43 protein-coding genes, 1 tRNA gene and 2 other annotated features (2 of these 46 running past the window's edge) are annotated in these 57671 nt (G+C 48.3%); of the genes, 31 read left to right on the forward strand and 13 right to left on the reverse strand.

The annotated features are described in order from the left end of the window. The 3 genes in view from IV45_RS07345 to IV45_RS07355 are tightly spaced (at most 12 nt apart) and all read left to right on the forward strand, a layout consistent with a single transcriptional unit that may run on beyond the window. Positions 1-1085: the end of a PD-(D/E)XK nuclease family protein gene (locus tag IV45_RS07345; protein WP_057742190.1), read on the forward strand. Its footprint begins 2584 nt before the window's first position; only the last 1085 of its 3669 coding nucleotides appear in the window; its start codon lies off the left edge, out of view; it ends in the stop codon at positions 1083-1085. Positions 1086-1088: 3 nt separating this feature from the next. Then, a complete protein-coding gene (addA, locus tag IV45_RS07350; RefSeq protein ID WP_057742192.1) occupies positions 1089-4910 on the forward strand; it encodes a helicase-exonuclease AddAB subunit AddA in 3822 nt (1273 codons plus the stop codon). Between the two features lie 12 nt (positions 4911-4922). Then, positions 4923-6641, forward strand: a complete 1719-nt coding sequence (locus IV45_RS07355) for a glycerophosphodiester phosphodiesterase (protein WP_057742195.1) — start codon at positions 4923-4925, stop codon at positions 6639-6641. A gap of 51 nt (positions 6642-6692) precedes the next feature. Here the strand turns inward: IV45_RS07355 and IV45_RS07360 are convergent, their stop codons facing one another. Continuing rightward, the gene (locus IV45_RS07360; RefSeq protein WP_057742197.1) at positions 6693-8048 is read right to left on the reverse strand and encodes an aspartate kinase; all 1356 of its coding nucleotides are present in this window, start codon (positions 8046-8048) and stop codon (positions 6693-6695) included. Between the two features lie 618 nt (positions 8049-8666). Between IV45_RS07360 and IV45_RS07365 the strand changes: the two genes are divergently transcribed. Further along, positions 8667-10295: a bifunctional aspartate transaminase/aspartate 4-decarboxylase gene (locus tag IV45_RS07365; protein ID WP_057742202.1), complete on the forward strand. Its 1629-nt coding sequence runs from the start codon at positions 8667-8669 to the stop codon at positions 10293-10295. A gap of 59 nt (positions 10296-10354) precedes the next feature. Beyond that, positions 10355-12010, forward strand: a complete 1656-nt coding sequence (locus tag IV45_RS07370; RefSeq protein ID WP_057742204.1) for an aspartate-alanine antiporter-like transporter — start codon at positions 10355-10357, stop codon at positions 12008-12010. Between the two features lie 134 nt (positions 12011-12144). Here the strand turns inward: IV45_RS07370 and IV45_RS08095 are convergent, their stop codons facing one another. Next, complete coding sequence (locus tag IV45_RS08095) at positions 12145-12519, reverse strand: DUF1097 family protein (RefSeq protein WP_420806393.1); 375 nt, start codon at positions 12517-12519, stop codon at positions 12145-12147. Positions 12520-12644: 125 nt separating this feature from the next. On the opposite strand from IV45_RS08095, the gene IV45_RS07375 reads away from it, so the two are divergent. Beyond that, the gene (locus IV45_RS07375; protein ID WP_057742207.1) at positions 12645-12824 is read left to right on the forward strand and encodes a hypothetical protein; all 180 of its coding nucleotides are present in this window, start codon (positions 12645-12647) and stop codon (positions 12822-12824) included. A 62-nt stretch (positions 12825-12886) separates the two neighbouring features. Here the strand turns inward: IV45_RS07375 and IV45_RS07380 are convergent, their stop codons facing one another. Further along, positions 12887-13630 (reverse strand): aspartate/glutamate racemase family protein, encoded by a 744-nt coding sequence (locus IV45_RS07380; protein WP_057742210.1) that lies wholly within the window; start codon positions 13628-13630, stop codon positions 12887-12889. Positions 13631-13934: 304 nt separating this feature from the next. Next, a complete protein-coding gene (locus IV45_RS07385; protein WP_057742212.1) occupies positions 13935-14570 on the reverse strand; it encodes an HAD family hydrolase in 636 nt (211 codons plus the stop codon). 194 nt (positions 14571-14764) lie between these two features. On the opposite strand from IV45_RS07385, the gene pyrR reads away from it, so the two are divergent. From pyrR to IV45_RS07405, 4 genes are all read left to right on the forward strand, one after another. Beyond that, a complete protein-coding gene (gene pyrR / locus IV45_RS07390) occupies positions 14765-15307 on the forward strand; it encodes a bifunctional pyr operon transcriptional regulator/uracil phosphoribosyltransferase PyrR (protein ID WP_057742215.1) in 543 nt (180 codons plus the stop codon). 12 nt (positions 15308-15319) lie between these two features. Beyond that, positions 15320-15946 carry an orotate phosphoribosyltransferase gene (locus tag IV45_RS07395; protein ID WP_057742218.1) on the forward strand — a complete coding sequence of 209 codons (627 nt, stop codon included), beginning with the start codon at positions 15320-15322 and terminating at the stop codon, positions 15944-15946. Between the two features lie 161 nt (positions 15947-16107). Further along, the gene (locus IV45_RS07400; RefSeq protein WP_057742220.1) at positions 16108-16476 is read left to right on the forward strand and encodes a cupredoxin domain-containing protein; all 369 of its coding nucleotides are present in this window, start codon (positions 16108-16110) and stop codon (positions 16474-16476) included. Then, complete coding sequence (locus IV45_RS07405) at positions 16476-18407, forward strand: copper-translocating P-type ATPase (protein ID WP_057742223.1); 1932 nt, start codon at positions 16476-16478, stop codon at positions 18405-18407. The genes IV45_RS07400 and IV45_RS07405 overlap by 1 nt, the downstream gene beginning before the upstream one ends. Positions 18408-18582: 175 nt before the next feature. Here IV45_RS07405 and IV45_RS07410 read toward each other — a convergent pair whose 3' ends face one another. Then, the gene (locus IV45_RS07410) at positions 18583-18981 is read right to left on the reverse strand and encodes a hypothetical protein (RefSeq protein WP_057742225.1); all 399 of its coding nucleotides are present in this window, start codon (positions 18979-18981) and stop codon (positions 18583-18585) included. Between the two features lie 124 nt (positions 18982-19105). On the opposite strand from IV45_RS07410, the gene IV45_RS07415 reads away from it, so the two are divergent. The 6 genes from IV45_RS07415 to IV45_RS07440 all read left to right on the forward strand — a co-directional run bounded on the left by IV45_RS07415 (position 19106) and on the right by IV45_RS07440 (position 26344). After that, entirely contained in the window at positions 19106-20635 is a 1530-nt protein-coding gene (locus IV45_RS07415; RefSeq protein ID WP_057742228.1) for a glycosyltransferase, read from the forward strand. Further along, complete coding sequence (gene asp1 / locus IV45_RS07420) at positions 20632-22146, forward strand: accessory Sec system glycosyltransferase Asp1 (RefSeq protein ID WP_057742230.1); 1515 nt, start codon at positions 20632-20634, stop codon at positions 22144-22146. The genes IV45_RS07415 and asp1 overlap by 4 nt, the downstream gene beginning before the upstream one ends. 81 nt (positions 22147-22227) lie before the next feature. Beyond that, positions 22228-22464, forward strand: a binding site (T-box leader). A 79-nt stretch (positions 22465-22543) separates the two neighbouring features. Continuing rightward, on the forward strand, positions 22544-23392 hold the full coding sequence (locus tag IV45_RS07425) for a MetQ/NlpA family ABC transporter substrate-binding protein (protein ID WP_057742233.1): 849 nt from the start codon (positions 22544-22546) through the stop codon (positions 23390-23392). Positions 23393-23409: 17 nt separating this feature from the next. After that, positions 23410-24474, forward strand: coding sequence for a methionine ABC transporter ATP-binding protein (locus tag IV45_RS07430; RefSeq protein ID WP_057742236.1), 1065 nt, complete (start codon positions 23410-23412; stop codon positions 24472-24474). After that, positions 24449-25168, forward strand: a complete 720-nt coding sequence (locus IV45_RS07435; RefSeq protein WP_420806394.1) for a methionine ABC transporter permease — start codon at positions 24449-24451, stop codon at positions 25166-25168. Before IV45_RS07430 ends, IV45_RS07435 begins: the two co-directional genes overlap by 26 nt. A 27-nt stretch (positions 25169-25195) precedes the next feature. Further along, positions 25196-26344 carry an ArgE/DapE family deacylase gene (locus tag IV45_RS07440; RefSeq protein WP_057742241.1) on the forward strand — a complete coding sequence of 383 codons (1149 nt, stop codon included), beginning with the start codon at positions 25196-25198 and terminating at the stop codon, positions 26342-26344. An 84-nt stretch (positions 26345-26428) separates the two neighbouring features. On the opposite strand, the gene rlmD is transcribed toward IV45_RS07440, so the two are convergent. Then, the gene (gene rlmD / locus IV45_RS07445) at positions 26429-27841 is read right to left on the reverse strand and encodes a 23S rRNA (uracil(1939)-C(5))-methyltransferase RlmD (RefSeq protein WP_057742244.1); all 1413 of its coding nucleotides are present in this window, start codon (positions 27839-27841) and stop codon (positions 26429-26431) included. A gap of 127 nt (positions 27842-27968) precedes the next feature. After that, positions 27969-28201: a binding site (T-box leader), on the forward strand. 83 nt (positions 28202-28284) lie between these two features. On the opposite strand from rlmD, the gene brnQ reads away from it, so the two are divergent. After that, a complete protein-coding gene (gene brnQ / locus IV45_RS07450; RefSeq protein WP_057742247.1) occupies positions 28285-29667 on the forward strand; it encodes a branched-chain amino acid transport system II carrier protein in 1383 nt (460 codons plus the stop codon). Between the two features lie 137 nt (positions 29668-29804). On the opposite strand, the gene dltD is transcribed toward brnQ, so the two are convergent. Genes dltD through IV45_RS07475 form a run of 5 tightly spaced genes read right to left on the reverse strand, consistent with a single transcriptional unit; the run spans position 29805 to position 34283 of the window. Continuing rightward, positions 29805-31100 carry a D-alanyl-lipoteichoic acid biosynthesis protein DltD gene (gene dltD, locus IV45_RS07455; RefSeq protein WP_057742249.1) on the reverse strand — a complete coding sequence of 432 codons (1296 nt, stop codon included), beginning with the start codon at positions 31098-31100 and terminating at the stop codon, positions 29805-29807. Then, a complete protein-coding gene (gene dltC / locus IV45_RS07460; RefSeq protein ID WP_057742250.1) occupies positions 31093-31332 on the reverse strand; it encodes a D-alanine--poly(phosphoribitol) ligase subunit DltC in 240 nt (79 codons plus the stop codon). The genes dltD and dltC overlap by 8 nt, the downstream gene beginning before the upstream one ends. Before the next feature lie 30 nt (positions 31333-31362). Beyond that, complete coding sequence (gene dltB, locus IV45_RS07465; protein ID WP_057742253.1) at positions 31363-32595, reverse strand: D-alanyl-lipoteichoic acid biosynthesis protein DltB; 1233 nt, start codon at positions 32593-32595, stop codon at positions 31363-31365. Beyond that, positions 32592-34124: a D-alanine--poly(phosphoribitol) ligase subunit DltA gene (dltA, locus tag IV45_RS07470; RefSeq protein WP_057742255.1), complete on the reverse strand. Its 1533-nt coding sequence runs from the start codon at positions 34122-34124 to the stop codon at positions 32592-32594. Before dltA ends, dltB begins: the two co-directional genes overlap by 4 nt. An 18-nt stretch (positions 34125-34142) precedes the next feature. Further along, the gene (locus IV45_RS07475; RefSeq protein ID WP_057742258.1) at positions 34143-34283 is read right to left on the reverse strand and encodes a teichoic acid D-Ala incorporation-associated protein DltX; all 141 of its coding nucleotides are present in this window, start codon (positions 34281-34283) and stop codon (positions 34143-34145) included. 262 nt (positions 34284-34545) lie between these two features. Here IV45_RS07475 and IV45_RS07480 point away from each other — a divergent pair, with 262 nt between their 5' ends. The 11 genes from IV45_RS07480 (at position 34546) to IV45_RS07530 (ending at position 50637) form a co-directional block, all read left to right on the forward strand. Further along, the gene (locus tag IV45_RS07480) at positions 34546-35664 is read left to right on the forward strand and encodes an exonuclease SbcCD subunit D (RefSeq protein WP_057742261.1); all 1119 of its coding nucleotides are present in this window, start codon (positions 34546-34548) and stop codon (positions 35662-35664) included. Between the two features lies 1 nt (position 35665). Continuing rightward, positions 35666-38758 (forward strand): AAA family ATPase, encoded by a 3093-nt coding sequence (locus IV45_RS07485; protein ID WP_057742263.1) that lies wholly within the window; start codon positions 35666-35668, stop codon positions 38756-38758. A gap of 280 nt (positions 38759-39038) precedes the next feature. Then, positions 39039-40340 (forward strand): serine--tRNA ligase, encoded by a 1302-nt coding sequence (gene serS / locus IV45_RS07490; protein ID WP_057742266.1) that lies wholly within the window; start codon positions 39039-39041, stop codon positions 40338-40340. A gap of 233 nt (positions 40341-40573) precedes the next feature. After that, positions 40574-41740, forward strand: coding sequence for an MDR family MFS transporter (locus IV45_RS07495; RefSeq protein ID WP_057742269.1), 1167 nt, complete (start codon positions 40574-40576; stop codon positions 41738-41740). A gap of 111 nt (positions 41741-41851) precedes the next feature. Continuing rightward, complete coding sequence (gene gltX / locus IV45_RS07500; RefSeq protein WP_057742272.1) at positions 41852-43357, forward strand: glutamate--tRNA ligase; 1506 nt, start codon at positions 41852-41854, stop codon at positions 43355-43357. 43 nt (positions 43358-43400) lie between these two features. Next, a tRNA-Val gene (locus IV45_RS07505) sits at positions 43401-43473 on the forward strand. A 315-nt stretch (positions 43474-43788) separates the two neighbouring features. Beyond that, a complete protein-coding gene (locus IV45_RS07510; protein WP_057742276.1) occupies positions 43789-44796 on the forward strand; it encodes a LacI family DNA-binding transcriptional regulator in 1008 nt (335 codons plus the stop codon). Positions 44797-45521: 725 nt separating this feature from the next. Then, a complete protein-coding gene (locus tag IV45_RS07515) occupies positions 45522-47072 on the forward strand; it encodes an MFS transporter (RefSeq protein WP_083487297.1) in 1551 nt (516 codons plus the stop codon). Positions 47073-47100: 28 nt separating this feature from the next. After that, on the forward strand, positions 47101-48222 hold the full coding sequence (locus tag IV45_RS07520; RefSeq protein WP_057742278.1) for a glycoside hydrolase family 88/105 protein: 1122 nt from the start codon (positions 47101-47103) through the stop codon (positions 48220-48222). Between the two features lie 15 nt (positions 48223-48237). Then, positions 48238-49077: a sugar phosphate isomerase/epimerase family protein gene (locus IV45_RS07525; protein WP_057742281.1), complete on the forward strand. Its 840-nt coding sequence runs from the start codon at positions 48238-48240 to the stop codon at positions 49075-49077. A 9-nt stretch (positions 49078-49086) separates the two neighbouring features. Further along, positions 49087-50637: a glycoside hydrolase family 43 protein gene (locus IV45_RS07530; RefSeq protein ID WP_057742284.1), complete on the forward strand. Its 1551-nt coding sequence runs from the start codon at positions 49087-49089 to the stop codon at positions 50635-50637. 159 nt (positions 50638-50796) lie between these two features. Here the strand turns inward: IV45_RS07530 and trpS are convergent, their stop codons facing one another. Together trpS and tyrS are read right to left on the reverse strand one after the other, a co-directional pair. After that, positions 50797-51822: a tryptophan--tRNA ligase gene (gene trpS, locus IV45_RS07535; protein ID WP_057742287.1), complete on the reverse strand. Its 1026-nt coding sequence runs from the start codon at positions 51820-51822 to the stop codon at positions 50797-50799. Between the two features lie 259 nt (positions 51823-52081). Continuing rightward, positions 52082-53332: a tyrosine--tRNA ligase gene (gene tyrS / locus IV45_RS07540; RefSeq protein ID WP_057742289.1), complete on the reverse strand. Its 1251-nt coding sequence runs from the start codon at positions 53330-53332 to the stop codon at positions 52082-52084. A 547-nt stretch (positions 53333-53879) separates the two neighbouring features. Here tyrS and IV45_RS07545 point away from each other — a divergent pair. From IV45_RS07545 to rihC, 3 genes are all read left to right on the forward strand, one after another. Beyond that, complete coding sequence (locus tag IV45_RS07545) at positions 53880-55229, forward strand: amino acid permease (protein ID WP_057742292.1); 1350 nt, start codon at positions 53880-53882, stop codon at positions 55227-55229. Between the two features lie 326 nt (positions 55230-55555). Continuing rightward, on the forward strand, positions 55556-56755 hold the full coding sequence (locus IV45_RS07550; protein WP_057742295.1) for a NupC/NupG family nucleoside CNT transporter: 1200 nt from the start codon (positions 55556-55558) through the stop codon (positions 56753-56755). Between the two features lie 89 nt (positions 56756-56844). Further along, positions 56845-57671, forward strand: partial view of a ribonucleoside hydrolase RihC gene (gene rihC / locus IV45_RS07555; RefSeq protein ID WP_057742299.1) — the 5' portion only. The gene runs 94 nt beyond the window's last position; 827 of the gene's 921 nt are visible here — the first part of the coding sequence; the start codon lies at positions 56845-56847; the stop codon falls past the right edge of the window.

Raw genomic sequence — 57671 nt, forward strand, 5'->3', positions numbered from 1 at the left:
TGGAGATTTCGAATGCGGATTCGGGTACCTTCTACCACGACTCAATGGAAAAGCTGATCGATAGTGTCATTAACGGTAACGAGAAGTTGGCAGACTTGACCGATGAAGAATTGACCAAGCGGATGAATCAAGCGATGGATTGGGCGTTTGCTCAGCAGCCGGCAATTAACCAATTGGCGAAAAACTACCGGCGGATCGCCTATCAAAAGCACTATCTGCAAGGGGTGGCGACAACGATGGGCCGCGTGCTGCGCAATCAGGCTAAGGCCAGTGATGCCCACCCGGTTGACGTTGAATTGAGCTTTGACCAAACCGATGAAAGCAAGGGCGCATGGGCCGCTTTGCATTACCAGTTGGCAAACCAGCAACAGGTATTTGTGCGGGGCCGGATCGACCGGCTGGATAAAATTGCCGTGCAAGATGATGCCACCTACTACAACGTTGTGGACTACAAGTCAGGCAACAAAAAGTTTGACTTGGTGGACGCTTATTACGGCCTAGACCTGCAGATGTTGACCTATCTGAACAGCTTGAGCCAGCACCTGGCAGCGATTAAGGCAAAAGCAAAGGTCGGCGGCGCGCTTTACCTGCACCTGAATGCACCAAGCTATCATTATGGCGACCTGCAAAAGGGCGATGCGACCGATGTTGAATTGCAAAAACACCTTTATCATGGTGTCATCATGAACGACCCTCAGTTGCTGATGCAATTGGATCATGGACTGGTGAAAGGGCAGCGGCGCCTGTTAGACCTCAGCACCAAGCAGAATAAGAACAAAGAAACTAAGCAAGAGCAGCCGTATACGTTTAAGAAGAAGACGGGGAGCCTGTTAGTCAACGCCGCCGAGTTAGCCGCGTTATTGCAGCGTAATCAGCAATTATTGATCGATGCAGCGACGAATATTTTAGCAGGAGACGTGCAGCTGCACCCATTCCACCGGGATAAGCGGACTGGGTTGGATTACAGTGATTATCTGGATGTTTTCCGTTTCGACAACATGCTGGACTACCACAAATACAATTACATCGATGAAAGTGATGATGACGTTTTGAGCAAGCTGAAGAATAATGACCAGGAGGATTAAACGATGAATGACAAAGATTTAACGACATCGCAAAAAAGTGCGGTAAATGATCGCAACAAAGACATCCTGGTTTCTGCTTCAGCCGGTTCTGGTAAGACGGCGGTGCTGGTCGAACGGGTAATCAGGCTCTTGAAAGAAAACAAGGACTTGAACATCGATTCGATGCTGCTGGTAACCTTCACCAAGGAAGCTGCCAAGAACATGCGTGAACGGATCCGTCAACGTTTATTAAAGTCTGACGATGCGCACCTGAAAAGGCAGGTCAACCGGGTGGCCATCGCAAACATTTCCACCATTCATGCCTTCTGTGAGCAGCTAATCAAGCGCTATTACTATGTGATTGGTTTAGACCCGCAGTACCGCCTGTTGACGGATGATACCGAGCAGCACCTAATCAAAGAACAAGTTTTTAAGGACTTGCAGGAATACTACTTTGGCCAAGAAAGCGAGCAGCAGGCCTTTATTAGACTGTCACAGAACTTTGTCAATGCTAAGTCAAACGTTGGTGAAGGTTTGGCCGACGTGGTGGAGAAACTCTACAACGAAGCCAATGCGCAACCTAATCCTGAAGCCTGGCTCCACAGCCTTGAAGACAACTATGAATTGCCTAAAGAAGGCGACTGGAAGCAGAGCATGTTCTACCAGCGGCATCTGCAGTCAATCCTGAAGCGCCGGCTAAAGCAGGATCTTGAGGATTGTCAGGCCAACGCTGAAAAGGTCGACATGTTTGAAAATGATAAGCTGACGAAAATTATCAATGCCGACCAAACAGCGGTTGATGAGATGTATCAAGCGCTTAGCGATAGTAATGTCAGCTGGGATCAACTGCGGAGCTTGATTGATAAAAGTGCGTTTGCTTCTCTAAAGGGCATTAGGATCAAAGTTGAAAAGGATGAATATCAGCTGTGTAAAGCCCGTCGTGACGCGGTTAAGAAGGACATTGACAGCATTCACAATTCCTACTTCATGTATGGCAATGAGCAATTGTCAACCGTGACGAAGGCCGCTAAATCAATGGTGCAAGAACTGGTCAAGGTCACCATTCGTTATCGTCAGGACTACCAAAAGGCAAAACTTTCGCGGCATTTATTGGACTTCAGTGACCTGGAACACTATGCCTACCAGATTCTGACTGACCAGACGGAAGCGGGCGTGGCCGTGCGCAAGCAATTGCAGCAGCACTTCAAGGAGATCTTGGTTGACGAGTACCAAGACACTAACCGCCTGCAAGATGAATTACTTGGCCAGCTGCATGATTCGCATTCTAACCATATGTTCATGGTGGGAGACGTTAAGCAGTCCATTTATCGCTTCCGTCAAGCGGATCCAACCCTCTTCTTGGAAAAGGGTCAGCGCTTTGCCGGTGAAGATGCGGGAAACGAGACGATTTCACTGGCCGATAACTTCCGTTCAATGAAGGGCGTAGTTGATTTCACTAACTTGATCTTCAAACAGCTGATGGACAAGGAAGTTGGGCGGATGGACTATGATGATCAAGCGCAACTGAAGTATGGTGCCAAATGGTATAACCAAGCTGATCAGCCGGCAACGGAAGTGATGATTTACGACGCGAATGCGGATGAGGACGACCAAGACAAAAAGCAGCAATCGGCTTATGTGCAACGTCCTGAAGGCGCCGACAAACTCAGCGGTGAGATTTGGATGGTTGGCATGCGGATCCGGCAAATGTTGGATAATGGCGAAAAGATCTATGATTCAGCGACCAAGGAAATGCGGCCGATCAAGCCTTCTGACATTGTCCTATTGGAACGGAATAAGGAAGCCAACACCAAGATCATTTCCCAATTTGAACGCTTAAACATTCCGGTAATGGTCCATGACTCGAAGAATTTCTTTAAAGCAACGGAAATTCGGACGATTGTGTCACTCTTAAAGATCATCGATAACCCAATGCAGGACATTCCATTGGCGGCAGTACTGCGGTCACCAATCGTGGGTTTGAATGAACCAGAAATGGCCTTTTTGCGGGTCCATGATCGTTACAACAACTTCTATCACGCAGTCAGCCGGTTCGTAAATATTAAAAAGATTCTGCCACTGAAAGATAGTGAGGCAGATAAAGTTGATCAAATTACGCTTTTCAATAAGCTCTTTAAATTTATGAACGACTTGCACAGGTACCAGCGAATCGCCCAGCAGGAAGGCCTGGTTGAATTGATCTGGCAGATTTATCAGACCACCGGTTTCCTTGATTATGTAGGGATCATGCAAGGCGGAGCGCAGCGGCAGGCCAACCTGCATGCGCTTTATGAACGGGCCCAAGCTTATGAGAACAGCAGTTTCAAAGGCCTCTACCAGTTTGTTCACTTCATCGATTGGATGCAGAAGCAGAATGAGGATCTGGGTGAAGCGCCGGTGCAATTGGCAGACGACGCGGTCAACGTCATGACGATTCACGGAAGCAAGGGGCTAGAATTCCCAATTGTCTTCTTAATCAATAGCAACAAGGGCTTTAACAACCAAGATGTAATCGGCAGCTTGATCGTTGACCCTAACCAGGGGATCGGCTTGAACTACATTGGCAATTCATCGCTGATTGATGCAGACGACAGCGATCAGTTGGCATTGCCGACTAAGTATGATTTGCCGCAACGGACCATCATCGCTGACTCGTTGAAACGAGACAACCGCGCGGAAGAAATGCGTCTGCTGTACGTTGCCTTAACCCGGGCTAAACAGAAGCTGATCATCACGGGTTCAGTTAACGAAAACAACAAGATGGGCAACCTAGAACAAAAATGGAAGACTTGGGAAAAAGCCTTGCAGAGCGATTCGCTGGTCTTGGGGGCCGAATACCGGTTGAGTGCTAAGTCGATGCTCGACTGGATCGGCGCCTGTCTGGTTCGTACACCAAACTTTGATCCACAAGTATTGGGGCAAAAGTTTGATCAGGATGCTCGCTACAGTGGTGATTTCGTTGATGCTGACTTCAATGTGCAGCTATACAATGCCGATAAGGTTGATAAGGCATTGGCAGCACTGGATAAGCAACGTGGTCAGCAAAAGATGGCAGCGACCGACGATAAGGTGCTGGCACGCAAAGATCGTGATTTCCTCAGCAAAGTTATCAACTTAGACTATCAGCATAAGGCAGCCGTAGAAACAACGCCTTACCAATCGGTTTCAGCAATTAAGGGACTGTTTGTTAATCAGGATCCTGATGATCAGTCAATGGGGACACTGACTTACAAGAATGGTCAGCCGAAGACCAGTGGGCGATACAGTGACACGGACTTTGGCCAGCCACAGTTTATGGATACTGAAAGCAAGCTTTCCCCAACTGAAATTGGGACGGCTACCCACTTGGTCTTTCAAAAAATTAATGTGGGCAACGGCAAAGTTGATTTGGCAACGGTCAAAGACACAATTGACGATTTATTGTCGCAGGGCTTGATTGCCAATGAAAAAATAGCTGATGCCATTAATGCTGAAGGAGTTGCGACCTTCTATCAGACTAAACTGGGGCAGCAAATATTAAAGCACCCTGACAACCTTTATCGTGAACAGCCATTTTCAATGTTGAAGGATGGCCAAGATCTGTTCAGCGGTTTAAAGGAAGACGACGGCCCAATTTTGATTCACGGAATCATTGATGGTTACTTGGTTGGCGAAAAGGGGATCACCTTGTTTGATTACAAGACTGATCGCTTAAAGCCTGGCGACAAGACCAGATTGGCCAAATTGGTGAACGAGTATGCAGGCCAGATCGAGCTGTATACCGAGGCTTTAAATAGTCAAAATCAAATACCAGTGACGAAGCGCTACCTGTACTTTGTTCAAACTGGTGACCTACACGCACTTTAGGGAGAGTTTTAGTTGAGACATTTGCAGCAAAAATTGAATAAGAATCAATGGCTGCAGCTCTTTGGATTAGCAGCGGCAATCAGCCTATTTTTGCAATTGATTGCCATTCCGCTTATTCGTTGGGGTGGTGACCAGCTGCTGCTTGCTGGGGAGAACCCGATTGTTTCAATATCCAGTGGGGTCCGGTTAGTGCAGCAACGACCGCTGGTAGCTGTAGGCATCCTGGTTGAGTTAGCAATCATCGCGTTGATGATCGATTGCTTAAGCATTGTCTGGGTGACCGGAGTTGATTTTATTTCCCGGGAAATAGAAGGGAAAAGTTGGCTGCCAAAGCTAGGCCAGGTGATCAAAGAACACTGGATCAGTGCTTTTTGGCCAGCCCTATTGATGTTTTTGGCATTCTTGCCGCTCTTCAGTCTATGTTTCCGGACACCACTGCTAGTTGCCGGACGGGCGCCAATCGTCTTCCTAGACTACCTCACGCGTAATCGGATTGTCGTGGCGGTCGGCGTGGTGCTGTACTTGCTAGTCTTGTATCTGGCTTGGCGTTTCAAACGAGTACTCTGCTTAATCGTGACCAAGCAGCGAACGCTCAAACAGGCATTGAAACAGTTACGGCAATCACCAAGCCATAGTTGGTCCGATCTGAAAGGACTGCTGTTGGCTGCCGCGGTGACTTGGTTAGTTAATGGACTCTGTTTACTGTGCCTCCAGCCAATTAATCAACAAGTGCAGCTTGAGACGGTCGTGTTAGTGATTGTCAATACGGTGGCGTTAATTGCGCTAGTGTTTTTGCTGGTTAACTGGCAATTGGCGGATACAACAGTGAGTGTTGACAAGACGGAGTTGAGTAGTCTTGCCTTAGTGTTGCCGCTTTTGTGGCTGGGATTGATTGCGGTCAACGATTATCGCTATGTTGCAACCAGTGTACAGCCACGCCATGTCGCCATGATTTCTCACCGCGGGGTCGTCGACAAAAATGGGGTGCAAAATACCATTCCGGCAATGCAACGGACTCACCGCCATTACCACCCAGACCTGGTAGAAATCGATATTCACGAGACCAAGGATCACCGTTGGATAGTGATGCATGATGAGAACTACAAAAAACTGACAGGGGTCAACAAACTCCCACGACAGTTGACCTTGAAGCAGGGAACGAAGCTGGTTGCCAAGGAGAACGGCCACCAGGCTCACGTTGCCAGTTTCGATCAGTATCTGGCTGCGGCGGAAAAAGCGCACCAACGGCTTTTGATCGAGATTAAGACCACTGGCCATGAGTCGACTGACTATCTGCAGCAGTTTAATCGCAAATACCGGCGCCGTCTCTTGCGTGATCATGATCTTGTCCAATCGATGGATTATGACCTAGTGAGAAAAGAAAAGCGATTGGCACCGGGACTCAAGCCTGTTTACATCCAGGCATACGACGTTGGTGGCCCATCCAAGACGGTTGGCGGAATTAATATTGAATATTCTGGAATCAACCAGCACTTTGTTTGGCAAACCCATCAGCAGGGACAGGTCGTCTATGGCTGGACGGTTAACAATGCCCATGTTGCGGATCAATTAAGCCGGCAGGGGGTCGACGGCATCGTGACGGACCGCGTCGTGCAAATGAAGCGCGCCGTCATTCATAGTCAACGTCATCGTCAATCATGGCGTCAATTGTGGTCGATCATCAATCCTTTGAGTGACTGGTCTAATTGGCAAAATTTAGCTTCTAAATGAAAAGGAGACCATGAATCATTCATGGTCTCCTTAGTCTTTATATCAAAATTTTTACTTGAAGAAACGCTGGTAGACAACTTGAACGGCTTTGTTGAAGTCCTTTTTGTTGATGCCCAGCATAATGGAAATCTTGGAAGCACCTTTGTTAATCATAGGAACATAGATGTTTTCCTTAGCTAAAGCGGAGAGGATAGCAGCGGAAACACCGGGCTTTTCGGCCATGCCTTCGCCAACAACTTCTAATAAAGCATAATTGCCATAAAATTCTAACCGGTCAGGCTGAATTTCCGCTTGGATTTCATTACAGACTTGATCGACAACATCGCCCTGCAGTTCATCCTTATTGAAAATAATCGTTACGTCATCGATTCCAGATGGCATATGTTCGTAGCGCAGGTTATGACGCTTTAAGATGTTAAGGATCCGCAGAGTCGAGCCAACTTCCTTGTTTTGAAGGTATTTATGCAGGTAAAGCGCCGCAAAATTCGGACCACCAGCGATGCCAGTAATGGTGGAAGTAGGATGGAAGCCATTTTCGGAAACGACCATTGTTCCTGGTAAGTCAGGGTGGGCAGTGTTTTTAACGTTGATTTTGACGTTGCCTTGAATGGCAGGGAGTAACGCTTCGTTTTGCAGAACGGAGAAACCGGCAGAGGATAACTCACGCATTTCACGGAATGTCATCGTTTTGATTGGTGCAGGGTCTTTGACGATTGCTGGATTGGCAGCAAAGATTGCGTCAACGTCGGTGAAGTTTTCATAGACATCGGCGTGTAAGCCACGAGCCAAGATGGCACCAGTGATGTCTGAGCCACCACGAGCAAAAGTCGCAATGTTGCCCGCAGGCGTATAGCCGAAGAAACCAGGGAAGATCAGTCGTTCATCATCGCGTAACTTTATGCGTGCTAAGTTATCGTAAGTTTCCGCCGCGACAGTCGCGTCATCTGGTCGACCGGTAACCACGATGCCAGCTTCTTTTGCATCAACAAACCGAGCTTTGATCCCCAAGTGATTCAAAACGATTGCCATCAAGCGAGCGTTTAGGCGTTCACCATGAGCTTTGAATGCAGCCATTAAATAGTCAGCGCTAGGATAGTCCTTCTTGGGTAAGGCCAGCAAAATCTCCTTAATCTCTTCAACGTCCTTTTCTAAAACGCCAAAGTAAGCGCCAATTGCCTGGTATCGAGCAAAAATTTCGTCAACGATGGTTTGCCCGTCTTGACCAGCCAAAATCGCATTAGCATATTTGATCAGCAGGTCAGTGACTTTGATATCGCCGTTATGGCGTTTGCCTGGGGCCGAAGTAACAATGACACGGCGTTCGGGATCACTTTTAATAATGTTGACCGCGTGTTCATAATTCTTACCATCAGCAAGCGAACTGCCGCCAAACTTGCACACCTTCATAAAAAAAGACCCCCTTAAAAAATTGGCATAATCATAGCATAAATACGGAGCTCGTAAAAGAATAATTACCGAGTTTACGCACCGGTAAATTAGCATTTATTATATAACGTACGTTAAGAGAATAAAAAAACGTAACTTTTGAAGATCCACCAAATATCGTGATTTAGCAAAGTAATCTTTTTATTAGATATTACATTAAAAGAGCGCCTAAATAGTCCGAAAGTTGAAAGAAATTTGAGTTGGGCAAAATGATAACAAATGCTAATTTATGAGAACGTGAACACCAAGATGGATTGCTATTATGAAAAAGTTTAATTAATAACGTAAGAAATAGTTGTGCAAAATGACAGCACTTTCACACTTATAGCGGTGTCTAATAGATGTTAACTATAATACGGGAAAAATGAGAAAAACCGAACGATAATATGCAATCATTAAATGTAATGTAAGCGCAAACACGCCATATAGCACAATAGGTTTGATTGTAAAAATTAGAGAAAAATTAGAATAAACTTCACCGACATTTATGTTAATAAAGCCTGGACTAAATAATTGAAAGTGTTATGATTGAAACGTAGCCGGGTACAATTAGTTAGATTTATGAAATGAGGTAATGACATGACTGCTGATTTGAGTATGTTCAACAAAGTCGATGACTCTGTTGTTGACAAGTATGCTAAGATGTCAAGCTTTGAAATTGCTGCTATCTTCAAGAGCAAGCTTTCAAAGAACTTGAAGGGCAACCGAGTTGTTGACGCTGGCCGTGGTAACCCTAACTGGTTCAACGCTATGGGCCGTCTTGCACTTAACCGTTTGGTTGAATTAGGTGTTCAAGAAGGTAAGCGTGTTATGACAAACGACCATGAAGAAATGGTTGGCTCTCCTGAAAAGGAAGGCATGTTTGCTCGTATCATGAGTGCTTTAGGCGACTCTGACGTGGACAAGTTCCTGCGTCAATCATTTGGCTGGGCTATGGCCAACCTTGAAATTGACGACAAGGACGCATTCATGTACGACATGATTGACGGGGCTATCGGTGACCACTATCCAGTTCCGGACCGTATCCTTAACAACGTAGAACCAATTCTGCGTGCATTCTTGCAAAAGAACCACATGGCAGATGGCGACCTTGCTAACCAGACTGACCTGTTCCCAACTGAAGGTGGAGCAATGGCTATGTGCTACATCTTCCAGGAAATGAAGGCATCTGAACTGCTGAACGCAGGTGACACGATTGCAATTAATTCACCTATCTTTACTCCATACCTGCAAATTCCTGCATTGAAGGAATACCAGCTGAACATCAAGGAAGTTCTGCCAAAGGCTGAAAACGACTGGCAAATGACTGACGAACAATTGGACGAACTGAAGGATCCAAAGATTAAGGCATTCTTTGCTACTAACCCTATGAATCCACCGGCACGTGCATTCAACGAACATGTCATGAAGAAGTTGCAAGAAGTTGTTAAGGCTAACCCGAACCTGATCATCCTTACCGATGATGTTTATGGTACTTTCGCTCCAGGATACACTTCTCTGTACAACGTATTGCCACACAACACTATCCTTGTTTACTCCTTCTCCAAGCTTTACGGCGTAACTGGTCACCGTCTTGGTGTTGTTGCAGTTAACAAGGACAACGTTATGGACCGCTTGATTCAGGAAAAGGCTAAGAACAACCCTGAAATCAACAAGGACTACGTTGACCGTTACAGCATCATTACTGGCGACCCAGTTGGCATGAAGTGGATTGACCGTCTGTGCGCAGACTCACGTTCTGTTGGTCTGGCTCACGTTGCTGGTCTGTCTACTCATGAACAGATTCAAGAATGCATGCTCGCATTCACTAGTCTGATTCACAATGGCATTGACCCATACATGGAAGAATCACGTGTTCTTACCCGTCAACGTCACGACATGCTTTGGAACACCTTAGGCCTTAAGGACCCTCTGAAGGATAACAACAGTGCTTACTACTGCATGGTATCCATTTACGATCTGATGAGCATGATGCACGGTGACGACTTTGCTGAATGGTTCAAGAAGAACTACACTGTTCTTCACTTTGAATACCGTCTGGCTGTTGAATACGGTGGTAACGTCATGGACACTATGGCATTCGGTGCTCCAGAAGGTTACGTACGTGTATCCTTCGCTAACTTGAGCGCTGTTGACTACAAGATCCTTGGCGAAGACATGCGTAACTTAGTAGATGAATACTACGCTAAGTACCAAGAAGAAAAATAATTGTTGTTAATAAATCATCTGTCCCCGCGACAGATGTATTTATTGGTTAGGAGAAAAATATGAGTGCATTAGGTAAATTTATGGCAGCTCAGCCAATCTTTACCCTCTTCCTCTGCCTGTTCCTTGGTTATCTCCTTGGGATGCTGAAGTTCGGTAAGAGCTTCAAGTTAGGTAACGTTGTTGGTGTATTGATTGTTGGACTGATCATTGGTCAAATTGTTGTTTGGCCACAAAAGCAAACCGCAGTACTTGGAAGCATCTTCTTCGACGCCTTCATGTTCGCTGTTGGTTACCGTGTTGGACCACAATTTATTTCGTCCCTGAAGAAGTTTGGGGCTAAGGTTGTTATTGAAAGCTTCGTCTTCTTGATTCTTGCTTTCTTGACTGCCTGGGTTTGCTTCATCGTCTTCCACGTAAAGCCAGGTGTTGCCGCAGGTATCGTGGCTGGTGCTTTGACTCAATCTGCTGTTATTGGTAGTTCTCAAACCACTATTGCCAACCTGCCTGTAAGTGGCGCAACTAAGGCTTTGTACAATTCACAAGTTCCAATTGTTTACGCATTGACCTACGTATTTGGTACTATTGGTGTCTTGATCTTCCTGCGTGATATCGCACCTAAGATGTTAGGCATCGACATTCGTACTCAAGCTACGAAGGTTGCTCGTCAATTGAACTTCGACAACTCCACTGCTAGTCTGACTCGTATCCGTGCTTACAAGGTAAACAAGGATAGCGAATTAGTTGGCATGGACATCGCTAAGGCTAACGCAACTGTTCCTGGCGTTATGGTAACTAGTCTGTTTGATGGTGACGATCCTCTGGAATCTGGTAAGTCATTGGCAGCAGGCAACACGGTTGTCCTCGCTGGTTACGTTAACGACTTCGATGCTGTTCGTGTTCACGAACTTGGCTTGTCTGAAACCCAATTACCACTGCTGGCACCTAAGGAACGTAAGTTTGTTCTGGGCAGCGGCTACTCCAAGGGTCTGCTGGACACCTTGAAGAAGAACCATGTCTTTGTTAACACTTACGACCTTGCTGCTAACGAAATGAAGAATGCTGACAGCCTTGGTGCTGGTGCAGTCATCTCATTTGTTGGTAACACTTCTGCTAGTGAAGTTGCTTCTGCTTTGAAGTCTGCTGGTCGTTGGCGTGCAAGTGAAGCCGCTATCAACTATGGTACCTTCTCCATCGGTCTTTCTTTGGCCGCTGTATTAGGCCTGGCTGGTTTCAAGGTTAACGGTATTCTGTTAACCCTTGGTGGTGGTACTGCATCACTGTTCATGGGTCTGATTTTGAGTATTTGGTCTGACCGTCACCAATACATCAACAGTATTAATGATGGTGTTGCTGAATACTTCCAGAACTATGGTCTGATGCTCTTCATCGCTAACGTTGCTCTGGGTGCTGCTCGTACCTTTACTTCAGCATTCCAGACTCTGGGTATCAGCGTATTCCTGATCGGTGCAATTGTTTCAATTGTTCCACACATCATCTCACTGTACGTTGGTAAGTACCTGCTGCACATGGAACCAATTTCCTTACTTGGTTCTCTGTCAGGTGCCGACACCCTGTCAGCTGCTTTGAACGAAATTGCCGAACGTTCCGGTGCCATTGGTGGCCCATACTTCTCAGCTACCTTTACTGTGGCATACGTATTCGGTAACATTCTGCTGACCCTGTATGGTCCAATCTTCTTAGTATTGCTTTCGTAATCTAAGTGATTCAATCGGTTAGCAAAACCGTCAAGGATTTAATCCTTGGCGGTTTTTTGTTATGCAAATTTTTGCTATCAATAAAGAAAAATCCGGATCATCGTTTGCTTTAACGGTGGTCCGGATTGTTGATATCAATTGTGTTTACTTAGTAGCTGGTCTAATTTAACTTGCAACAGATTTAGAAGAGCGCCGATGTACCAGATGCCAATGACCATGGCAATGCCTATTTGGAAGCAGTACTCATTAGCTAGTGCTGCTTTCAGTGGGGCTAGCACAGTTAAGCCGATTGCCCAGCCACAGAGCCAGGCAGGGCAAGATAGCCACTTACTAATCGGTGCACTCAAGATTACCGCTAAGCCGCCTTGAATGGCTAAAATGAGAAACAGTTCTAAATCATAGGGCAGGATTGTCAATGACAACAGTTTGATCGAAAGCCGGGCCCAGATATCGCCTAACAAAAGACCCAATGTTAATGGTAATGCCGATGACAATTGGTTATCACTCATGACGTATAGGGCGCTGACGATCAATTGAACAGCGTGATCCGCAATTTGCACGACGATACCGTGAATTTGCGCGGATCGTTCAGGTTATACAAGGAAACGGTCAAAACAATAGCGTGGAGCAGGAAATGGCCAAACAACTAATCGCCAAGCTGCTCGTAGAAACTTTCATTACGTGTGCAGGCAATCCCCAGATCGACTTTGCAACGACCGAAAAGTTCATGCAGGGAACGATGCAAGATGGATATTATGAAACTTTAAACCGGCGCTTTCAGTTAAATAACTTGATCAACCCATTTGCAAAATAGGCAACAAAAAATCCCCTTCGTAGATGAAGGGGATTTTATGCAACTTAGATGAAATTTAGTAATTACATTTCGTCCAGGTGGTTCATGTCAATGTGACCGTTCTTACGTAACTGTTCACCTAATTCCAGTGACTTGTCAACCAGAACTGATTGTGAGTCAGATACTGGGAATTCGGTTTCTGGGTTCAGTTCGTTAGCTAATGACAGTTCCGTGCAGCCTAAGATGACAGCGTCACAGTGCTTGTCTTCAATCATAGTCCGTACTAATTCGTGGAACTTCTTGCCGTCAGACTTACCCTTTTCCTTGATGTCGTGGTAAATCAGGTCTTCAGTCTGATCAATTACGTCTTGGTCAGGTTTTACTTCTTCATAGCCTGCTTCCTTGATCCACTTGTCGTAGATACCAATCTTGATGGTACCTGGAGTAGCCAGCAGACCAACCCGCTTAGCATTAGGAGCGATCTTCTTGATGTTAGCAACCGTCAGCTTTGGCATGTGCAGGATCGGAATGTCCGTGTGCTTCTGCATTTCGTCATAGAAGTAGTGAGCGGTGTTGCAGGTTAATACGAAGAAGGCAGGGTTCAAAATGCTTTGCTGAATGATGTCTTCAACCAATGGAATTGTCGGGTCTGGCTTACTGTGGTCCAGAATGTAGGCAGTTCTGTCCGGAATAGTTGAGTGGTTAACAACAATGTAGTTCAAATAATCTTGGTCACAATGGAAAGGAGTACGCTTGTCAAGTTCACGTACATAACTTTCACAAGCTAAAGTGCCCATACCACCTAAAACGGTAAAGAATTGTTGCATAATTTAACCTCCTAAAACAGGAACAATAACAATATTGTAAAACATGTAACCGGCTACAGGTACATAATAACATATTTGATGAACTTTTTTCGCCCTATAACCAATTAAGTAGGCAAAGTATTGTACAGCTAGTTTAGCACAGAACAACAATTCAATAATCGTCTGAATTATTTTGTTGAATGAACCTTGGCAGGTCAACAAATCGCGCAGAATCGATAATATTTATCACAAATAAATAAAGAATATTTCTCACATTATGGGGTGATTGTATAACAAGTGCCACCCAATTAAGCTGTTGATTTCTTTAAATTTTGAGAAGGTCTCGCGGGTCTTTGATCAGGTAATCAGGATGTTCGGCACGCAAAGATTTAACGTTGAAGGCGCCCCAAGTAGCCGCACAGGTCTTAACGTGGGCGTTTCTCCCCATTTGCAAGTCGTAACGGGCATCACCGATCACCATTGTTTCATTACGGTCAAGATGGTAATTGTCAACGATCTGGTCGACACCATCCGGAGCAGGTTTAGTATGAGCAACCATATCGGCACCGATCACCTGGATGAAGTCCTTGGTAACACCAAATTGGTGGAGGTACTGCAAAATGTTATCTGACAGGTTGCTGGACACAATGAAGAGACGTTTTTGCTGCTTAAACAACTGCGTCAGTGTGTTTTCGACGCCCGGGAAAAGGCGAGTCTTGCGGCGGGCTGGCCCTTCGCAATAGTAGCGAAATGCCTGGTAGACCCGTTGCATCGTTTCATCAGACGCGGTGGGTGCCAGCTTCGGGAAAAAGGCCTCAATTGGCAACCCCATATGATCTAAAATGTCATGCTCGCTGGGGATCCGTAGATGGCAGGATTTAAAGGCTTCCTGAGCGGCCATCGTGACGGTTGGACCGGAATTGGCGAGGGTTCCGTCAAAATCAAATAAAAAATTTTGCATGCTTCATTCACCCTTTTATTAGAATGTAATGATTATACGCTAGGCCTGAGTTGACACTCAAGTTGCGGGCGATTAAACTTATTTTAATCAAACCTTTTAAGAGGCACGGAGAGGTCTTAAAGGATACGGCAGAAATGATGCTGAACGCCCTTGGACACTTTCCAAGAGCGTTTGTTTTTTAAGGAGGTATAATCGTGGCCCACGAAGTAGTGGATGGCTCTAGTATGCAACGTGCATTGACGCGAATTACTTACGAGATCATCGAGCAGAATAAGGGTGTTGATAACTTAGTTTTCGTTGGCATTAAAACTCGCGGCGTTTATTTGGCGAAACGTTTGGTGAAACGGATGAAACAGTTGGAAGGTGCCGACGTTCCGTTTGGTTCCTTAGACATCACTCTTTATCGTGATGACCGCCACGATGTCAACCAGAATCGCGATCCCAAGGTTAACGGCAGCGACATCCCGGTTGATATTACTGGCAAGCACGTCATCCTGGTTGACGATGTGCTCTTCACCGGCCGGACAGTGCGGGCTGCTTTGGATGCGCTGATGGACATCGGCCGTCCTCAACGAATCTCTTTGGCGGTCTTAGTTGATCGTGGTCACCGCGAATTACCGATTCGGCCAGACTTTGTAGGCAAGAACATTCCAACTTCTCTGAATGAAACCGTGAACGTTGCTGTGGAAGAGTATGACGGTCACGAAGATATTACCATTGCAGATAAGAAAGACTAGGAGGATTAAATTATGCTTGGACAACGCGAAATTGTGGCAAAGAACTTATTAGACATCCATGCCGTTACATTGCGGCCAGATCATCCTTTTGTTTGGCCTAACGGGATGAAGACGCCTTTGAACACTGACAGTCGCTACACCATTTCCTACCCATACGTGCGGCGGAACATCAGCGTGGGCTTAACGGAACAAATCAAGCACCACTTGGATGATGTTGACGTAATCGCCGGTTTGGCAATTTCTGGAATTCCTCACGCAGCTTATGTTGCTGAACGGCTGCAGAAGAGCATGATTTATGTTGACCTGCAGGCAGATGGCTCACAGATTGCTGGTGTCCTGGAAAAGGGTCAACGGGTAGTTCTGGTTGTCGACAATTTGGCTACTGGTGTGACGGCAATGAAGGCCATCAAAGTGATCCAAAATGCTGGTGGTATCGTCGCTGGTGTAGTCGCTGTGTTTGACGATGAACTGCCAGAATTGGACAAGCAGTTTAAGGGCTCTGGTATTCCTTACTACACAGTTACGACTTTGACGGCCCTGCTGGAAATGGCCAGCAACCATCACTACATTGACGATGAACAGTTGGCATCGCTGCAGGCATGGCATGATGACCCGCACAAATGGGGTGAAGAACACTAATTGTTTCACGGGAAACATTAGCGCAGATTACTAATGACAACTTCAATCTTCATGTTTTTGGAGATTGAAGTTTTTTTGTTGCATCTTCGTTGACAATTGTAAACGAATCACTATAATGATAATTAGAATTACATTTGTAAACGAAAAAGGTGGCGGATATTATGAAAATCCTAGTTGTATTAGTTGCATTAATGGCAATCGCATTTATCGCTTACTGGTTCCTGGCTCCACATAAGGAATCAACTGCCAATGCGCAGGTTGGGCAAAAGGGCCAAGCGGCAACAGTGGTCGTTAAGGGTGGCTACAGCCCGCAAACGGTGGTCTTGAAGAAAGGTATGCCAGGCAAGGTTAACTTCCAACTCAAGGACTCAACTGCATGTCTGTCACACGTGGTTTTTGATGACCTGGGAGTTGATAAGGACCTGACAAAGAAGCCCCAGACAACGGTGCAAATTCCGACCGACAAAGCTGGTGAATATGACTTTGCCTGCGGAATGAACATGTTCCATGGAAAGGTTGTTGTTAAATAATGAAGCTTAGTTCAATGAAAAGGTTTTGGATCTCATTTGTCCTGGCGCTGCCAATGCTGGTGCAAATGCTCGCGATGCCTTTTTCTTGGATGATGCCTTTCTATGTTCCCATCGCCTTTGTTACCACCACGTTAATCATGGCAATCGCCGCGTGGCCATACTGGGTGAGCGCATGGGCGGCATTCACCCATCACCAGGCAAACATGAACACGCTGGTAGCGTTAGGGACGATCATTTCCTACACATACAGTCTCTTTGCAATGCTGACTAATCGGCCTGTTTACTTTGAGAGCGCAGCCTTTGTGGCCATTTTCGTCCTGCTTGGTGACGCGATGGAAGAGCGGATGCATGCCCATGCGGCAGATGCTCTGGGAAAATTAGCAGACCTGCAGGTAAAAGACGCAACCGTTCAACGTGGCGGTCATTGGCAACAGCTGCCGCTTGACCAAGTAAAAGTGGGCGACTTGGTTCAAGTAAAACCTGGGGCAAAAATCCCAGTTGACGGTGTTGTCGTTAAGGGCCAGAGTACGGTCAACGAGTCCATGATCACAGGTGAAAGCATGCCGGTGGGCAAACAGGTTGGCGATTCGGTCGTTGGCGCAACGATCAACCAAACCGGCGCACTGGTGGTCAAGACCAGCAAGATTGGTGAAGACACGATGCTTTCCCAGATCGTGGCGATGGTTAAAAAGGCCCAGACCAGTCATGCGCCAATTCAAAAACTGACGGATCAAATTGCGGGCATTTTCGTGCCAGCAGTCTTGATTGTGGCCATCTTAACCTTCGTGGTCAGGTATGTATTGTTGGGCGCCAATGTCGTCTCTGCGCTGCTGTTTGCGGTCGCAGTCGTCGTTATTGCTTGTCCTTGTGCACTGGGCCTGGCCACGCCAACTGCTTTGATGGTGGGTACTGGCCGCGCCGCTAAGATGGGTGTGCTGATCAAGGACGGTACGGCACTGGAAGCAGTTCACAAGCTAACGACGGTGGTCTTTGATAAGACGGGCACCATCACCCAGGGTCAGCCAACGGTCACCAAGATCATTGGCGAAGAGAAGGAAGTCTTACAGATTGCGGCCAGTTTGGAGGCGCAATCGGAGCACCCGTTAGCCAACGCCATCTTGCAGGCAGCCAAACAAGCACATGTTACTCAACTGCCGGTCGACGACTTTCAAGCAGTAACGGCTGCGGGAGTGCGTGCCAATGCCAATGGCCACCTCATTTGGGTCGGCAACGAACGGATGCTATCAGATAAACAGCTGTCAACTACTGACCAAGACCAGCTCACGGCTTTGCGCCAAGCGGGTCAAACGGTGGTGTTGGTCGGTCAAGATGACCAAGTGATCGGCATGATTGCAATGCAGGATGCCCCGAAAGCCAATGCCAAGCGAGCCATCCAGTTGCTGAAGGCCCGCGGGTTGAAGACCGTGATGATCACTGGCGATAACGAAAAAGTTGCCCAAGCCATTGCCAAGCAGGTGGGCATTGATCAAGTCTTTGCGGGCGTCCTGCCTAACGAGAAGGCCGATCGCGTGCATGACTTACGTAAAGACGGCCTGGTCGCTTTCGTTGGTGATGGTATCAACGACGCACCAGCCCTCACTATGGCGGATGTGGGCATCGCCATGGGTAATGGTACCGATATTGCGGTTGAATCCGGTGACATGGTACTGGTTCAAAATGACCTGATGGGTGTGGTCCGGGCCTTAGAGATCAGCCGGAAGACCTTCAACCGCATCAAGTTGAACCTGTTCTGGGCTTTGATCTACAACCTCATTGGTATCCCGATCGCTGCGGGTCTGTTTGCTGGCATGGGCTTAACCCTCAGTCCCGAGCTTGCAGGGTTGGCGATGGCCTTCAGTTCCGTTTCGGTCGTCACCTCTTCGCTTTTGCTGCGGCGGGCCAAAATTGTGGGCACCACGGCCGCTGTCTAGTAAAGTACTAGTTAATTGAAAACGTTTTCGAAATTGTGTTGATTTATGACGCGTAACTAGTTAATATGAAAATGTAACCCGGCTATATTTATGCTTTAGTACCCGGTTACAAATGGCTACAAAAAACTGCGACAAGATGGAAACTTGCCGCAGTTTTTTATTTATATTTAATTTATTATTCTTTTAAGTAACGACTTTGAATTAGTAGTTCGCGTGAATGTTGATCCGCTGGTCGATAACCCAGGGTGAAGGAGTGGCGGAAGAACATCATGTTGTAGAAGAAGGCAAAGACAAAAGTCGGCCACGGGAACGTGAAGAACCAATTCAGGTGGAAGAACAAACCGACCAGCGTGTAGTCGGCGTCCAGTACCAGCATGAGCCAGAAGTTGTAGTAGTCGCCGCGGAACAGTGCGGGCAAAGGCCCAAACCAGAAAGTCGTCCATGAAATACCAACCTTAGAGATGCGGATGTTTCCATCATCATTGACAACCTTTGCGTAATTTGGCGGGATCGGCAGGTTGTTCAACAGGTCGTTGGTATTACGATTGTTGTTATTGCCAAATGGATTTTGCAAATCGGCACCTCCACATTAAAAATCATCATATCACTTAGTTTAACTGTTACAGCGAAACTGTTCCAGTATTCTGTTCTTTCTCGTGTTAAACTCTTTATTGAAGTATCAAAAAAGGATGGGAAAAATGCTTTTTTTCTTAAACGATAATATCCAAACCAATATGTCGGGGATTGAGCATGCTCAGGTGGAACGCCTGCGTTTATTCCGGAGCCACCATCAATCCGCGAAAATTGTGACCAGACAGTATTCCAACGAACTGCATTCTGTAACCCGGGCCGCGGGCGTTAAGGATGAAGACTTTGTGAACCTGTTTGATTACTTCCAAGATGCCGTCAACGTGAAGGATCGGAAGGTGACGATTCAAGACCTGCACCTGGACCCGAGCTGGAAACGTAAGAGCGATGGGGATAGCTACAACTTCTATCAGGGCAAGGAACGGATGGTCTATGTCCGTCGTGGCGCCGATCACCATGTCATGAACGAGCAGTATTTCGATCGTTATGGCAAGCTGATCAAGGTGTCCTGGTATGACCACCGTGGTTTCCTGTCGGTTGACCAGCTCTATGACTGGGACGGCAACATCAACACCCAGAATTATTTCCGCCCCGATGGCAGTCTGGCTTTGCAGTTGACCAATCATAACAACATGCGGGGCAAGCAGGAGACTAGTTACCACCTCTTCAACTACAAGGGACACGATTACCAGTTCCCGAACTTCGCCGAATTGACCCGGTTCTTCTATGACGAATTGGTTCAAGACGAACGTTATACGAATGGCGAACCGGTGGGCCTGATCGTTGACCGGAGCTTTGAAGTCGGCTGGGCAGTCATGAACATGAAGCAACGGGTCTTCCGCGTATTGCAGCTGCACAACGCGCACTTGAACAACCCAGATGACATCATGCACTCCACGCTGAACTTCAACTACACCTGGGCACTGAATAACATCCATGACTGGGATGGCGTGATCTCCTTGACCGAATATCAACTGGGCGATCTGAAGAAGCGTTGGCCCGATGTGAAGTTCTACCGGATCCCTGGGCCAATTGTACCTGATGAGCAATTAAACGCGCCTCACGTGCCGTTTAACTCGCGTCAGAAGGATTTGGTAGTCACCATTGCGCGGCTGTCCCCAGAGAAGCAACAAGACCAATTATTGAAGGTTTGGCCCGATGTATTGAAGGCCATTCCGGATGCCAAGCTGGAACTATGGGGTTATGCCAACGATAACTTCGACCAGAAGCTGAAGAAGATCATCAAGGACGAAGGTATCGAGAAGTCCGTCAAGCTGAAGGGCTACAGTGAAAACATCGCCGAGGTAGAAGACCATGCTCAGTTAATGGTTCTGCCAAGTCGTGCCGAAGGGTTGCCGCTGGTATTGGTTGAGGCGATCTCACACGGTCTGCCGGCAATTGCCAACGATATCAAGTACGGGCCGCGCGACGTCATCGTTGACCAGAAGAGCGGTCTGTTGACGCAAAATGGCGACCTGGATGGCTTGAAGAAAGCAATCATCTCCTTGTTGAGCGACCAAGACCGGCTGAGCAAGATGAGCGAATTTGCTTATGAAGATAGCCGTCGTTATTCCGAAGACACCGTGATGGGCCTGTGGGAACAAGTAATTGAAGACGTAAGGAAGTGGCAGAAAGCATGATCTTTTTCGTAAACCAATATTTACTGACTAACAACTCCAGCATTGAACATGCCGAAATGAAGCGGCTCAAACTGTTTGATAAGTTTAATGAACCTGCCAAGCTAGTCTTAAAAGATTACCTGCCGCTTTTGGAACAGAACCTGAAACGCTTTAATATCAAGCGGGACTCCGTGGTTGACATGTTCGACTTCTTTGCCAACACGTGCGACTACCCTGTACACCAATGCCACGTGGAAGACCTGCATTTCTCAAACGAATACCAAGTGGGCAGCGGTAACAACTTTCGTGAAGTCAAAAATGGCGACCGGCTTGTAGCCGAAGTCCATTTCATTGGCGGCGAAGTGGCATTGGTTGACCACGTTGACTACTTTGACGACAGCGGCAACCTGACCCTGCGTAAGACCTACGATTACCGGGGCTTCATGTCGAAGATGGAAACCTTTGGCCTGGATGGCAATAAATTCTATGAAAGCTACCACCGGCCGGACGGGTCAATCTATCTGGAAAGCTACTATGTTAAGTCAGTCCAAAACACGCCGATCAATTCGCGCTGGGTACTGCCTGATTACAAGGGCCAACAGTGGTGCTTCGACAGCCAAGATGACCTGTTTACCTTCTTTCTGGATGAATTGAACAAGGAAAACGGCGAGGGCAACCAATTTGTGGCTGACCGGCCGGCAATCACCATTAACCCGATCCTGCAGATGAAGTCGAATGTTAAAAGCTACTTATGGATGGCAATTCCAGAAGTCGACAGTGGCAACAATCTGAAGAAGGGTCCACTGAACGTGATGATCCAGGACGCCTTAGTCAACCATGCCAAGGACTGGGCCGGTATTATCACGATGACCGATGCCCAGAAGGAAAACCTCGAGCGGCGGTTGACTAAGCACGCCCCAATTACCGTAATCAACGGCAGCCCAGTACCACAAGACCTTCCGCACGTCGCAATGGATAAACGGGACCGCCACCACGTGATCTATGTGGGTCGTCTGGGTGGCGACAAGCAGATCAACCGGCTCCTGCGCGCCTTCCAGCAGGTTCACAACCGGGTTAAGAATGCCACCTTGTGCATTTACGGCTATGGTGATCCGCAGGAAGTTAAATCATACGAAGATCTGCGCCACCAGCTGGGCCTGGATGGCATTGTCGAATTTGCCGGTTACCAGCCAGATCTGACGTCCGCTTATGACCAGGCTGGCTTATTGATGGACGCATCGATGAGTGACGTCCAGCCGTTGGCAATGGCCGAAGCATTAAGTCATGGTGTTCCAGTGGTCAGCTTCAACTACCAATATGGGCCAGCTGAGTTTATCCAAAACGACGTCAATGGTTACCTGGTTAACGTCAACGATGAGGATAAGCTGGCACAGCAGGCCGTTAAGGTATTGTCGGATAACGACTTGCAAGACCGCTTGAGTGACGGTGCATACGAGCATTTGGCAACCTTTAGCGAAGAAACGACGATGGATCAATGGCGGTCGATTTTGTCAGCTGATGCCAAGAAATAAACTTTTTCTGAGAAAATTCTGAGAAAACCCTTGACGATAATTAAAAATAGGCTACAATACAGATAATCAATCAATCGAATACGAAACATATCGAAAAGCAGAGTAGGGTGATGGCCACCTTAAGAGAGCTCCTGGTTGGTGCAAAGGAGTGGTGAAAGTTCCTGAAGATGGGCTTGGAATGGCGCTGGCAACTAATTAGCCAGTGACGGAACTGCACACGTTATTAGTGCAAGCTGATTCAGTTGAGTCAGTTAGTGAGGTTGTTTTTGCGAGAAAACAACGAACTAAAGGTGGTATCACGAACAAATCGTCCTTTATCAAATTTGATAAAGGGCGATTTTTTTGTTGCTTGGTATTCGGTTGATTGGCAAACATTAGAAAAAGGGGATCGATGTTTATGAGAAAAAGAAGAAGGAATTTAATTATTTGGTTAGTAATTGCTGCAGTTGTGATCATTGGTGGGATCGTTGGTTTTGCCCATCACCGTTCACAACAAGCCAAGACCGTTACCGTTGGGGTCGTTGCCTTATCCAATGACGACGAAAAGATTTGGAACCAAGTTGAAAAGACCGCTAAAGACAAATATGGGGTCACGATTAAGCTGAAAAACTTCACCGATTATAACCAGCCTAACAAAGCCCTGAAGAACGGCGACGTTGACCTGAACGCCTTCCAGCACCAAGCATTCCTGGACGCTTGGAACAAGGCCAACCATGGTAACCTGGTTTCAATTGGTAAGACGATCATCGCACCAATTCGTCTTTACTCCAAGAAGTATCACAATATCAAGGATCTGCCTGATGGCGCAACCATCGCGGTACCTAACGATGCTTCAAACGAAAGCCGTGCATTATACGTACTGAAGAACGCCGGCCTGATCACCTTTAAGAAGGGCACCGGCAAGTTAGCTACTGTGGCTGACATCGACAAGAACCCTCACAACCTGAAGATCAAGGAACTGTCAGCTGACCAATGTGCTCGGGCATTGAACGATGTTGATGCCGCCGTTGTTAACAATACTTACGCGGTACCAGCTAAGTTGACCAAGAAGCAGGTTATCTACACTGAACCAGTTAACAAGGACTCAGAACAATGGATCAACATCATTGTTGCTAACAAGAAGGACAAGAACAAGCAAGCTTACAAGGACGTCGTAAAGGCTTACCAGACGACTCAAGTTAAGAAGCTCTACCAGAAGTACTACGGCGACACCCAACGGACTGCTTGGGACTTGAACCTGAAATAAGTTAAGGAGGAGCAAGTATGGCAGACATCATCAGTTTAGATCATCTAAGTGTGACCTTTCAGCAGGACAAGGAACCGGCAGTGCATGCCGTGTCTGACGTAACCCTGCACGTAGAAAAGGGTGATATCTTCGGCGTGGTTGGTTATTCCGGCGCCGGCAAGTCCACCCTGGTACGGACGATCAACCTGCTGCAAAAGCCCACTCAAGGGACAGTTAAGGTGGCTGGCAAGGTCTTATTTGCCGATGGCCAGCAACAGATCGCCAAGAAGGACCTGCAGGCAACGCGGCGCAACATTGGGATGATTTTCCAACACTTCAACCTGTTGAACGAAAATACCGTTCAGGACAACGTGATCTTCGCGCTGAAACACAGTGATCTTTCGGATGATGAGCTGGAAAACAAGTCGTTAAAACTCCTCGACATGGTGGGCTTGAAAGACAAAGCCCAAGCTTATCCGGTTCAGCTGTCTGGTGGTGAACAACAGCGGGTGGCAATTGCCCGGGCGCTAGCCAATGATCCGGAAATCCTGATTTCGGACGAAGCTACCTCAGCTTTGGACCCGCGGAACACCAACCAAATCTTGGACCTCTTGAAGGACCTGAACAACAAACTAGGGTTGACGATCGTTTTAATCACCCACGAAATGGATGCCGTCAAGCGGGTGGCCAACAAGATCGCCGTTATGCAAAAAGGGCAGATCATCGAACAGGGGAACCTGCGCGACGTCTACCTGCGGCCAAAGAAGGAATTGACGCGGCAATTCGTTGGTGGCTCACTGGCAGCCATGGAAACGCTCAAGGCCTTCAATTTAGGCGCATTGGCACCGAACGAACAGCTTTTCCAAGTGGTCTTCAGTGCTGCTAACGTCACGAAGTCAGTAATCTTGGACCTGTATAAACAACTGCACGTGGACGTTTCAATGCTGTACGGGAACATCGAAGTTCTGGGAAATGAACCAGTGGGCACGATGTTCATCCTGGTTAAGGGCGATCCGGACCAATTGAATCAGGTACAAACGCTGCTTAAAGGCGAAAATGTTGAAGTAACGAAGATTGATGATCGGGGGATTTGGAATGACTGAGTTGATCACAAAATACTTGCCCAACGTTGCCAACCTTGGCTGGGGCGGTGACAGCGGCTGGGGAACTGCTATTTGGCAGACCTTGTTCATGACTTTTTGGCCGGCTGTCTTTGGTGGCCTGTTAGGGATGATCTTTGGTGTCATCCTGGTCGTTACCAAGCCGGGTGGCATCATGGAAAACCGTTTCTGGTTCGGCCTTTGTGATAAGATCGTTTCGCTGTTCCGGGCCATCCCATTCATCATCTTGCTGGCCTTCATTGCACCATTTACGCAATTGATCGTCGGCACGCAGATTGGGACGACGGCGGCCTTAGTGCCACTGTCACTGGGGGTCTTTCCCTTCTACGCCCGGCAGGTGCAAGTGGCCCTAGAAAGCGTCGACAACGGCAAGGTTGAAGCCGCCCTAGCATTAGGGGCAACGAATACCGACATTATCTTTGATGTCTACTTGCGTGAAGCACGTTCCGAACTGGTGCGGGTTTCCACAGTAACGTTGATTAGTTTGATTGGCTTAACGGCAATGGCTGGTGCTATTGGTGCCGGTGGTTTAGGTAACACTGCCATCTCTTATGGTTACAACCGTTTCAACAATGACGTGACGCTTGTCGCCACAATTCTGGTTCTGTTATTAGTGCTGATTGTGCAATTAGTTGGTGATTGGCTGGCTAAACGGCTGAACCACCAGGATCGTTAATCGTGAATGGATAAGGAAGGCGATTGAATGGAACGTGAAGAACGCATTCAAATTTTGACGGATTTAATTAAGATTAATTCGGTTAATGGCAATGAAATCGAAGTGGCTAACTACTTGCACGACTTGTTCAAGCGGCATGGAATTGACAGCCGTGTCGATGCCTTTGGTGACCACCGTGCCAACCTCGTTGCTGACTTTGGCAGCGGCGAGCCGGTCTTAGGGATTACCGGTCACATGGACACCGTTGCACTGAGTGACCTGTCAGAATGGCACCACCAGCCACTGGCCGCCGAAATTGACGGCGACAAGCTCTATGGCCGTGGTGCAGCCGACATGAAGAGCGGCTTGGCAGCCCAGGTCATCGCCTTGATTGAACTTAACGAGGCGGGCAAGATTAACGGTCACGTTCGTTTCATCGCGACTGCCGGTGAAGAATACGGGACACCTGGGGCCAACCGGCTTGAAGCGGCCGGAATTGCGAAGGATCTCTCCGCTTTGCTGGTCGGTGAACCAACCGGCGGCAACGTGGTTTACGCACACTCTGGCTCCTACAATTACCGGATTACCAGCGTCGGCAAGTCTGTTCACTCTTCCGCTCCAGAACGCGGTATTAATGCCTTGGAGGGCTTGGTTGACTATTGTGTCGATGAACGGACCCTCTTTGACGATGCTAAAGACGACCCTTACTTAGGCCAGGTCAAGCACAGTGTCACCATCATCAAGGGTGGCGATCAGGTTAATACCATCCCGGATAGCGCTGAATTACGCGGCAACATTCGGCCGACCCGGACCTTCAATAACGACCAGGTCACTGCCCGGATTAAAGCCGAAGTGGCTAAGTTGAACCAGCAACAAAAGGCCCAGCTGCATTTCGAAATCTTGAACGACTGGTGGCCGGTCGCTTCTGATCCGCAGAGCCAATTCGTCCAATCCGTATTGAGCGATGCACGAGATGCCTTTGCCAGCTGCGAGGGGCATTCAACGCCTGAGCTGAAGACGATCAACGGTGCCACGGATGCCTCCGTCTTTGTCAAACATCACCAGGACCTGCCTGTCATCGTATTAGGGGCTGACGAATGGTCAGTTGCCCACCAGGTAGACGAATTCACGACCATCTCCAGTTACTTAGCAACCATTCAAACCTACAAACAGGTTATTCAACACTTTTTCAAGTAAACAAAACATCCTGATAAAAATGCTTTAGCGCAGTATACAAAGGGGCTCCAGTGTTCGGACGATCCGAACGCTAGAGCCCTTTTCTTACTTGTTTAGTGATAGTTTAACAACGGCCTCACAGCGAGGAGTCTGCGGCATCATGTCGACTGGCTGGATGTAGTCAACGTGGTAGGTTGGCGCCAATCTGGCCAAATTACGGGCCATGGTGGCCATGTTGCAGGAGATATAAGCAAACTTGCGCGGCTTGGCGGTGAGGATGGCATCGATCAGGTGTGCATCCAATCCAGTTCGTGGCGGATCGACGACCAAAGCATCGAATTGGTGGCCTTCAGCCTGCCATTTCGGCAAGAGGTCCTCGGCGGCGCCCACTTCATAACGAGCGTTGTCGATTCCATTCAATTGGGCGTTAGCGTTGGCATCCTCGACGGCTTCGGGGATAATTTCCATCCCCAATACCTCCTTAACCCGGTTGGCAAGGGAGAGGCCAATGGTGCCCACCCCTGCATAGGCGTCAATCAAAGTGTCGTCTTTCGATAGGTCCAGTGCTTTGGCGGCCTCCTCATACAAATTCTCGGTTTGGTAAGGATTGAGCTGGAGAAAAGATGGAGCCGAAAGGTGGAAGTCTAGACCCATCAAGCTCTCAGTGATGGTGCGCTGACCGACTAAAAGCTTGGTAGTCGGTCCCCACACAGTCGAAGTGGCGCCGGGATTGATGTTTTGCAGAACGGAGACCACTTGGGGCAACTCATCCTGGATCCGGACCAGCAGTTGGTGTTTCTTCAGCAGTTTCGGGCTGTTGGTGATGAAGGTGAGCTGGATGTCACCGTTGGCCATCGATTCACGAACCACGACCGTTTTGATGATGCCGCTGTTCTGCTCCTCATCATAGACGGGGATCTGCAAGTCACTGATCATCTGGCGAACGTGATTCATCACGGTCATGATACCGGGCATCTGGACGGCACAGGTCGGCATGTCGACAACGGTGTGGCTATTCGGTGCATACAGGCCCATTACCAACTTGCCGTCTTGTTGGCGGACTTGGAACTGTGCCTTGTTCCGGTAGCCGTATTGGGGCTCTGCAGGCAGGGTTGGCTTTACCTGATAGTGGCGATACCCCAGTGGTTTAAACTTGGCCAGACTGTCTAAGACGACCTGCCGTTTGAATCTTAATTGTGCGGGGTACTTCATGATTTCGAATTCAAAACCACCAGCAGTGTTGGCATAGGCATCTCGTGGTTGGACCCGGTTAGGACTGGCCTTACGCAGGCGGTGGATCTTTGCCTCCAGGAAGCGCGGATGGACGTTGGTGACCTCGGCCACGACCACCTCACCAGTTAAGGTACCAGGGACAAAGCAGACCTTATGCTTGAAATAACCGATTCCCTGGCCGTTGACGCCCATTTTGCGGATGGTTAGGGGAAAGCGGTCACCAACCTGGACTTGGACGCTTGGCTGATGATGGGGATGGCGATGGCGATGCTGATATGGAGCCATAATGGGCCTTCTTTCGTTCATAATATTGACTTTCATTCTAGCATATTGCCTGTAACGAAAAAAATTTCTAAAAAAGGGTTGACACATTATTAGAGAATGATTAGAATACAAAGCATAAATTAATTATTCGAACACAATGAGAAAGAAGAGTAGCTGTTTTCAAGTTTCAGCGAGCCCTGTTAGGTGTGAGGGGGTAACAGTTGAAAATAGTGAAAATCACTTTCGAGTCCGCGCCAACCAAGGCGTGGTGGTAACACCCATTATCGTGTCTGCGTATCGCCTTTTTGGCCGTACGTGCAGAGGCAGTCGTAGCAATACGGCCGCGAAAATAGGGTGGTAACACGCACCAGCGTCCCTTGATCAATCGAGTTTGATCAAGGGACTTTTTTATTGCGTTCGAAATGAAGAGCAATTATTCATTTTTCACTAGGGAGGTATTTCAAATGGAAGATTTAGTAACACGCCATCGTTTGACTACAAAACAATACTTGGTAGTCAGTTCATTACTGTTTGGTCTGTTTTTCGGTGCTGGTAACTTGATTTTCCCACTGCATTTAGGACAATTAGCCGGTGGCCACTGGGTTGGCGCTGCAGTTGGTTTCCTGGTTACTGGGGTGCTGTTGCCACTGCTGTCCGTAATGGCAATTGCTGTTACCCGTTCTGAAGGGGTTTATGATGTTGGTCGGCCACTGGGTGCAGCCTTCGCCTTGGTATTCATGGTTTTGATTCACGCAACCATCGGGCCATTGTTTGGGACGCCACGGACGGCTTCTGTTTCCTTCACCGTTGGGGTCGCACCGTTCGTTGACAAAGCACATCAACAAGTTGCCCTGTTAGTCTTCTCAGCCGTCTTCTTCCTGTTAGCCTTTGCATTCTCATACCACGAAAATAGCATCCTGGCTAACGTTGGTAAGGTTTTGAACCCTGCATTCTTAGCATTACTGTTCGTTATGTTCCTGGTTGCTTTCCTGCGTCCACTGGGCAACCCAATGTCAGTACCAGCAACCAGTGCTTACCTGCACAACGCATTAGTCAATGGTTTCTTACAAGGTTACAACACGATGGATGCCCCAGCTGGTTTGGCATTCGGGGTCACTGTTGTCCACGCCGTTCGCCAAATGGGTACTAAGAGCGGTAACCAAGTCGCAAAGGTTGTTGCTAAGTCCGGGATGGTTGCAATGGGTGCTGTTGCTGCTATCTACCTGCTTCTGATCGTTACTGGTGCGATGTCACTGGGTCGTTTCAAGCTCTCTGCCGATGGTGGGGTTGCCTTTACTCAAATCGTTAACTACTACGGTGGTGTCTTTGGTCAAGTCGTATTAGCCGTATTGATCACCGTTACCTGCTTAACCACTGCTGTTGGTCTGGTCGCAGCCTTTGCACAAGACTTCCACAAGCACTTCCCAAAGGTTTCCTACCACGTTTGGTTAGCCTTAACCACTCTGGCTTCATTCTTAGCCGCTAACTTTGGTTTGGACACGATCATCGCTTGGTCGACTCCAATGCTGATGTTCCTTTACCCACTGGTCTTAGTTCTGATCCTCCTGTCCGTTCTGTCACCACTGTTCAACCGTGACAGCGTCGTTTACTTCTTCGTTGTTTTGTTCACCGTTGTTCCAGCCCTGGGTGACATGGTCGTTGCCTTCCCAAAGGTAGTTTCTCAAAGCGCCTTTGGTCAGATGGTTGCCGCTTGGCGGATGAAATTACCATTGGCAAGCATGGGGATGTCATGGTTGCTGCCAGCTGTTCTGGGGGCTCTCTTAGGTGTTGCGGTCCATGTTTGGCGCAACCGTCAAGAAGCTGGTGCTGGTGCAGTTGATGACTAATCAAATCAACTAGAATCATAAAACACATTAATACGAAATCCTCTAAGCATACAGATGGAATTGGAAGTCATCTGAGCTTAGAGGATTTTTATGATAAAGAAATCGCCCGCTTGAGAATCAAGTGGGCGATTATTATTTTATCTAAGATTGTGGTCAACTTTGAACTGATTCAGATTATCAGCGGTTGGATCCAAGTCTTGCCATTCTTTGGAAAGGAAGGCCTTATTCATGTGGTAATGAGGTTGTGGCTGCTTCTTTTCGATGAATGGGGAAACTTTCCGGTCAAAATCAACCCAGCCGGCCCAGCCGATGTGGATGGTATCCTGCATGAATCCATTCTGACCACCCTTGTGTGAGTAGTCGACAATGTGGTTGAAGCCTTGGGACCGTAACTGCATCTTGATCTTGTCAACAGTCCGGTAATACATCGGCATTGACATCCCAGTGTACTTTTCCCAACGAGCATTGACTGGAGTAATCATAAAGATGACGTTGCTGTTGGTCTTCTTGAATTGATTCAGGACTACTTCCAGGTCACCGTATTCTGGCGACTTGGTGTAGTTGAAGTGACGCTGAGAATTGCGCGTCTTACGCAAGTCCGGCTTAACCGTTGAATTGTAGAAGCCATTGAGGATTCCAAAACGGTTGTTGTTGGAATTGTAATTGTGTTCCTTGATGGCAGTTGCGGAAAGGTCGGCGTAGTTCAGCTGTTGCGGCAGCAAATGAACTTTCGGCTTGATCCGCTTGCCATAGTTATCGTTGAGGAATAAGCCAGAGAACAGGTCGTCTTCATGGCTTAAGAACTTGATCCGCATGTTGATGTTGAAACGATCCCAGCCAGTCAACGGCTTCCCAGCAGCGATCTTAGCAGCGTCTTGGGTTACCGTGCCGTCATCACCCAGCAGCTTGATCAGCCGGCGAGCGGTGTAACGGTCATAAGGTGACTTAGGGTTGGCCTGTGCCAGCCACATCAAGTTGGCGTAGGAACCATTGTAGTACTTAAAGGCGTTGACCATTACCCCTTGGCGAACGAACCATTGTGGGGAAATGATGTAAACAGCTTTTTTGTTGTGCATCTGCTGTGGAATCATGGCCATGTTGAACAGTTGCGGTAATGATTGCGTCCCCCGTGAACCAAACAGGAATGGCTTGTAATTGTGATAACGTTCAGCCATGACGGATGGATGGTAACGGTCCATCCGGTTTAATTCACTGGAACCAAAGAAGGGAATGTAGTTTTCCTTCTTGCTGCCCAGGGCTTGTGCTTTGAGCGACCGGTTCTTGAAGACCGTCGCACTAAGAGAAACTGCCGCTTTCTGTTCGACTTCCTGTGAATGGTGGTTGCCCCACGGAAGCGCAAAGAGAACTAATGTCAATACGCCGGCAACGATGACCGGGCCGAAGATTGACCACAGTTTCTTCTTGTTAGTCATTTTGTAATTCCTTCACCTGTTCACAAATCTTGTCAACTGAACTCCAAGCACTCCGGTCAAATTCGGAAACTGGCACCTGGATGTCGAATTCGTCTTGCAATGACAACAGGAATTGAACGGTGGCCATGGAGTCAATCAGACCATCAGCGTATAAGTCTTCGGAAGTGTCAGCAAAGTCACTTGCGTCACGGCCAGTTGCTTGTGCTAATAAGTTTTGAATTTGTTCTTTCATGATAAATCCTCCAAAAATGATAAATTTTATTTACTTCATAGCAGACGGATTGAACCAGAGTGTGTTCAAGAACCCACAGAAGATCAGGAATGAGAAGACAACAAAGTTAAAGGTAATAAAACCGGCAATAAACTTGGTCAGCTTCGTGCTCTTCAGGTTCTTGAAATGCTTGCGCTTGTAACGCAGCCACCAGTCATTGGTGCACAGGGCCGCACCGTGTAAGAAACCATACAAGATATAATACCATGTTACACCATGCCAGAAGCCCATGACGACCATGTTTATCATGTAAGCCAGTGATGATAAAACATTCCGGTTCTTGAACCAGTGCTTCTTGGTTGCCATGAAGACGAAACGCATGAAGATGTAATCACGGAACCAGAAGGACAAGGTCATGTGCCAACGGTTCCAGAATTCCTTGATGTTCTTGGACAGGAACGGCTTGTTGAAGTTCATCGGCGTTTCAACACCCATGATGTATGAAATGGCCACGGCAAACAGCGAGTAACCGGCGAAGTCGAAGTAGAGGTCACCGGAGTATACGTAGGCCACGGCAACAACCCACCAAGACAGGTGTGGTGCGTGTGACATAGCCTGCTGTTCCACGTATGGCAGCCATTGCTGAGCGAAGAAGTAGTCGATGATGAACTTGTAAATAAAACCAATAAAGAGATACATGACCGCCTTTTCCAGCATCTTCAAGTATTTCTCACGGCTCGGCACCTTGCGATAATCCTTGGAGAAACGCCGGTAACGGTCGATTGGTCCGGAAGTGATGGTTGGCATGAAAGCCATAAACCGGATGAACTTCCACCAATTAATATCCTTAACCGCACCATCACGAGTTTCGATGATTGTTCCAGCAGCCCGGAAAGTCAGGTATGAAATCCCTAAGAAACCAAGAAGGGAGTTGTGACCAACCATGGCTGGGGTGAACTTAACGATGATGATCGGTAACAGTGACAGAAACGTAGTGCAATAGAAAACGAGACTATTGTTATTCTGCTGGCGGTAATGGACGTACCACATAACCAAGCAAGTCTGGTAAATGATATAGACAATCAGCGAGATTGCTTGCTGCCAATCTTGTCCGTCAAACATGAAGAAGATGAAGACGAAACTGACAAGGGCTTCATACCAGCTGAGCCGCTTGCCAAAGTAAATTCCGATGCCCAGTGGCAAGATCGCAATCAGCAGGTAGATGAAGTAGACCGGTGTCCCGTAAGCAGAAAAATTAGGCAGATTAGCAAACCAGTTCATCATTTATTGTTGGCCTCCGCAATCATTTGCTTAACGGCGATCTTACCGTTAGCTGATTTTGGAAAACTGTCAACGTACTTGAATTGGGTTGGCATCATGTAATCCATGATCTTGCCCTTCAGGCTTTCCCGAATGGCCTTGGTTAATTCGGCATCGGAAGTAAAGTCATTCGGTTGTGCGATGACGTCGGCAATCAGGTGTGAAACCCGACCGTTCTTATCATACTTTGGTACGGCCACGGCTTGTTTGATCAGTGGACTCAATTCCAAGCTGGAACGAACTTCATCCAGTTCAACCCGGAATCCGTGCAGCTTAATTTGGAAGTCCATCCGACCGATGATGTGACGCAGGCCATCAGCGGTGATGAAGCCGGCATCACCGGTCCGGTAAGACTGAACCCCATTGAACTTGAAGAAGTTCTTAGCGGTCTTTTCAGGGTTGTTCATGTAGCCTTCCGCAACACTGTCACCGGAGATGATGATTTCACCGTGCTTGCCGGGTTCAGTGATTTGCTTGTTGCCGTCCCAAATGGTCGTGGTAACGCCTGGCTTGTCATAACCAATTGGCAGCCGCTTGTCCTTCTTGACCATTTCCTTGGTGATTTCACAACTGGTAATGGCAACGGTGGCTTCCGTTGGTCCGTAAGTGTTCCAGATACGAGCGTGTGGGAACTTCTTCCACAGACGTTTAACGGTGGAAACGGATAATTCTTCACCACAGAAGACGAACTGCTTCAAGTCGGGCATCTTTTCTTCGTTGAAGTCCGGACTCAGCATCAGCATGTCGGCTAATGAAGGGGTACCGGTCATGATATCGATCTTCAAGTCCGTCAATACCTTGAATAATTGACCAAAGTTCTGCACAACGGAGAGTGGCAGGGCTTTGATGGTGCCACCAGTCAGCATCCCGATCAACCAGTAGTAGTGTGAGATGTCAAATGAGAACGGCGTCTGGCCGAGGAAGGTCATGCCTTCTTCAATAGCAAAGTCATCGCCCAGCATCCAGTTGGCAAAGGTGGTGACGTTATCGGCGCTGATCTGAACCCCCTTTGGTGAGCCGGTCGTCCCGGAAGTAAAGAGGATGTAGAACGGCTGCTTGCCGGATACAGGGTGGCTGATCTCGTAGTTGGCGGACTTAGCCATGATCTGGCGCAGTTCGAAGAGGTCTAATACTTGGCCATCGTAATCCAGCTTCTGGTCTGGAAATTCGTCGATGGCAACGACTAAACGCGGGTTGGCCGTGTTGATAATGGATTGCATCCGTGGCAATGCTGATCCAGCTTCCACTGGAATGTAGGCATGACCGGATTTAACCCCGCCTAAGAAACCGGCAACCATTTCGAACTGGTGATCACCGTAAAACATAATCGGTGATTCAGCCGGAATGTTGCTGTGGTCCAACCAGGCAGCAAACGCATCAGAAGCTTCGTGCAGGTCCTGGAACGTGTGGGTGGTTCCCATTTCATCGAAGTAGACCCGGTCGGCGAATTTCTGCGCTGCCTGGTCCATTTCCGCAACTATCTGTTTAATCACAATAATTTCCTCCACTAATTAGAATTCGTTGTAGATAAATGGTGCTTGCCCCGCGCCATAATAACCATAAAGGTAAATCAGCACGATCAAGACAGCAAAATAAAAAAGCGTTTTAAGAATAAACGTTGAAACTGGATGGTTTTTTAATGATTTCACCATTAACTTAGTTGACCTTCTCTCCGTAGAAAATTAGCGTTAATGATTAATGCATTCTAGTCTAAGACGTTTAGTTTCTTTATTGAATATTAAAGGTAAAGTTTACCAATTCTTTAAAGATATCAAGCGTAATTATACAACAAGTGTGACAGTGCCGTAAACGGAATTGCTGACAGCTTTTTCGCGCTTTTTACGTCTTTAATTAATAAGGAGTTAAATCTGCTATAATCAGAAGCAAAACAAACAGGTGTTTGGGGAGGAAACTATGCGCTTTTTACATACGGCCGATTGGCATATTGGCAAGAATTTAGCGGGCTACGATTTACTGGCCGACCAGGCGGCAACGTTTAAAGAAATTGAACAGATTGCACTAGAAAACAAGGTTGATGCAGTCGTGATTGCTGGGGATTTATATGACCGCAGTGTTCCCAGCGAGGCAGCCATTACCGAACTGACCCATGAATTAATGCAGCTGAACTTGCACGATCATTTGCCACTCCTAGTAATCAGCGGCAACCATGATTCGGCGATCCGCTTAGGGGTTGGCCGCCAGTGGTATCAGGCCACGGATTTATTCTTAAACACTGATTTCGCCGCGGCCTTTAAGCCGGTCACCATTCAGGACACCCAGTTTTTCTTGTTGCCTTATTTTGGCCTGCAGCAAGTCAAAAATTATTTTCAAGATGACTCATTGCGCACGTTGAACAGTGCAATGACTGCCATCGTGGAGCGGATGCAGGAAAACTTTGCTCCCAATAAGCAGCATGTCTTGGTGGCCCATTTCTATGCCGCTGGCAGTACGCGCGTGCAATCCGATACGCAGATGGAGATTGGCGGCTTGAGCGCGGTAGACACGAGCATTATGGTGCCCTTTGACTACGTTGCCTTAGGACACCTGCACAGCCGCAACGCTTTGAAAGAAGACCGGGTGCGCTACAGTGGTTCGCCAATGAAGTTCTCTGCCGGTGAGGCCAACCTAGAGAAGGGTGTCTGGATTGTCGACACGGATAGCTGGCAGATCGATTGGCACCCATTGAAGCCGGTCCACCAGCTAATTGTCCTGACTGAATCCTTTGCTAAATTGACGGACCCCCAGTTTGCAAAGCAATACGCTAAAGATGACTACTATGTGATCAAACTGACTGACCGGCAAGTCATTCCCGACGTGATGTCGCGTCTGCGCGAATATTATCCGCAAATCATCAGCCTGGAACGCAAGAACGGCTTTCAAACGCCCCACAGCAAGGTTGATCGGAAGGCCGCTACTGAAGACCCCTTCGACCTGCTCCAGCAATTTTATGAAGAAAGCGCCAATAACCCACTGTCGCCGATGCAAGAGAAGTGGGCGCAGGCAGCCCTGAAACAAGCGCAAAAGGAGGAATAGTATGCGGCCATTAAAGCTTGAATTAACCTATTTCGGTCCCTACCGCCACGTGCTGGTGGATTTCACGAAATTCAACTCCCAGCCGCTGTTTTTGATCAGTGGGAAGACGGGGAGCGGTAAGACGACCCTCTTTGATGGCATGTGCTACGCCTTATTCAATCAGACGACCAATGACCAGCGTGACGCCGCATCGTTGCGGTCGGACTTTGCGCCCAACACGGCGGAGAGTGCGGTCAAACTGACTTTTGAGCATGAGGGCATCAAGTACCAGATCACCCGTAAGCCGGCCCAGCAGGTTCTTGGTCGTGGGCATAAACTGGTAAACCATGTGGCGCATGTCGAGCTGCTTTATCCGGCCGACAGTGACCAGCCCAAGTCGATTACGAAGATTTCGGTAGCCGATAGCTTCATCAAGAACCTGCTGCACCTGGATAAGGAACAGTTTCGCCAGATCGCTTTGCTGCCACAGGGCAAGTTTCGCCAATTCCTGTCTTCGTCTAGCAGTGACAAGGCGGCCATTTTAGGGAGCCTGTTTAACACCAAACTTTACCAGCGCTGGACGCAAATCTTGAAAGACCAGCTGGCAGCCCAGGAGAAGGGCCAGGAACAGTTGCAGACCCAGTTGAATACGCTGATGCAAAGCGAGCATGACGTCGACAGCAACCTGCCGCACACGGAATGGGCAGCAGCGGTCAAGGCCCGGATTGACCAGCAAGAGGAACAACAGGCCAAACTAGTGCAGGCAGTTGAAGAACAAGAAAAGCGGGAGGCAAAGGCAAATGCACAGCTGCAGGCCGCTTCTGTGCTCAAAGACCAGCAGACCGAACTAACCCAAGTCAACGCCCACCTTGCAACTTTAAAGGGACAAAGCCAAGCAATTACTAAGGCTACACAAACCATTCACCGGTTAGAGTGGTTCAATGCCCGGCAGAAGGACTACTTTGCATATCAGAATGGGCAGCAGCGGTTGCAAGAGTTGCAAAAACAGTTGCAAACGGCGCAACAGAAGTTAACGGAGACGACTCAGCAGCAGGGGCAGGCCCAAAAAGCGTTGGACCAGCTGCAGGCGCAAAAGGCCACAATCGATGACCTGAAAACGCAGGCCAGCGTCTTGACCAGCCAGCTGCCGACTTATGAACAGCAGGATCGCTTACAGCTACAGTTGACTAAGCAAAAGCAGGAGGTGGCCGCGCAGAAAGACAGCTTTGAAAAGGACCAGCAAGCGTTAAGCCAGGTTAAAGAGCAGTTGACCAAGATTGCACAACAATTGGCGCAGTTTCATGATTTGGAAGACGACCGTGTGCAATTAGTCAACAGTCAACACCAGCTGGCGGATGCAGACCGCTTATGGCAACAACTACAGGATGTTCAACGCGACCAGGAGACAAAGCAGCAAGAACTCAAAGAAGTCCAGCAGCAATTGGTGGCCGCCAACCAGCAGTTAAAAACCAGTAAGAAAGAGTACGAGGACCTTCAAGACCAGCGTACCCGTAATCAGATTGCGGCCCTGGTTGCCAAGCTTCACGATAACCAGGCCTGCCCAGTCTGTGGCTCGCTTGATCACCCACACCCGGCCGAAGTCGAAAAGGGCCAGCAGGTAACGGATGAAGAACTGGATCACACAAATGAAGCCTACGTTATGGCCGGCAAGCAACAGGCACGTCTGCAAAGTCAACAACATCAGCTGACGGCCGCCGTGCAGGCTAACGAGCAGCAGCTGGGAAACTTAGGCACGCAATTGCGAACGACCCTGAAGATGCAGGATCAGGCTGCTGATTTCTCTGCAACGCTGAAAGAAAAGCATTCCCAGCTGAATGAATTAAGCGCCCAGTTGCAAGGTCAGCAGAAATTGAAGGGGCAACTGGAAAAGCAGCAGCAAACAGACACCGAAAAACAGCAAGAACTGCAAAGAAATCTGGATCAGGCACAGAAGAATTTGAACGATTTGCAGCTGCAGATGACACAAACGCAGTCAACGTTTGCAACTCAGACCAAGCATTTGCAGTACCCTGACTTAAAGCAGGCCCAAGCCGCGTTGAAGCAGCTGCAAAAACAAGTGACGGCCTATGATCAAAAGGTCAGCCAGGTCACTGAACAGTTAAGCAACCTACAGCAGACTGTCTCGGCTTATCAAGGACAGGTTGAACAGGGGCAAAAGGAACAAGCAGACTTGCAATCGACTCAGAGCAAACGTCACTCTCAATTGACCGACATGCTTGCCGAAGCCGACTTTAATTGTGACTGGTCATTCTGGCAGTGGGCCCAGGACAATAACGACCAGCTCAAGTCTTTGCAGCAGCAAGTGGAGAACTACCAGCTGGAACTGGGTAAGACGCAGGCACAAGCAGCAAAACTTAAACAGGCGATTGATGACCGGGGTCCTGTTGACTTGGCACCGTTAAAACAAGCGGCAACTGCAGCCCACCAGCAATTGGCTCAGCTGCAGGAACAGAGCGGGTCGCTGAAGCAAGCGATTGCCCAGCACAAGGCCAACTTGAAGCAGGTCCAGGAATTGCTGCAGAAGCAAGAGCAGGCATTCACCAAGCTGGCAGAGTTTAAGACCTTGGTCAGTGTAGTAGATGGCAACACCGACAGTCACTTGAGTTTGGAACGTTATGTCTTGCGCAGCTACTTTGATGAGGTTCTGCAGGCGGCTAATCCGCGGCTGCAGGAATTGTCGAACGGTCGCTACCTCTTTGCCCTAAGCGACGAATCACAGGGCAGGGGCGCCAAGTGGACCGGCTTGGAAGTCAACGTGTACGACGATAATGCCGGCCGTTACCGGAGTGCCCGCACTTTGTCTGGTGGGGAGAGCTTCATTGCTTCACTCGCCCTTGCCCTGGCGCTGAGTGATGTTGTCCAGCAGCACCAAGGCGGCGTCCACATTGATGCCTTGTTTGTGGACGAAGGTTTCGGCTCCTTAGACGCGGATGCTTTGCAACAGGCCCTGCAGGCTTTGCAGACAATTCACGGTGGCCGCATGGTAGGCATCATCAGCCACGTGGCCGCATTGGAAGAGCAGATTCCCAACCAGCTGCAGGTGGAAACCGACCACGGCGTCAGCACAGTAAAATATCAGCTAGAAGAGTTATAAAGATCTTGTCAAAGGCAAAATCATGAACTAGAATGTCTGTAGAAATTGAAACACGGAAAGATATTTCAAGTAGGCATCCAGAGAGCTGACGGGTGGTGTGAGTCAGCTGCCGAAACTCCGATATCTTAAATGTGGGCGGGTAATGCCGCACGGTGAATGGCCGTTATCCATATCGAGCGTGTCTATTTAGACAAACTTGGGTGGTACCGCGGAACCGGAGTCATTTCGTCCCAAAATTTTTGAGATGGAATGACTCCTTTTTTTGACTGGAGGGTTTTCGATGTTAGATATTAAGAAGATTCGTCGCCAACCAGATTGGTTTAAGGAGAAGTTAGCAACTCGGGGCACGAAGCCTGAGGAAATCGATGAGGTTTTGGACCTCGATGCTAAGCGCAGAGACCTGTTACAACAGACGGAAACGATGAAGGCTAAGCGGAATGCCGTTTCTAAGCAGATTGGTGATGCTAAGCGCGCCAACAAGCCAGCCGACGACATCATCGCTCAGATGCGTGACTTAGGTGACCAGATCTCCAAGCTGGACGAACAGGTTGAAAAGGTGGAAGAAGAATTCCACGACAAGATGTCACGCCTGCCAAACGTGCCACACAAGGATGACCCAGTCAGCCTGACTGAAGAAGGCGCCATCGAATTACGCAAGGTCGGCCACATCCGTGACTTCGACTTTGAACCAAAGCACCACTGGGATGTCGGTGAAAACCTGGGTATCCTGGACTTTGACCGGGCACGTAAAGTATCTGGTGCACGGTTTGTCTACTACTTGGGCTTGGGTGCTCAACTGGAACGGGCCGTTTACAACTTCATGCTGGATGAACACATGAAGGAAGGCTACACCGAAGTTCTGCCACCATACATCGTTAACGCCGCTTCAATGTTCGGTACTGGTCAATTCCCAAAGTTCAAGGATGGTGTCTACCAGGTTAACGGCGAAGACATGACGCTGATTCCAACTGCTGAAGTGCCATTGACTAACTACTACCGTGGCGAAGTCATTCCAGAAGAAGAACTGCCAGTTAAGGTAACTGCTTTGACCCCATGCTTCCGTTCTGAAGCCGGTGCCGCTGGCCGTGACACCCGTGGCTTGATCCGGATGCACCAGTTCAACAAGGTCGAAATGGTTAAGTACACCAAGCCAGAAGATTCATGGAAGGCATTGGATTCAATGACCGCTAACGCCGAAAATATCCTGAAGAAGCTGGAAATTCCTTACCACGTTATTCGTTTAACCACTGGTGACATGTCATTCACGGCTTCTGAAACGCGGGACCTGGAACTCTGGATGCCTGCTCAGCACAAGTACCGTGAAGTATCATCATGCTCGAACTGCCTGGACTTCCAAGCACGGCGGATGCACACCCAGTACCGTGGCAAGGATGGCAAGCTGCACTATGTTCACACCCTGAACGGCTCTGGCCTGGCTTGTGGACGGACGGTTGCCGCTATTTTGGAAAACAACCAAAACGAAGACGGCTCAGTTACGATTCCAAAGGTCTTGGTACCATACATGCACGGGGTTACGAAGATCACCAAGGAAAACGCGGTTCCATTCCGCAACAAACACTAGTAAAAGCGCTTTAGCGGCTTTATACCGCGGTTTGTGTTACACTAGCAGTGAGAGTGGCTCACTGATAAGTCGCGCACATTAGTTCATTATCGAAACGAAAATATAACAGCGCATTTACGCAGAGGAGCTCCAACATCCGGCAAGTCCGGAGGCTGGGGCTTTATTTGCACTTGCGTTGCTTTAATTGTGGTTAACTGAGTCGCTGTGGCAATCAATCAAGGAAAGGATAGAAAATGACAACCGATCGCTTACAAATGAAGTGGATATTCACTGCCAGTCTGCTGAATAACACCGGGAACTCACTTTTATGGCCATTAACTACCGTTTATATGCATAACTACCTGCACCAGAGCATGACGATGGCCGGGATAGTAATGTTTCTCTTATCAATCTCGATGATGATTGGTAACTATGTCGGCGGTTGGTTGTTCGACAACTGGAAGCCGTATATGGCAGCCGTTTTACCGGTGACACTGGCGACGATCTCCACCGTTTTGTTAGCGATCTTTGACCAGTGGCCGGCCTTTGCCGTTTGGTTGTGCCTGATCAGTTTTGCCGACGGTGCCAGCTTGACCGTTATCAACTCCTATGGGACGGCGGTACCGACCCACAGCAGCCGTTACGTTTTCAACCTGCTCTACATGGCCTTGAACATTGGGGTGGTTATCGGAACGCTGTTAGTCGGTGTGCTTTTACCGATTGGCCCGCACTGGGTCTTCGGTGTCAGCGCCGCAATCTACGTGGCCTTTTTGGTCCTGACCATCCTGACCTTCAACGTTAAACTGGAACGTGGTGGCGGTCATCATGCCCGGCGCGATCAATCCGCAAAGAGCGATCGGCGGGGGATCAAAGTGGTTTACGCCTTATGCCTGTGCTTCGTAACCTTGTACTTGTCATACGTGCTTTGGGAATCCATCATGTCGGTCCGGATCACCGACATGCACATCCCGTTCTTTGCTTACAGTCTGTTGTGGACGGTCAACGGAGCTTTGATCATGATCTTCCAGCCATTCATGAACAACTTGGCGGGTTATATTTCGACCCGGGTCCAAGTTATTCTGGGCTTGTCGATCTTTGCTTTCTCGTTTATCCCGTTGATTTTTGCCCACACCTTCACCATGTTCCTGATCGTCTTCATCATCTTGACGATCGGCGAAATGATGGGGGTACCGTCCGTGCCAGCCTATATTGACGAACTGACCGACCCGACACAGGCGGGCAAGTACCAAGGGATGACCAACGTTGCCATGTCGATTGGCCGTGCCGTTGGTCCTTTATATGGTGGTCTAATCATCGACTACTTTAGCTATGAAGCATTATTCCTGTCGGTTTTTGCCATGATGGCCTTGTCCATTTTGTACATGGCGCTGGTTAGCCGACATTCTGCTGCGCAAAAGTAACGCCACGGCTTTTATTTCACTAGTCATTTTGATAAGATGTTAATGAGTGTCTGCACTTGCTTAACTTAATTAAGTGGGTGCGAAATCATATTTGATGGAGAGGATTTAATTATGGATAAAAAGGTTCGAGTTCGTTACGCACCTAGTCCGACCGGTTTCCTGCACATTGGGAATGCCCAGTCTGCATTGTTTAATTACTTGTTTGCCAAACACTTCGGCGGCACGATGGTTCTGCGGATTGAAGATACCGACTTGGCACGAAACGTGGAACATGGTGAAGAATCCCAGATGAAGTACCTGCACTGGCTGGGAATTGATTGGGATGAAGGTCCGGACAAGCCGAACCCGAAGTATGCTCCTTATCATCAAACCGAACGGAACAAGAAGGGCATCTACAAGAAGTACATTGACCAGTTAATCTCCGAAGGCAAGGCCTACTACGACTACGCCACTGAAGATGAACTGCAGCAGATGCGTGAAGAACAGAAGAAGAATGGTGAAGCACCGCACTATGACGGTCGTTGGTACCATGCCAGCGAAGAAGACATTGCCGCTGCTAAGGCTAAGGGCATCAAGCCAAGTGTTCGTTTCCACCTGCCAAAGAACCACACCTACGAATGGAACGACTGGGCTTTAGGCAAGGTCGAATTCAATTCAGACAACTTGGGTGGCGACTTCATCATCGAAAAGAACAATGGGATGCCAACTTACAACTTCGCCGTTGTGGTTGACGACCACCTGATGGAAATCACCGACACCCTGCGTGGTGCTGACCACATTGCCAACACGCCAAAGCAAATGGCAATTTACGAAGCATTGGGTTGGGAACACCCACACTTCTGCCACATTTCCTTGATTTTCAACCCGGCTACCGGGAAGAAGCTGTCCAAGCGTGACAAGAACACGCTGCAATTCATCTCTGAATACCATCGTGAAGGTTACCTGAAAGAAGCCATCTTCAACTTCATCGCCTTCTTAGGTTGGTCACCAAAGGGAGAACAGGAAATCTACTCCAAGGAAGCTTTGATCAAGGCTTACGACCCGCACAGAATGTCTAAGTCACCAGCCTTCTTTGACCAGAAGAAGCTGGACTGGATCAACGCCCAATACATCAAGAAGACGGATGTAAACGACCTGGTTGACCGGATTATGGTTCTGATCCACGAACAGGAAACCGAAATTGCCAAGAAGCTGAATGGTTTAGGCTACAGTGACGACCAGATGAAGGACGTTATCCTGCGGACGGTTCATGTTCACCAGCACGATGTTAACAAGCTGACTGAAATCATGGAACATGCCTACTTCTACGCTACTGTTCTGGACCACGACATGGATTACAGTGGTTTGAAGGACTTCGACCATGATGACACCCTGAAGGTTCTGCAAGGCTTGAAGGATGCCGTTAAGGATCAGCCAGACGACACCGACCCACAAACTTACCTGAACCTGATCAAGCAGGTAGGTAAGGATGTAGCTGTCAAGGGTCGTAACCTGTACTTCCCATTGAACATCACCTTCTATGGGCACAGTTCTGCACCACAAATCAACGAAATCATGGCTATTTACCACCCAGCAACGATTGTTAAGCTGTTGGACAAGGCCATTGCTGCTTTATAAAGTGTAAGTGAAAGCCGCTGACAGTTATGCTGACAGCGGCGATGCTCCGTTAGCTCAGTTGGTAGAGCGCTGGCATCACAAGCCAGAGGTCGCGGGTTCGAGCCCCGCACGGAACATTTTTTGTCGGCACGAAACTACGACCTCTAACGTTCTGGTGGAGCCAAACGCTAGGGGCCGTTTGTTTCCTATACGAATTCAAGCAATCATTCGGGCGGATTGAGTGATTTGTTTGTAATTAAGGCGTGATCACGTTATCATGTATAAGATATATATAAGGTGATTAACGAGTAATCATTCGTTATCAACTAAATTATTATTATTTTTACTATTTTGTATTATTTGTAAAATCAATCTTTGCTAGCTAGGCTTCATAGCCGGATTTTGTTAAGCAATGAGTGAAGACATAAGTCGCTGTTAGGGGAGGTCGTTTTATGATCACAATTAATGATGTTGCTCGCCAAGCTGGGGTATCACGTTCGACCGCCTCACGTGCATTTGTCGATAATTCCAGTATCAAGCCGGAAACGAAGGCAAAGGTGCTGAAAGCGGCATCCGATCTGGGTTACTCACCGAACATCAATGCCCGTGGCCTGGTTCAGCATAAGCACTTCATGATTGGCGTCTTCTTTACGCGCCTGCATGAAACCGATACGTCGACCTACTTCTCAAATATTATTACGACTCTTAATTCGCAGTTGCCCAACGACTATGTCCTGTCTGTCCAGGGGATTAACCAGGTGAAGAACTTCGATCAGACCATTCGCAACCGGATTGATGGTGCGATCGTCTTTTCTCAAACGAAGGAAGATGACGCCTTCATTCAAAAGTTAATCGATGCCCACATCAAAACGGTGGTCACCCTGCGGAAGGCTGATCAGCCCGAAGTTGACAACGTTTATCCAGATGACGCGGTCGGTATCACCGAAATGGTCAAGTACCTGCATGATGCTGGTCACCGTAAATTGGGCTTCATCAATGGACCGACTGGCTACGCGTCACCCCATGTTCGTTATGAGGCACTGGTAAAGGCGGCTCAGGAATACGGGATGGAGATTGTGAAAAGCGCCGGCAAGTGGGGCCACTTCTCCCTGGCTTCCGGTGAGAAGCTGATGGATGAGATCCTGGCTATGCCACGCAAACAATGGCCAGGAGTGATCCTCTGCGGCAGTGATGATATTGCCATTGGGGCGATCAAGGCCTGCCATCAGCATGACGTGCACGTTCCCAAGGATATTTCAATTGTCGGTTTCGATGACATCCCGTATGCACGGGTGATGACGCCATCGTTGACCACTATCGAAAACCCATTGGCGATGATGGCTAAGCGGGGGATCAGCTTATTATTTGACCGAATTAATGACGCGGCTCCTAGTGGCAAGCAAATCCTGACGATCACACCCCAATTAGTGACCCGTTCGTCAGTCTTGATCAAGAAATAGTTTTGCCTATCAACACAAGTAGTCGGAGTGTAAATTAACATCAACCGGTTTTTAGGCCGAGCCGGCGAAACATTTGAAAAATGCCTTTTTAAATCCCTTAAGTTGGTGTGAAATACTGCCAGCTTAAGGAATTTTTTGTGTAATTAACACGCAACTTTCGGTGTCTGTCAGTTTTTTATAGAAAATGGAATTAGGTGCACCGATTTAATTGATGATATTTGCAAACGAATGAAGTACAAAGTCCGTAAAAGAAACAAAATTTAAAATATGTCTCCCCAAAATGACTAATAATTCAAAAACTTGACCAACAGTTATGGTAAGCCGTAATAGTTAACGTAACTCCTGCCCATCAGCGTTTGTGACTGTTTTAGTGATTATAAAAATAGAATGGCAAAGAAAAATATGTAAATTAGGTAGTGAATTAATAAACATAGTCTCAAAAACATTCAGAAATAATTCGGGAACGTTCTCAAAATAGTGTTATACTTTGTATTGGAGGAATGAAACCGGTTACATTCTACAAATAACAGCTTTTCAATTGTTATGCAGCTGATCTCCTGACAAAACACACTGATAGGTTGCTTTTTTATTTACTTGTTTTTGAGATCGTTCTCATTTAGAAATGGGGCTTCGCTTCGTTTGATTGATTATTAGTACAGTTACAAGGAACTCTTTGACAAATTTTTCTATTCTTCACCAAAGAATCGCTGATAAGGAGAAGTCTTATGTCCAGGAAAAACCATAAAATAACCAACTGGACGCGGATCGCCTATGGGTGTGGTCACCTGATGGGCAACTCAGTATCCGCCATGTCCGGTGTTTGGATGCTATATTTCTTCACTACATTTGGTAACCTCAGTGCCAAAGATGCCGCGACGATTTTCTCAGTCGGGACTTTGCTGCAAGGGTTTGCCAACCCAATCATTGCATTTATTTCAGATAACTTTAACGCCACTCGCTTAGGTCGCCGTTTCGGTCGTCGTCGTTTCTGGATCATGATCGGGGCGCCACTGATGCTGACCTACCCACTGCAATTTATTCCCCACATGGGTTACTGGTACTACTTCTTTGCCTACGCCATCTTCGAAATGATCTACACCATGACTTCAATGCCATATGGTACTTTGTCTATCGAAATGACGAAAAGCTTTAAGGAACGTAACTACCTGGTTGGTTATGGTGAAATGATCGCCAAGATCGCCAACTTCGGGGTTGCTGCTTTGCCAGGTCTGGTCTTCTCATGGTTAGGTAAGGAATCCGCTAACTCATTCCTGATCGTTGCCTGCATCCTTTGCTTGATCATGATGACTGGTGAATTACTGGTTTACTTCAACACCTGGGAATTACCACCGGACCAAGTTAAGACCGAATACGTTGATAACTGGTGGGAAGGTATTAAGAAGCTGTTCATCGACTACCTGTCAACGCTTCGCTGCCGTGCCTTCCGTCGTCAACTGATGGTTTACATGTTCGGTCAAGGGTCTGAAGGTCTGTTCGCCGCTGTCTTCACTTACTTCGTTGTCTTCGCTCTGCAAAAGCCAGCCAGCCTGGTTTCTGGAATTCAAAGTATGAACTCCATTATCCAACTTTGCTCAACGGCTGTCTTCATGATTGTTATCTCACGGAAGGGCTTTAAGTGGCCATTCACGATTGCAATGTCCGCAGTTATCTGCACCTGTGTTGCTTATGCTTGCCTGTACTGGTTCCACATCAGCAGCGTTGTTGCAATCATCATCATTTCCGTCATCTTCGCTACCTTTACCGGTGGTGTCTTCTACACGCCACACGCTCTGTACCCATTCATTCCTGATGTCGATGAAGCCTTGACTGACCGTCGTCGTGAAGGTGTCTACTCAGCTGCCATGGGTCTGTGTGGTAAGTTGATGAACGCTATTTATGTCCTGGTATTAGGTTATGTTCTGGAACAAGCCGGCTTCGTTAAGGGTGCTAAGACCCAACCAGTTAGTGCCGTTCACGCCATCGTTGGTGTTCTGACGATCGGTGTTGGTTTCATGGCCATCGTTGGGATCATCGGTATCTGGCGCTTGAACCTGAACAAGGAACGTCACAAGATCCTGCTGGACGAAATCGCTCGTGTTCACGCTGGCGGTTCCATGAAGGACGTTACTCCAGAAGCACGTGCCGTTGTTGAAGACCTGACCGGTTGGAAGTACGAACAATGTTTCGGCCACAACAATGTTGGTTACAAAGGCTCCAAGAAAGACCGTGAAGAGGAAGCTGAAAAGAAGGCTGAGGAAGCTAAGGAACAAAAATAGCGGTAGCTAATCGAAAGGAGTGTCACTAATGTATCAAGGATATGGTGATCCCAATGACGATTGGGCTACCCGTGGGGTTCAAACCCTGATGAAGCGTGATCCAGTGTTCAACAAGCTTTATAACTGGTCCTATGATGACGGTACCTGTTTGGGCGCGGTCTGGCAGATCGGTAAATTGAAGCACGACAAAAAGATGCTGGAATACGTACGCTGGAACTTTGACCGCTACGTTTACGACGAAGCGGGCCATGTTAAGGGTTATGACCCAAGCAAACTGTCTCAAGACGACATCTGCAACGGCAAGATGATGATTGAGCTTTATGAATACACTAAGGACATCAAGTTCAAACACGCTGCCGATACGATGTTCAAAGAATTACGCGAGATTCCGCGGACCAAGTCGGGGACCTTCTGGCACAAGAAATGGTACCCAAACCAGGTCTGGCTTGACGGCCTTTACATGGGTTCCGTCTTCTACGCCAAGTATCAGCATGCATTCGGCATCGACAAGTATTACGACGATGTGGTGCACCAGTTCTTAACGGCCTATGCTGACACCGTTGATGAGAAGACTGGCCTGTGCTACCACGCCTATGACGAAAGCCGCGAGATGTACTGGGCCGACAAGAAGACCGGTCATTCGCCGCACTTCTGGTCACGGGCAATCGGCTGGTTCATGATGGCCATGGTTGATGTCCTCGAATACCTGCCAAAAGATGTTGACGGACGCGACCAGATCATTGCCAACTACAACTCGCTGGCCAAAGCTTTACGCAAGGTAGCCGATCCGGCAACCGGCCTTTGGTACCAGGTCACCGATGAGGGCAACCGGCCAATCAACTATCTGGAACAATCCGGATCGTCACTGATCTTGGCGGCACTGGCAAAGGGTCAGCGCCTTGGTTACCTCGAAGGCGATTGGGACAGCTTTATTGACGACGCTTGGGTACATTCGTTGGAACAGTTCATCACCATTACGGCAGAAGGTTATGTCAACACTAACCATACCTGCCAAGTAGGCGGCTTGGGTGGAGCCAACCACCGTGACGGCACTTACGCCTACTACATGAGTGAACCGGTAATTTCAAACGACCACAAAGGTTATGGCGCCTTCCTCTACCTTGCTTACGAAATGGAGCGGCGCAAATAGAAAGAAAGTGTGACCTTGGAGAATATTCAACTGGGGATTCGGGGGCATGATGTTCCCTTAAACGATCCGAGTGCCTTGGCAGCCAAGATTAAGGAGCTGGGCTTTCAATGCGTCCAGCTGGCGATCACCAAGTCGTTCCCGAACTTGGTTAAGGCGAATGGACAATTGGATGACCGACTAGTGGATCAGCTAACCCAATACTTTGGCGACGATCACTTGCCGCTATCGGTGCTGGGCTGCTATACCAATATCATCCACCCGGACCAACAGACGCGGAATCAGAACATAACCCGGATTAAGAATTATCTGGATTATGCAGGCCGCTTTGGCAGGGCAGTGCCCGTTGCCACCGAAACTGGCAGTGTCATTCCTTCTGGATACACCACGAAGAACTTTACTCCGGAGGCATTTAAGCAGGCGGTGGCCGCCATCAGCGATCTGTGTGCCCATGCCGAACGGGCCGGTGCGATCTTCGCTATTGAACCCGGCCGCAACCACCCTGTTTACTCAGTTGAAAAGGTTGTAGAGCTGCTTGATGAAGTACAAAGCCCTAACTTGGGTGTGGTATTAGACCTGCCGGGACTCCTTTACCAAGGCAATGTTGACCAGCAGGCGGCGATCTTGGATTATGCCCTCGACCACTTTGGCAATCGGATCGTGGCCTTCCACTTAAAGGATTTGGTCATCAATGGTCCGCAGATCACCTTCACCCGGTTAGGCAAAGGCCAGCTTGATTACCGTGCATATTTGAAGACGGTGGCTGCCTTTCGTCCAGGAGCCAAGGTCACTTTTGAAGGAATGCCCTTAGAAGACGAGATTGCTTCCCAACAAATATTGGCAAGCACAGAAGAATGAGGTGTTAATTTGAGTACGATTAAAAACCCAGTTTTAACGGGATTTAACCCCGACCCAGTCCTGTTCCGGGACGAAGATCACTACTACCTGGTAGTTTCCACCTTTGAGTGGCTGCCGGGAGTCAGAATCTATTCGTCAACGAACATGGTCAACTGGCACTATGAAGCCTCCGCACTGACGGAACCGGCCAACGTTGAGTTGAAAGGTAATCCAACTGGTGGTTCCATCTGGGGGCCATATGCCACTTACCACAACGGGACCTACTACATTGTTTATACCAACGTTAACCAGACCCGGGTTCCTTACAAGGATGTCGACAACTACATCGTGACGGCTAAAGACATCCATGGCCCATGGTCCAAGCCAGTCTACATCAACAGTTCCGGCTTTGACCCATCCATCTTCTTTGATGATGACGGCAAGGCTTACTTCTTGAACGAAATCTGGGACTACCGGATGGAGACCCACAACAAGTCTTGTGGGATCGTCATGCAGCAGATCGACCCCGTATCGTTTGACCTGATTGGCGAACCAAAGAAGCTCTTTGATGGCACGGCACCGGCTAAGACCGAAGCTCCGCAGATTTACAAGCACGGCGGCTATTACTACCTGTTCACTGCTGAAGGTGGCACGGGCATCAACCACCAAGAAACGATTGCCCGTTCCAAGACCATTTGGGGCCCTTACGAAGTTGATCCGGACACACCACTGATCACTTCCAAGGGTCACCCAGAACTGCCATTGCAGCAGTCCGGGCACGCCAGCCTGATTGAAACGGCCGAACATGAATGGTATATTGCCCACTTATGTACCCGGCCGCTGCCAGGCAACAAGCCGATTCTGGGCCGGGAAACCGCCATTGAACCGGTTGAGTGGACGGATGATGGTTGGATTCGCTTAACGTCAGGCAGCAAGTTCCCAGCTTTGGAGGTACCAGCGCCAAAGGGTGGGACGCCTGCTGAGCCTGTCCACCATGGCTTCAGTGATGACCTGAAGCATGGCATCGACCCCCGTTATTGGAACACCTACCGTCAGTTTGCCGACCCGAGCTGGTGCCATGCCGATGTCAATGGTTTGACGATCAAAGCCGGTCAATCGCCACAGTCAGCCTTTGACCAGCACTTAGTTGCCACTCGTCAATATGACTTCGGCGTGACTGCCAGTGTTGACATGGAGTACACCCCAACTACCTATCTGCAGCTCGCGGGTATGACCATGTACTTGGACCTGTCGAACTACATCCTGCTGATGGCAACTGTCGACGAAGACAATCAACCAGTCGTTGTCCTGCAGGAAGAAGTTGCCCAGGAATTCAAACGGGTCGCTTCAGTCAAGACTAACGGCAAAGGTCACTATCACTTCCGCATCAAGATTGATGATACGAAGGCCGACTTCTGGGTCGATGACGGTGACGGCGAACAACACCTTGGCACATTGGATGTTTCCTTCCTGTCCGGCGGCTTCACCGGTGACTTCATTGGTATGGATGCCATTGACATGCACCGGCGTAACCACACGCAGGCACGGTTCACCAACTTTACTTACCACGCTGACCATTAGCATCTCCTTTAGCAAATAACAAAATACACCAAGATAATCCGCAAGCATGATCAGCGTCAACACCAAATGTTGATTCGCTTCTCCTAACACAAACGCGCCTATCCTTTTTTGAGGACGGACGCGTTTTTCGTGTTTAAATGTGAAACTGAAAATTGATGACTAGTGCTGCTGTTCGAAGTAGTTTAAGCCCATTGCTTCCTTGACTTCATGCAAGGTTTGACTAGCAACTTCATTGGCCTTTTCCGAACCCTTCTGGAGCATGTCATAGATTGCCGGAATATCCTTGGCAAATTCCTGCCGCCGCTTGCGGATTGGTGACAGTTCTTCATCCAGGACATCAAAGAGGTAACGCTTGATCTTAACGTCACCCAGACCACCGGCACGGTAATGGTCCTTCAATTCCTGAACCTTCTCCTTATCCTTGTCAAAGATGTCCAGGTAGGTGAAGACGACGTTGCCTTCGACCTTGCCGGGATCGTCAACGTGGATGTGGTTAGGGTCAGTGAACATGGACATGACTTTCTTTCTCAGCGTGTCTTCGTCGTCGGACAGGTAGATGCAGTTGCCCAGCGACTTGCTCATCTTGGCATTGCCGTCTAGACCAGGGATCCGGCCCTGACCCTTTGGCGGGAAGACACCTTCTGGCTCAACCAGCACTGGCCCGTAGATGGAGTTGAAGGAACGGACGATTTCACGGGTCTGTTCCAGCATTGGCTCCTGGTCATCACCAACTGGAACCAGCTTAGCCTTGAAGGCAGTGATGTCGCAGGCCTGGCTTACTGGGTAGGTCAGAAATCCGGCCGGGATGGAGTGGTTGAAGTGCTTTTGCTGGATTTCCGACTTCACGGTTGGGTTCCGTTCCAGCCGGGAAACAGTTACCAGGTTCAGGTAGTACATGTTTAATTCGGACAAAGCCGGAATCTGGGATTGGACGTAGATGGTTGACTTCTTGGGATCCAGGCCCACAGCCAGGTAGTCCAAGGCCACTTGAATCAAGCTGCGCCGAATCTTTTCAGGGTCGCGGGCGTTGTCAGTCAAAGCTTGCTGGTCGGCAATCATGATGTAAGGGTCATACTTGCCGCTGTTTTGCATCTTTACCCGTTCGCGCAGGGAACCAACATAGTGTCCAATGTGAAGTTTGCCGGTTGGACGGTCACCGGTGAGAATAACTGTTTTTTCTGTCATTAAAATCGATCCTTTCATGTGTCGGCGGTAAAGAAAAACGCCCTATTCCGCAATTGGAATAGGACGAATTACCGTGGTGCCACCTATTTTACGAGCCATGCCCGTCACTCATTGGAATATTCAACTACAAGCTGGCTTCCAATTCGTTCAACCGGGGGCCTCTTTCAGCGGGTCAAGACCTTCTCTGTTGGTGGCGTCACTACTACTTTACCAGTGATTAATTGCTTTAATTATAAACTAGCTGGCTTTAAATACAAGCCTATTTGCTGACCTTGGCGAGGGTGAAGTGCTTCTTACCCTTGCGGATGACCACGAACTTGCCGTCAAAGTGATCGGCTGGGTTGATGGTTGCTTCGATGTCGGTCACTTTTTCGCCGTTGATGTGAATGGCGCCGTTCTTGACGTCTTCACGAGCTTGCCGACGTGATGGTTCCACGCCGTTGTCGACCAGCAGGTGAACGATATCGACTGGTTCGCTATCGATGTTGATCTGTGGAGTACCGTGGAAGGCCAATTCGACCTCATCAGTAGCCAGGTCTTGGATGTTGCCCTTGAAGAGGATCTGGGAAATCCGTTCAGCCTTCTTCATTTCATCTTCACCGTGGACAAACTTGGTAACTTCTTCAGCCAGGCGACGTTGTGCTTCCCGCTTCCAAGGTTCTTTCTTGACCTTTTCAGCCAAGTCGTTGATCTCTTCGTGGCTCAGGAAGGTGAAGTACTTCAGGTATTTAACCACGTCACGGTCGTCTTGGTTCAACCAGAATTGGTAGAACTCGAATGGGGTGGTCTTCTTTGGATCCAGCCAGATGGCGCCACCAGCGGTTTTACCGAACTTGGTACCGTCGGCCTTGACCATCAACGGAATGGTTAAACCAAAGGCCTTTGATTCAGGGTGCTTATCATGGATCAAGTTAACCCCGTCGACTAAGTTCCCCCATTGGTCGGCACCACCAACTTGCAGCTGAACGTCGTCGTTTTCGTACAGGTGCAAGAAGTCGATGGATTGCAGGATCTGGTAAGAGAATTCGGTGAAGGAAATACCGTTCTTCAGGCGGCTGGCCACGGATTCACGGGACAGCATGGTGTTGATACTAAACAGCTTACCGTAGTCCCGCAGGAAGGTCAGCAGGTCGATCTTGCTCAGCCAGTCGTAGTTGTCGACAATGTGGAAGTCCTTAGTGCCAAACAGGTGCTTCATCTGGGCGGTCAATGCCTTCTTGTTGTGGTCCAGCTTTTCTGGTGACAACAATTGCCGTTCCGTTTTACGGCCAGATGGGTCACCAATGAAGCCGGTCCCACCGCCGATGATGATGTAAGGGTGGTGGCCAGCCAATTGGAATCGTTTCAACAGCATAAATGGAATCAAGTGACCAATGTGCAGCGAGTCACCGGTTGGGTCGGTCCCACAGTACAATGCAACCTTCTTCTCACTCAGCAGCTTGGTTAAACCGTCCAAGTCCGTGCATTGATTGATGGCCCCGCGCCATTTCAAATCTTCGATAATATCCATTTTGTATCCTCCATTCGTAGCCTTGCGTAACGTAAAAAAATCCCAGGACCGATCGCTCAGTCCTGGGACGAATTTATCCGTGGTACCACCCATTTTCGTACGTTACGCGTACCTCATTGACGTGATTCATATAAGTGGCCAGGGTGACTAAGGCGTAATTCAGTCCGTGCTCTGTACTGGCTTGCAGCGGCCGCCAGTTTTCTGAAACGGGGAACACAGGCCTACTCGACCTCTCCTGGTAGTTATCCGTATTTAAACGCAATTCAGATTTCAAGTCAAGCTGATCTTTAAAAAATACGCTAAACGATTGACAATGCGGCGGGATAGGGTATACTAAATGGCAACTTAAAACAAGCGGTCGACAGAGAAACCAAGATTTGCTGGAACTTGGTGACGGTGAATGGCATTAAGAGAAAAATGGGGCGGTTCTCTTAGCGACCGTGAAGTGGCGGATGATGATCGTCCGCAATAAGGGTGGAACCGCGTGCAAACGTCCCTGGTAATTTACCAGGGACGTTTTTTGTTTTCTAGGCGAAAGGAGAAGATTATGGATCAACAAGACCAACAAAAGTTATCGCGCTCGCTAAAGAGTCGCCATATCACAATGATTGCGATCGGTGGGGCAATCGGGACGGGACTGTTCTTAGGCTCCGGTTCCGCCATCAAAGAGGCCGGTCCGTCCATCATTTTGACTTACCTGATCGTGGGGGTCTTCTGCTTCTTTATGATGCGGGCGCTGGGTGAACTCTTGCTAGCCGACCTGACCAAGCATTCATTCATCGATTCCATTCAGGAGTACTTGGGCGACCGGATGGGTTTCATCGCCGGTTGGATGTATTGGTCTTGCTGGCTTACCTTGGCCATGGCCGATCTGACAGCGACCGGGATTTACCTGCGTTATTGGTTTCCAGGCCTGCCGCAATGGGTGGGGCCCTTATCAATCATCGTCCTCTTGATGCTGATCAACATGGTCAACGTGGGCCTCTTTGGTGAACTGGAAACGGCCTTTTCCTTAATTAAGATCTTTGCCATTGTGGCCTTGATCATTGTTGGTTTAGCAATGGTACTCTTCGGAACACCGACGGCCACCGGGCACGCCAGCTTGTTAAACCTGGTCAACTATGGCGGCTTCTTCCCCAAAGGCTTCTTGGGCTTCCTCTTGTCGTTTCAGATGGTAGCTTTTGCCTTTGTCGGGATTGAAATGGTCGGCCTGACCGCGGGGGAGACCAAGAACCCCCAGCATGACATTCCCAAGGCTATCAACACCCTGCCGGTCCGGATCGGGCTCTTCTACGTGGGCTCGATGCTGGCGATCATGGCCATCTACCCTTGGAACAAGATTCAAACCAGTTCCAGCCCCTTTGTCCAGGTTTTTGCCGGCATCGGAATTACCGGAGCGGCTGGGATCCTGAACTTCGTAGTATTGACGGCGGCCATGTCGGCAACCAACTCCGCGATCTTTTCAACCAGTCGCTCTTTGTATTCACTGGCAGAGGAGGGGCATGCCCCGGCCCGTTTCCGTAAATTAAGCAACAAAGCGGTACCCAATGCGGCCTTGCAATTTTCGTCCTTGATCCTATTGCTAGTAGTGATCTTGAATTACTTGATGCCGGCGGGGATTTTCGAAGTCATTTCCGGAGTTTCCACCATTAACTTCATCTTCGTGTGGATCTTTATCGCGGCCTGCCACTTGCGTTACCGGCGGATCCACCCACAGGGAGTGCCGGAATTCACGATGCCTGGTTACCCGTTGACGGATTGGGCGACAATCATCTTTTTCGCTGCGATCCTGGTTATCTTGGTATTCATTCCGTCCACCCAGATTTCACTACTGGTATCTTTGATCTTCATGGCGGCATTGTTTGTCGGTTATGGGCTTAACAAGAAACGCGATTAATTAATTGAATCAGGCAACAGAAATTTTCTGTTGCCTGATTTTTTGCTTAAAGTGGCTAGTTTATAAGACGGTAAAACGGTTAAATTGTTCGTCTTTTTAACGACAAAGCTGGTATACAACTTTTTATTGTTACAGCATTTACAAACAAAAGCGGGTGTGTTATAAAACTCTTAGGCTGTTTTACCAAACTTTAACGTCCTTGATGTAATCTTTGATAAAACGCTTTACAAGCGCTTCCATTTCCTTTATATTTAGAAGCGTAAGTTAGCATTAAGCTGACTAGCAATTATTTCTCTATTTCTAGTTTTTAGGAAGGATGTTGTGGGATGTATGTACTAATTAACGTCCTTGGACTAGTAGTATTCTTGGGGATTTGTTTCCTACTGTCTAAGGATAAGAAAGCAATCAACTGGAAAGCCATTGCTATTATGGTTGTCCTGAACTTAGTGATTGCTTGGTTGCTGACTGGCTCCAAGGCTGGTCGTACTGGTGTTGAAGCAGCTGCCAACGGCTTCGTATGGTTGGTTGATGCTTCTGCAAAAGGTACGGTCTTCGCATTAGGTAGTTGGTACAATGTTAAGAACATGAACTTCATTTGTTCTGCACTGATGCCAATCCTGATGGTTGTACCACTGTTCGATATCTTGACCTACATCGGCTTCTTGCCATGGGTTATCAAGTGGATCGGTCGTGGCCTTTCCTTCATTACTGGTCAACCAAAGTTCGAATCATTCTTTGCCGTAGAAATGATGTTCTTAGGTAACACTGAAGTTCTGGCCGTTTCCGAACGTCAGTTGAACCAGATGTCCAAGGCTCGTAACCTGACTCTGGCCATGATGAGTATGTCATGTATCACTGCCGCTATGGTTGGTTCCTATGTTGAAATGATGCCTGGTCAATTCATTCTGACCGCTATTCCGATTAACATTGTGAACTCTTTGATCACCACTAGTCTGATGAACCCAGTTAAGGTTACGCCTGAAGAAGACGTCATCGTTGGTGTTTCTAAGGAAGGTGGCAAGCGTGAACCATTCTTCAGCTTCTTGGGTGACTCCATTCTGGGTGCCGGTAAGCTGATCCTGATCGTTATCGCTAACGTTGTTGCCTTCGTTGCTTTGGCAGCTCTGATCGACAAGATCTTAGGCCTCTTCTGGAAGCCACTGTCATTGGAAAGCATCCTGGGTGTCATCATGTACCCATTCGCATGGTTAATGGGTCTGCACCCGCACGATGTTTGGATCCTTTCCCAAAACATGGGGATGAAGCTGGTTACCAACGAATTTGTTGTCATGGGTAGCATGAGCAGCAAGATTCACAGTTTCGATCCACACTTCCAAGCTGTTATGACCACGTTCGTAACTTCATTCGCTAACTTTGGTACTCTTGGTATGATCATCGGGGTCTTCAAGGGCTTAGTTGACGATGAAACTAACGATTACATTGCTCACAACATCATCTACCTGATCCTTTCTGGGATCCTGGTATCTCTGCTGTCCGCTGCAATGGTCGGCTTGTTCGTTTGGTAATATAATGAAGAAAGTAGGGGGACGCCTCTGTTGTTTCCCTGCTTTTTCTTCAAAAGTTAGGTAAAGCGTTTTCATAAGGAGGAAAAGCTATGACTACGAAGATTATTATGGATACTGACCCTGGTATTGATGACGCCGCCGCAATGACGATGGCCATCAACAGTCCTGAATTGGATGTTAAGTTGATCACCGCCGTTGCTGGTAACGTTACGGTTGATAAGACCACTGCCAACGTTTTGAAGATTGTTCACTTCTTTGGCAAGGACAAGGAAATTCCGGTTGCTGAAGGGGCAAAGGCACCACTGATCAAGCACTTCGAAGATGCCGCACGGATTCACGGTGAATCTGGCATGGAAGGCTATGATTTCGGTACCGACTATGGCAAGCCGATTAACAAGACGGCGGTTGAAGCTCTGCATGACGCCATCATGGCTGAAGATTCAGTGGTCTTAGTACCAACTGGTTCTTACACCAACATCGCCCTGCTGTTCAAGGAATACCCAGAAGTTAAGTCTCACATTTCTAAGATCGTAGCCATGGGTGGTTCCATCTCAGGTGGTAACATGACTTCCGCTGCTGAATTCAACGTCTTCACCGACCCACATGCCGCTGAAATCATGTACAAGTCCGGTGTGCCGATCGTTACGGTAGGCCTGGACGTTACCTTGAAGGCTCTGTTGACCAACGACAGCCTGAACAAGCTGAAGGACATGAACGAAACTGGTAAGATGCTTTACGGTCTGATCAGTCACTACAACGACATGTCTGGTGGTGCTAATGGCCGGCCAATGCACGATGTCAACACCATCTTCTACCTGCTCCACCCAGAAGCATTTACCACTAAGAAGATGTGGATCGACATCCAGACTGATGGTCCAGCAATTGGCTGCATGGTCGGCGACATCCGTGGTGCATA

The organism is Limosilactobacillus secaliphilus (assembly GCF_001437055.1).
Classification (GTDB): domain Bacteria; phylum Bacillota; class Bacilli; order Lactobacillales; family Lactobacillaceae; genus Limosilactobacillus; species Limosilactobacillus secaliphilus.

Bases quoted from the DNA above. Each gene is read 5' to 3' on its own strand.
- IV45_RS07475 (WP_057742258.1), bottom strand. From the start codon at position 34,283: ATGGTGAAATCATTAAAAAACCATCCAGTTTCAACGTTTATTCTTAAA.
- IV45_RS07495 (WP_057742269.1), top strand. From the start codon at position 40,574: ATGACAACCGATCGCTTACAAATGAAGTGGATATTCACTGCCAGTCTG.
- IV45_RS07395 (WP_057742218.1), top strand. From the start codon at position 15,320: ATGCTTGGACAACGCGAAATTGTGGCAAAGAACTTATTAGACATCCAT.
- IV45_RS07385 (WP_057742212.1), bottom strand. From the start codon at position 14,570: ATGCAAAATTTTTTATTTGATTTTGACGGAACCCTCGCCAATTCCGGT.
- IV45_RS08095 (WP_420806393.1), bottom strand. From the start codon at position 12,519: ATGAGTGATAACCAATTGTCATCGGCATTACCATTAACATTGGGTCTT.
- brnQ (WP_057742247.1), top strand. From the start codon at position 28,285: ATGGAAGATTTAGTAACACGCCATCGTTTGACTACAAAACAATACTTG.
- IV45_RS07515 (WP_083487297.1), top strand. From the start codon at position 45,522: ATGTCCAGGAAAAACCATAAAATAACCAACTGGACGCGGATCGCCTAT.
- IV45_RS07545 (WP_057742292.1), top strand. From the start codon at position 53,880: ATGGATCAACAAGACCAACAAAAGTTATCGCGCTCGCTAAAGAGTCGC.
- IV45_RS07440 (WP_057742241.1), top strand. From the start codon at position 25,196: ATGGAACGTGAAGAACGCATTCAAATTTTGACGGATTTAATTAAGATT.
- IV45_RS07510 (WP_057742276.1), top strand. From the start codon at position 43,789: ATGATCACAATTAATGATGTTGCTCGCCAAGCTGGGGTATCACGTTCG.
- IV45_RS07485 (WP_057742263.1), top strand. From the start codon at position 35,666: ATGCGGCCATTAAAGCTTGAATTAACCTATTTCGGTCCCTACCGCCAC.
- IV45_RS07435 (WP_420806394.1), top strand. From the start codon at position 24,449: ATGATCGGGGGATTTGGAATGACTGAGTTGATCACAAAATACTTGCCC.
- IV45_RS07405 (WP_057742223.1), top strand. From the start codon at position 16,476: ATGAAGCTTAGTTCAATGAAAAGGTTTTGGATCTCATTTGTCCTGGCG.
- gltX (WP_057742272.1), top strand. From the start codon at position 41,852: ATGGATAAAAAGGTTCGAGTTCGTTACGCACCTAGTCCGACCGGTTTC.
- trpS (WP_057742287.1), bottom strand. From the start codon at position 51,822: ATGACAGAAAAAACAGTTATTCTCACCGGTGACCGTCCAACCGGCAAA.
- IV45_RS07365 (WP_057742202.1), top strand. From the start codon at position 8,667: ATGACTGCTGATTTGAGTATGTTCAACAAAGTCGATGACTCTGTTGTT.
- IV45_RS07425 (WP_057742233.1), top strand. From the start codon at position 22,544: ATGAGAAAAAGAAGAAGGAATTTAATTATTTGGTTAGTAATTGCTGCA.
- serS (WP_057742266.1), top strand. From the start codon at position 39,039: ATGTTAGATATTAAGAAGATTCGTCGCCAACCAGATTGGTTTAAGGAG.
- IV45_RS07380 (WP_057742210.1), bottom strand. From the start codon at position 13,630: ATGCAACAATTCTTTACCGTTTTAGGTGGTATGGGCACTTTAGCTTGT.
- IV45_RS07400 (WP_057742220.1), top strand. From the start codon at position 16,108: ATGAAAATCCTAGTTGTATTAGTTGCATTAATGGCAATCGCATTTATC.
- dltB (WP_057742253.1), bottom strand. From the start codon at position 32,595: ATGATGAACTGGTTTGCTAATCTGCCTAATTTTTCTGCTTACGGGACA.
- rlmD (WP_057742244.1), bottom strand. From the start codon at position 27,841: ATGGCTCCATATCAGCATCGCCATCGCCATCCCCATCATCAGCCAAGC.
- dltD (WP_057742249.1), bottom strand. From the start codon at position 31,100: ATGACTAACAAGAAGAAACTGTGGTCAATCTTCGGCCCGGTCATCGTT.
- addA (WP_057742192.1), top strand. From the start codon at position 1,089: ATGAATGACAAAGATTTAACGACATCGCAAAAAAGTGCGGTAAATGAT.
- IV45_RS07520 (WP_057742278.1), top strand. From the start codon at position 47,101: ATGTATCAAGGATATGGTGATCCCAATGACGATTGGGCTACCCGTGGG.
- IV45_RS07550 (WP_057742295.1), top strand. From the start codon at position 55,556: ATGTATGTACTAATTAACGTCCTTGGACTAGTAGTATTCTTGGGGATT.
- tyrS (WP_057742289.1), bottom strand. From the start codon at position 53,332: ATGGATATTATCGAAGATTTGAAATGGCGCGGGGCCATCAATCAATGC.
- dltC (WP_057742250.1), bottom strand. From the start codon at position 31,332: ATGAAAGAACAAATTCAAAACTTATTAGCACAAGCAACTGGCCGTGAC.
- IV45_RS07370 (WP_057742204.1), top strand. From the start codon at position 10,355: ATGAGTGCATTAGGTAAATTTATGGCAGCTCAGCCAATCTTTACCCTC.
- IV45_RS07375 (WP_057742207.1), top strand. From the start codon at position 12,645: ATGGCCAAACAACTAATCGCCAAGCTGCTCGTAGAAACTTTCATTACG.
- IV45_RS07415 (WP_057742228.1), top strand. From the start codon at position 19,106: ATGCTTTTTTTCTTAAACGATAATATCCAAACCAATATGTCGGGGATT.
- IV45_RS07430 (WP_057742236.1), top strand. From the start codon at position 23,410: ATGGCAGACATCATCAGTTTAGATCATCTAAGTGTGACCTTTCAGCAG.
- asp1 (WP_057742230.1), top strand. From the start codon at position 20,632: ATGATCTTTTTCGTAAACCAATATTTACTGACTAACAACTCCAGCATT.
- IV45_RS07480 (WP_057742261.1), top strand. From the start codon at position 34,546: ATGCGCTTTTTACATACGGCCGATTGGCATATTGGCAAGAATTTAGCG.
- IV45_RS07360 (WP_057742197.1), bottom strand. From the start codon at position 8,048: ATGAAGGTGTGCAAGTTTGGCGGCAGTTCGCTTGCTGATGGTAAGAAT.